The organism is [Clostridium] clostridioforme AGR2157, assembly GCF_000424325.1.
Taxonomy (GTDB): domain Bacteria; phylum Bacillota; class Clostridia; order Lachnospirales; family Lachnospiraceae; genus Enterocloster; species Enterocloster clostridioformis_A.
This window is the reverse complement of record NZ_AUJR01000009.1, coordinates 57,672-115,342: the sequence shown is the minus strand read 5'-3', so window position 1 is coordinate 115,342 and position 57,671 is coordinate 57,672. Positions and strand designations below refer to the sequence as shown.

At 52.5% G+C, this 57,671-nt stretch carries 46 protein-coding genes, 1 tRNA gene, 2 other RNA genes, 1 pseudogene and 1 other annotated feature (2 of these 51 cut by a window edge); of the genes and pseudogenes, 7 read left to right on the top strand and 43 right to left on the bottom strand.

Annotated elements, in window-relative coordinates; genetic code table 11:
* On the top strand, nucleotides 1-214 hold the final stretch of the coding sequence (locus G614_RS0105735) for an ABC transporter ATP-binding protein (RefSeq protein ID WP_027641196.1). It extends 560 nt beyond the left edge of the window; only the last 214 of its 774 coding nucleotides appear in the window; its start codon lies off the left edge, out of view; its stop codon occupies nucleotides 212-214.
* 185 nt (nucleotides 215-399) lie between these two features.
* Here the strand turns inward: G614_RS0105735 and G614_RS0105730 are convergent, their stop codons facing one another.
* The 6 genes from G614_RS0105730 to G614_RS0105705 form a co-directional block, all read right to left on the bottom strand.
* Nucleotides 400-1,119, bottom strand: coding sequence for a hypothetical protein (locus tag G614_RS0105730; RefSeq protein ID WP_027641195.1), 720 nt, complete (start codon nucleotides 1,117-1,119; stop codon nucleotides 400-402).
* A 183-nt stretch (nucleotides 1,120-1,302) separates the two neighbouring features.
* Entirely contained in the window at nucleotides 1,303-2,337 is a 1,035-nt protein-coding gene (locus G614_RS0105725) for a sugar kinase (RefSeq protein WP_027641194.1), read from the bottom strand.
* Between the two features lie 109 nt (nucleotides 2,338-2,446).
* Nucleotides 2,447-3,478 (bottom strand): sugar kinase, encoded by a 1,032-nt coding sequence (locus G614_RS0105720; RefSeq protein WP_027641193.1) that lies wholly within the window; start codon nucleotides 3,476-3,478, stop codon nucleotides 2,447-2,449.
* A 64-nt stretch (nucleotides 3,479-3,542) separates the two neighbouring features.
* Nucleotides 3,543-4,193, bottom strand: coding sequence for a bifunctional 2-keto-4-hydroxyglutarate aldolase/2-keto-3-deoxy-6-phosphogluconate aldolase (locus G614_RS0105715; RefSeq protein ID WP_027641192.1), 651 nt, complete (start codon nucleotides 4,191-4,193; stop codon nucleotides 3,543-3,545).
* Nucleotides 4,194-4,322: 129 nt separating this feature from the next.
* Entirely contained in the window at nucleotides 4,323-5,084 is a 762-nt protein-coding gene (locus tag G614_RS0105710; protein WP_027641191.1) for an IclR family transcriptional regulator, read from the bottom strand.
* A 135-nt stretch (nucleotides 5,085-5,219) separates the two neighbouring features.
* A complete protein-coding gene (locus G614_RS0105705; RefSeq protein WP_027641190.1) occupies nucleotides 5,220-6,707 on the bottom strand; it encodes a UxaA family hydrolase in 1,488 nt (495 codons plus the stop codon).
* 205 nt (nucleotides 6,708-6,912) lie between these two features.
* On the opposite strand from G614_RS0105705, the gene G614_RS0105700 reads away from it, so the two are divergent.
* Both G614_RS0105700 and uxaC read left to right on the top strand, forming a co-directional pair.
* Entirely contained in the window at nucleotides 6,913-7,914 is a 1,002-nt protein-coding gene (locus G614_RS0105700; protein ID WP_027641189.1) for a LacI family DNA-binding transcriptional regulator, read from the top strand.
* Nucleotides 7,915-7,936: 22 nt separating this feature from the next.
* Nucleotides 7,937-9,352, top strand: a complete 1,416-nt coding sequence (gene uxaC, locus G614_RS0105695) for a glucuronate isomerase (RefSeq protein WP_027641188.1) — start codon at nucleotides 7,937-7,939, stop codon at nucleotides 9,350-9,352.
* Nucleotides 9,353-9,463: 111 nt separating this feature from the next.
* On the opposite strand, the gene G614_RS0105690 is transcribed toward uxaC, so the two are convergent.
* From G614_RS0105690 to pheS, 22 genes and pseudogenes are all read right to left on the bottom strand, one after another.
* Nucleotides 9,464-10,507, bottom strand: a complete 1,044-nt coding sequence (locus G614_RS0105690; protein ID WP_027641187.1) for a lysylphosphatidylglycerol synthase transmembrane domain-containing protein — start codon at nucleotides 10,505-10,507, stop codon at nucleotides 9,464-9,466.
* A gap of 130 nt (nucleotides 10,508-10,637) precedes the next feature.
* Nucleotides 10,638-10,995, bottom strand: an RNA gene (gene rnpB / locus G614_RS29225) — RNase P RNA component class A.
* 78 nt (nucleotides 10,996-11,073) lie between these two features.
* Nucleotides 11,074-12,567, bottom strand: a pseudogene (locus G614_RS0105685) (response regulator transcription factor); the annotation flags it as partial.
* Nucleotides 12,548-14,410 carry a cache domain-containing sensor histidine kinase gene (locus tag G614_RS0105680; protein WP_027641185.1) on the bottom strand — a complete coding sequence of 621 codons (1,863 nt, stop codon included), beginning with the start codon at nucleotides 14,408-14,410 and terminating at the stop codon, nucleotides 12,548-12,550. The gene G614_RS0105680 and the pseudogene G614_RS0105685, both read right to left, overlap by 20 nt.
* Nucleotides 14,400-15,392: an ABC transporter substrate-binding protein gene (locus G614_RS0105675; RefSeq protein WP_027641184.1), complete on the bottom strand. Its 993-nt coding sequence runs from the start codon at nucleotides 15,390-15,392 to the stop codon at nucleotides 14,400-14,402. Before G614_RS0105675 ends, G614_RS0105680 begins: the two co-directional genes overlap by 11 nt.
* Before the next feature lie 168 nt (nucleotides 15,393-15,560).
* Nucleotides 15,561-16,850 (bottom strand): TRAP transporter large permease, encoded by a 1,290-nt coding sequence (locus tag G614_RS0105665; RefSeq protein ID WP_027641183.1) that lies wholly within the window; start codon nucleotides 16,848-16,850, stop codon nucleotides 15,561-15,563.
* A gap of 3 nt (nucleotides 16,851-16,853) precedes the next feature.
* Complete coding sequence (locus G614_RS0105660) at nucleotides 16,854-17,345, bottom strand: TRAP transporter small permease (RefSeq protein WP_027641182.1); 492 nt, start codon at nucleotides 17,343-17,345, stop codon at nucleotides 16,854-16,856.
* Between the two features lie 26 nt (nucleotides 17,346-17,371).
* Nucleotides 17,372-18,400 carry a C4-dicarboxylate TRAP transporter substrate-binding protein gene (dctP, locus tag G614_RS0105655; RefSeq protein WP_027641181.1) on the bottom strand — a complete coding sequence of 343 codons (1,029 nt, stop codon included), beginning with the start codon at nucleotides 18,398-18,400 and terminating at the stop codon, nucleotides 17,372-17,374.
* A 225-nt stretch (nucleotides 18,401-18,625) separates the two neighbouring features.
* Nucleotides 18,626-20,278, bottom strand: a complete 1,653-nt coding sequence (locus G614_RS0105645; protein ID WP_027641179.1) for a nucleoside kinase — start codon at nucleotides 20,276-20,278, stop codon at nucleotides 18,626-18,628.
* A 40-nt stretch (nucleotides 20,279-20,318) separates the two neighbouring features.
* Nucleotides 20,319-21,128, bottom strand: coding sequence for a Nif3-like dinuclear metal center hexameric protein (locus G614_RS0105640; RefSeq protein WP_027641178.1), 810 nt, complete (start codon nucleotides 21,126-21,128; stop codon nucleotides 20,319-20,321).
* Nucleotides 21,115-21,900 carry a tRNA (adenine(22)-N(1))-methyltransferase gene (locus tag G614_RS0105635; RefSeq protein ID WP_027641177.1) on the bottom strand — a complete coding sequence of 262 codons (786 nt, stop codon included), beginning with the start codon at nucleotides 21,898-21,900 and terminating at the stop codon, nucleotides 21,115-21,117. The genes G614_RS0105640 and G614_RS0105635 overlap by 14 nt, the downstream gene beginning before the upstream one ends.
* Nucleotides 21,893-23,017 (bottom strand): RNA polymerase sigma factor RpoD, encoded by a 1,125-nt coding sequence (gene rpoD / locus G614_RS0105630; protein ID WP_027641176.1) that lies wholly within the window; start codon nucleotides 23,015-23,017, stop codon nucleotides 21,893-21,895. Before rpoD ends, G614_RS0105635 begins: the two co-directional genes overlap by 8 nt.
* Nucleotides 23,018-23,047: 30 nt before the next feature.
* Complete coding sequence (gene dnaG / locus G614_RS0105625) at nucleotides 23,048-24,874, bottom strand: DNA primase (RefSeq protein ID WP_027641175.1); 1,827 nt, start codon at nucleotides 24,872-24,874, stop codon at nucleotides 23,048-23,050.
* 56 nt (nucleotides 24,875-24,930) lie between these two features.
* On the bottom strand, nucleotides 24,931-25,941 hold the full coding sequence (locus G614_RS0105620; RefSeq protein WP_027641174.1) for a deoxyguanosinetriphosphate triphosphohydrolase: 1,011 nt from the start codon (nucleotides 25,939-25,941) through the stop codon (nucleotides 24,931-24,933).
* 343 nt (nucleotides 25,942-26,284) lie between these two features.
* Nucleotides 26,285-28,036 carry a S8 family peptidase gene (locus G614_RS0105615; RefSeq protein WP_027641173.1) on the bottom strand — a complete coding sequence of 584 codons (1,752 nt, stop codon included), beginning with the start codon at nucleotides 28,034-28,036 and terminating at the stop codon, nucleotides 26,285-26,287.
* A 33-nt stretch (nucleotides 28,037-28,069) separates the two neighbouring features.
* Nucleotides 28,070-29,398: a sodium-dependent transporter gene (locus G614_RS0105610; protein WP_027641172.1), complete on the bottom strand. Its 1,329-nt coding sequence runs from the start codon at nucleotides 29,396-29,398 to the stop codon at nucleotides 28,070-28,072.
* On the bottom strand, nucleotides 29,395-30,690 hold the full coding sequence (locus G614_RS0105605; RefSeq protein WP_027641171.1) for a Na+/H+ antiporter NhaC family protein: 1,296 nt from the start codon (nucleotides 30,688-30,690) through the stop codon (nucleotides 29,395-29,397). Before G614_RS0105605 ends, G614_RS0105610 begins: the two co-directional genes overlap by 4 nt.
* Before the next feature lie 118 nt (nucleotides 30,691-30,808).
* On the bottom strand, nucleotides 30,809-31,729 hold the full coding sequence (locus G614_RS0105600) for a SufB/SufD family protein (protein ID WP_027641170.1): 921 nt from the start codon (nucleotides 31,727-31,729) through the stop codon (nucleotides 30,809-30,811).
* A 17-nt stretch (nucleotides 31,730-31,746) separates the two neighbouring features.
* The gene (locus tag G614_RS0105595) at nucleotides 31,747-32,484 is read right to left on the bottom strand and encodes an ABC transporter ATP-binding protein (RefSeq protein ID WP_027641169.1); all 738 of its coding nucleotides are present in this window, start codon (nucleotides 32,482-32,484) and stop codon (nucleotides 31,747-31,749) included.
* 322 nt (nucleotides 32,485-32,806) lie between these two features.
* Nucleotides 32,807-32,893 (bottom strand) — tRNA-Leu (locus G614_RS0105590).
* 203 nt (nucleotides 32,894-33,096) lie between these two features.
* Nucleotides 33,097-35,529 (bottom strand): phenylalanine--tRNA ligase subunit beta, encoded by a 2,433-nt coding sequence (gene pheT, locus G614_RS0105580; protein WP_027641168.1) that lies wholly within the window; start codon nucleotides 35,527-35,529, stop codon nucleotides 33,097-33,099.
* 48 nt (nucleotides 35,530-35,577) lie between these two features.
* Nucleotides 35,578-36,597 carry a phenylalanine--tRNA ligase subunit alpha gene (gene pheS, locus G614_RS0105575; protein ID WP_027641167.1) on the bottom strand — a complete coding sequence of 340 codons (1,020 nt, stop codon included), beginning with the start codon at nucleotides 36,595-36,597 and terminating at the stop codon, nucleotides 35,578-35,580.
* A gap of 151 nt (nucleotides 36,598-36,748) precedes the next feature.
* Nucleotides 36,749-37,020 (bottom strand) — a binding site (T-box leader).
* Nucleotides 37,021-37,183: 163 nt separating this feature from the next.
* Between pheS and G614_RS0105570 the strand changes: the two genes are divergently transcribed.
* On the top strand, nucleotides 37,184-38,149 hold the full coding sequence (locus G614_RS0105570; RefSeq protein WP_027641166.1) for a DNA-3-methyladenine glycosylase family protein: 966 nt from the start codon (nucleotides 37,184-37,186) through the stop codon (nucleotides 38,147-38,149).
* A 6-nt stretch (nucleotides 38,150-38,155) separates the two neighbouring features.
* On the opposite strand, the gene G614_RS0105565 is transcribed toward G614_RS0105570, so the two are convergent.
* The 8 genes from G614_RS0105565 to hrcA all read right to left on the bottom strand — a co-directional run bounded on the left by G614_RS0105565 (nucleotide 38,156) and on the right by hrcA (nucleotide 46,988).
* Entirely contained in the window at nucleotides 38,156-38,767 is a 612-nt protein-coding gene (locus G614_RS0105565) for a biotin transporter BioY (RefSeq protein ID WP_027641165.1), read from the bottom strand.
* A 45-nt stretch (nucleotides 38,768-38,812) separates the two neighbouring features.
* Nucleotides 38,813-39,403 (bottom strand): hypothetical protein, encoded by a 591-nt coding sequence (locus tag G614_RS0105560; protein WP_027641164.1) that lies wholly within the window; start codon nucleotides 39,401-39,403, stop codon nucleotides 38,813-38,815.
* Between the two features lie 22 nt (nucleotides 39,404-39,425).
* The gene (locus G614_RS0105555) at nucleotides 39,426-40,310 is read right to left on the bottom strand and encodes an SDR family oxidoreductase (RefSeq protein ID WP_027641163.1); all 885 of its coding nucleotides are present in this window, start codon (nucleotides 40,308-40,310) and stop codon (nucleotides 39,426-39,428) included.
* A 95-nt stretch (nucleotides 40,311-40,405) separates the two neighbouring features.
* Nucleotides 40,406-41,863 (bottom strand): transglutaminase-like domain-containing protein, encoded by a 1,458-nt coding sequence (locus G614_RS0105550; RefSeq protein ID WP_027641162.1) that lies wholly within the window; start codon nucleotides 41,861-41,863, stop codon nucleotides 40,406-40,408.
* A 158-nt stretch (nucleotides 41,864-42,021) separates the two neighbouring features.
* Nucleotides 42,022-43,173 carry a molecular chaperone DnaJ gene (gene dnaJ, locus G614_RS0105545; RefSeq protein WP_027641161.1) on the bottom strand — a complete coding sequence of 384 codons (1,152 nt, stop codon included), beginning with the start codon at nucleotides 43,171-43,173 and terminating at the stop codon, nucleotides 42,022-42,024.
* Between the two features lie 150 nt (nucleotides 43,174-43,323).
* Nucleotides 43,324-45,186, bottom strand: a complete 1,863-nt coding sequence (dnaK, locus tag G614_RS0105540; protein WP_027641160.1) for a molecular chaperone DnaK — start codon at nucleotides 45,184-45,186, stop codon at nucleotides 43,324-43,326.
* 53 nt (nucleotides 45,187-45,239) lie between these two features.
* Nucleotides 45,240-45,917, bottom strand: a complete 678-nt coding sequence (grpE, locus tag G614_RS0105535; RefSeq protein ID WP_027641159.1) for a nucleotide exchange factor GrpE — start codon at nucleotides 45,915-45,917, stop codon at nucleotides 45,240-45,242.
* Between the two features lie 18 nt (nucleotides 45,918-45,935).
* On the bottom strand, nucleotides 45,936-46,988 hold the full coding sequence (hrcA, locus tag G614_RS0105530) for a heat-inducible transcriptional repressor HrcA (protein WP_027641158.1): 1,053 nt from the start codon (nucleotides 46,986-46,988) through the stop codon (nucleotides 45,936-45,938).
* Nucleotides 46,989-47,363: 375 nt separating this feature from the next.
* Here hrcA and G614_RS0105525 point away from each other — a divergent pair, with 375 nt between their 5' ends.
* Complete coding sequence (locus G614_RS0105525) at nucleotides 47,364-47,942, top strand: 3D domain-containing protein (protein ID WP_027641157.1); 579 nt, start codon at nucleotides 47,364-47,366, stop codon at nucleotides 47,940-47,942.
* Nucleotides 47,943-48,213: 271 nt separating this feature from the next.
* Entirely contained in the window at nucleotides 48,214-48,942 is a 729-nt protein-coding gene (locus tag G614_RS0105520) for a 3D domain-containing protein (protein ID WP_027641156.1), read from the top strand.
* 105 nt (nucleotides 48,943-49,047) lie between these two features.
* Here the strand turns inward: G614_RS0105520 and G614_RS0105515 are convergent, their stop codons facing one another.
* The 5 genes from G614_RS0105515 to ybaK all read right to left on the bottom strand — a co-directional run bounded on the left by G614_RS0105515 (nucleotide 49,048) and on the right by ybaK (nucleotide 53,962).
* Nucleotides 49,048-51,321: a SpoIID/LytB domain-containing protein gene (locus tag G614_RS0105515; protein WP_027641155.1), complete on the bottom strand. Its 2,274-nt coding sequence runs from the start codon at nucleotides 51,319-51,321 to the stop codon at nucleotides 49,048-49,050.
* A gap of 59 nt (nucleotides 51,322-51,380) precedes the next feature.
* Nucleotides 51,381-51,557, bottom strand: a non-coding RNA gene (gene ssrS, locus G614_RS29725) — 6S RNA.
* A 74-nt stretch (nucleotides 51,558-51,631) separates the two neighbouring features.
* Nucleotides 51,632-52,975, bottom strand: coding sequence for a pyrimidine-nucleoside phosphorylase (locus G614_RS0105510; protein ID WP_027641154.1), 1,344 nt, complete (start codon nucleotides 52,973-52,975; stop codon nucleotides 51,632-51,634).
* Between the two features lies 1 nt (nucleotide 52,976).
* Complete coding sequence (gene cdd / locus G614_RS0105505) at nucleotides 52,977-53,393, bottom strand: cytidine deaminase (protein WP_027641153.1); 417 nt, start codon at nucleotides 53,391-53,393, stop codon at nucleotides 52,977-52,979.
* A gap of 101 nt (nucleotides 53,394-53,494) precedes the next feature.
* Complete coding sequence (gene ybaK, locus G614_RS0105495) at nucleotides 53,495-53,962, bottom strand: Cys-tRNA(Pro) deacylase (protein ID WP_027641152.1); 468 nt, start codon at nucleotides 53,960-53,962, stop codon at nucleotides 53,495-53,497.
* A 216-nt stretch (nucleotides 53,963-54,178) separates the two neighbouring features.
* On the opposite strand from ybaK, the gene G614_RS26835 reads away from it, so the two are divergent.
* Nucleotides 54,179-55,561 (top strand): DUF362 domain-containing protein, encoded by a 1,383-nt coding sequence (locus G614_RS26835; RefSeq protein ID WP_330366762.1) that lies wholly within the window; start codon nucleotides 54,179-54,181, stop codon nucleotides 55,559-55,561.
* Nucleotides 55,562-55,602: 41 nt separating this feature from the next.
* Here the strand turns inward: G614_RS26835 and G614_RS0105485 are convergent, their stop codons facing one another.
* Nucleotides 55,603-56,382, bottom strand: a complete 780-nt coding sequence (locus G614_RS0105485) for an alpha/beta fold hydrolase (RefSeq protein WP_027641151.1) — start codon at nucleotides 56,380-56,382, stop codon at nucleotides 55,603-55,605.
* Nucleotides 56,383-56,473: 91 nt separating this feature from the next.
* On the bottom strand, nucleotides 56,474-57,671 hold the 3' portion of the coding sequence (locus G614_RS0105480) for a DEAD/DEAH box helicase (protein ID WP_027641150.1). The gene runs 512 nt beyond the window's last position; 1,198 of the gene's 1,710 nt are visible here — the last part of the coding sequence; the start codon falls outside the window, past its right edge; it ends in the stop codon at nucleotides 56,474-56,476.

Below are 57,671 nucleotides of genomic sequence, written 5' to 3'. Positions count from 1 at the left end.
CATGGAGCTGACCGGAAAGATTGTAAAGGAAAAAAATCTGACCACCATCATGGTTACCCACAACCTGCGCTATGCAGTGGAATATGGGGACCGCCTCCTGATGATGCACCAGGGCCGCGCCGTGGTAGACAAAGAGGATGAGGAAAAACAGGCGCTCTGCATTGACGACATTCTGGAAAAATTCAATGAAATCAGCATAGAATGCGGCAATTAAACTAAAAAAGCACAAGCGCCTGGACCATATCAGCCATAATCCGCTTCATATGATTGAAACCAATGAAACAGGGGCGGGTATGGAGATTATGCCGGCGCAATATAAAAGGGCTGATGCCCGGCTTAGTTCATATGCCGGGCACCAGCCCTTCTCCTGTCCTGTAACATCCACTGGAGAAAACTTAATTATTCTGCAAATAACATAATCTTGGAAGCTGTGTTCTCATCATCTGACCATACCACACATTTCTTTCCCTGTGTCAGGTCATCCAGAGTCACGATGTTCCTGGTGAGATACGGGAAGATGTTGCAGTCCTCCGCCAGTGTGAACTCGGCTCCGTCCGCGGCTGTCAGCACGGATTTGGATGTGGCTGCATCCGTAACCATGGACTTGACTTCCACATAATCAGGCGCCTTGGCGTCTGCCGGAAGATTGGTGAAAATCATGACAGCATTGGTCATGGGCGGAAGGCTCATGGTCATGGCCGGCCCTATGTAGGCGTAAATGGTATCCCCGTCCTTCACATCCTCCAGGGCTACCGGGAGACCTGTCATGGCGTCCAGGATATAGGTCATATCGTCAGCCACATTCAGGATAATTTCACCGCTGGTACTCATGCCCGACTGATTGTCAATGGAAAGACTGCCGTCCTCCATCTTTGTCACAGGTCCGTAAATCCGGATGGACTGGGGCATCCCGGGCCGGCTCTCTTCCATACTCTCAATGGCTCCGGTGACTGATTCCACTACCGTGGTGTCATTCATGGTGGTCTCTTCCTTATTCTCTTCTGCTGTCACGGAGCTATCGGCCGTTGTCTCGGCGTTGACACCTGCCGAGCATCCGGCTGCTCCCAGGGCTATGGCTGCACAAATTCCTACTGCATATAAATAATATTTTCTCAATATAATCTTCTCCTTTTCATCTGCCTCGCGGGAAGCCATGGGCCAGCCGAAGGCACTTGTTATGTCTGTATGAGAAGTATATATCATTTACTGTCCATATCCAATAAAGTATTTCTTAATAATTCTGAATTTAGAATGAACCTTATGACAAATGTTTCAAAATGTTTACACAAATACGGTTTATCTTTACCGGGCCATCTCACTCTGAGGGCCTGCCTGGTTGTGGGCATGGATGATGGTCTCGATTTCTTCCAGGTTGGAAGATGGCAGGTCTCCGGGAATGGTGTTCTTGACAGCAGCCGTGGCATTACCGAAAGCAACTGCCCTGGCACAGTCACCGCCTGTACTGAGCAGCCCGTAAAGAGCCCCGGATATATAGGCGTCGCCGCTGCCAATCCGGTCCACCACTTCAATATCCCGGTACGGCTCTTCCTCATAGTACTCATCCTTTGCAGCATCGTATATCACAGAGCCAAAGGTATGGCGCTTGGGACTGTGGACAATTCTCTGGGTGGAGGCCACGATGGAGATGGGGAATTCCTCGGTGAAGCTCTTCATCATCTCCCTGGCCGTACCTGTCTTTAAGAAGGTAAGCCTGGCGGTGTCCTCGGAACAGAAGAAGATGTCCACATAGGGAAGGATTCTCAGGATACATTCCCTGGCCTGGTCCCCTGTCCACAGATTTCCTCTGAAGTTAACATCAAAGGATACCAGGGTGCCCGCTGCCTTAAACCGCTTAATCATCTCTATGGTTGTCTCGCGGATGTCCTCGTTTAAGGCCAGGGTGATGCCTGTGGTGTGGAAACATTTGGAAGCCGTGTACACCTCCTCCGGTATCTCGTCAATATCCAGGGAGAAAAAAGAACTGTGGTTGCGGTCATAAATCACTTTGGGCTTTCTGGGGTAAGCGCCGTTCTCATAATAGTAAATGCCAACCCTGGCTGCGGGGGACTGGTCATACATGAAGAAATCATCGCTTACCCCGAAGGAACGAATCTTGCCTTTCATGAAGCTTCCTATATCATGGGCCGGAAGCTTGGAAATAACGCCTGTGTGAAGTCCCAGAAGGGCCGCGCCCACTGCCACGTTCAGTTCTGCCCCGCCCACCTGCTTGACGAAGGTGTCGCCTCTTGACAGACGCTCGTTATCTGGGGGTGACAGCCTGAGAAGCACCTGTCCCAGGGTAAGAAGGTCAAAATTCCTGCCGTTAGTCTCTAACATATCATATCTCCTTTTCATATAAAAAACCGTATAAGAAACCTATAAGAAACGGCTAATACCTCTGAAAAGGATTAGCCGTCTCTGATTGTCTGATTGTCAATATCCTGATTTATCTCTGAACACGGCCTGAACCGTCGCCGCCAGCCAGATTCTCAACCTCTGCCCTGGTTACCAGGTTGAAGTCGCCGGGAATGGTGTGCTTTAATGCGGATGCAGCTACTGCATACTCCAAGGCTGCCTTCATATCCTTGCCATCCACCAGACCGCAGATTAAACCTGCCGCGAAGGAGTCGCCGCCGCCTACACGGTCAACGATAGGTGTGATGTGGTACTTTCTGGAGTGGTAGAACTCACGTGTCTTTCCATCCATGATGCAGGCAGACCAGCCGTTGTCGGAAGCGCTGTGGCTCTCGCGCAGGGAGCTGATGATATACTTGAAGCCAAACTTGTCAGCCATCTGGTTGAAGATGTCAACGTATCCAGCCAGTTCCAGCTCGCCGGAGGTAACATCGGTGTTGCCCGGCTTGAAGCCCAGAACCTTCTCTGCATCTTCTTCATTGCCAATGCAGACATCTACGTACTGCATCAGGTTGGTCATGACCTTCTGAGCCTTCTCAGAGGACCACAGTTTCTTACGGAAGTTTAAGTCAACGGACACGGTCACATTGTGTGCCTTGGCTGCCTTTAATGCTGCCTCGGTGAGCTCGATGGCCGCATCGCTGACAGCTGGTGTGATTCCGGTAAAGTGGAACCAGTCAGCATCCGCAAAAATCTCATCAAAGTTGAACTGATCCGCAGTTGCCGTGGAGATGGAGCTGTGAGCACGGTCATAGACCACGTTGGAAGCCCTCATGGCTGAGCCTGTCTCCAGGAAGTAGATACCCAGTCTCTCGCCACTTCTGGCAATGTGCTTTGTACCTACATTATACTTTCTCAGTGCGGCCACTGCGCACTCGCCAATGGGGTTAGCCGGAACCGCGGTAATGAATTCAGCCTCATGACCGTAGTTTGCAAGGGAAACTGCCACGTTTGCCTCACCGCCGCCGTAATTGATGTCGAACTCGTCTGCCTGAATGAACTTTTCGTTGTTTGGGGTAGATAATCTTAACATGATTTCGCCCATGGTAACAATCTTTGCCATTGTATAATTCTCCTTTAATCTCTTCTTAATGATATTTGGAATGATGCTTACTATACGGTATAATCTATGCCCTTGCTGCTGCAACAGCTGCCACGAACTCCTGAGCCTTAGCTGTAACGGCTGCAAAGTCGCCTGTCTTGGCGCCCTTTGTCAGGCTGCTTCCTGTTCCCACTGCGTAAGCGCCGGCCTTGATCCACTTGTCAACATTGTCCACGTCTACGCCGCCGGATGGCATGAACTCGCCCTGTGGAAGGGGTCCCTTGAAGGAGCTGATGGCTGCAGGTCCCACGATGTTGCCCGGGAAAATCTTGATAATGTCACAGCCGGCTTCCATAGCGGTAATGGCCTCGGTTGGAGTCAAAACGCCTGGCAGCATGGGTACTCTGTAACGGTTGCACAGACGGATGGTGTCAACGTTAAGGCCCGGGCTTACGATGTAGTTAGCTCCGGCCAGGATGCAGGCCCTTGCTGTCTCAGGATCCAGTACGGTGCCGGCGCCGATTACAATCTTATCATTGTCTTTATACTTCTCTGCCATCAGTTTGATGAAGCCAACCGGATCTCCGTCATCCATGGTCATGGTAAGCTCGATGAAGTTAATGCCGCCTGCGATGATGGCGTCAACTACCTTCTCACCCTGCTCATAGTTCTTTGCGCGAACAACAGCAACCAGACAGTCTTCTTTCATTCTTGCTAAAACTTGTTCTTTCTTCATCTTCATTCTCCTTCTCTTTGAGTTCGCATATGCGAATCACTTTCATAATTACGATTTGTATACTTAAATTCTAATCTCTGTCACATGATTTGTCAACAGCAAAACAGGTAAAAATGTAAGTTTATTTTCCTATACATGTCCGATGTATCCCAACAGACGTGACAGCTGGGCCCCCTTATCGCTTACCAGGCGTCCCAGGGCATCATAATCCTCTGTGGGTTTATAGAGGCTGGAGACGCTGATGGCTCCCATCACATTGCCATCCTGCCCAAATACGGGGGCTCCTACACATTCCATGTGTTCTTCCAGTTCCCTGGCGTCAAAGGCATATCCCTTTTCCCGCACAGACTTAAGCTCCCTCTCAAATTCTTCCCTGGTGCAGATGGTTCTATCCGTGTGCTTCTTAAAGCTGATACGGGACAATACGCCGTCCCGGTCCTCGTCCTCCGTGTAGGCCATGATTGCCTTGCCAAGGGATGTGCAGTAAATGGGATTTTTAGTTCCCACAGTCGCCGTGGTGATGATGGGATTCTCTGGTTCAAACTTGCAAATATACACAATGGAATCATCCGATCGTATCCCGAAGAACACGGTCTTCCCCACCTCCCTGGAAAATGCCTTTAGCACCGGGTCAATGGTGCTGATAAAGTCCAGGTTATTTGTATAGTTAATTCCAATCCGGTAGGCTGTCAGGCCGATAGTATATCTCTGCTTCTGCTCCCTTGCCACATGAATCATGCCGGCCTGTACCAGAGTGGTCACGATATCGTAGGCGCTGGTCTTAGGCATGTTCAGCTTTGCGCATATCTCATCCAGGGTAATGCCGTCCGGCTTTTTTGACACCAGTTTCAGTATCTCTACGGTGCGCAGCGTGGTTCTGTTTAGTTTCATGGACACCTCCCGCTCAATTATTCGTATATACATCTCTTGTCCGTATATACGATATCTGATACTCAGTATACCTCAGGCAGGCAGGAGATGCAAGAAGAAATTACAATAAAATACTGCCATAAAAACCGTTTTTTCCTACAGCGTCACTCCCTGTTTGAAAATAGCCATGTCATGGAATCCTGCTTCCTCTGACTTGACCTTCCTGCCGGATGCAACAGCCAGAACGTAATTCAGCAGCTCCTTTGCCAGTTCTTCCTTTGTCATGTCCTCCACCATGCGGCCTGCGTTAAAGTCTATCCAGTTGTCCTTGTGGCCTGCCAGCCTGGAGTTGCTGGATATCTTGACCGTAGGCACCGGGGAGGCAAAGGGAGTTCCCCTTCCCGTGGTAAAGAGCACCATATGGGCGCCGGATACAGCCAGCGCCGTGGAGGCCACCAGGTCATTGCCGGGGGCGCTTAACAGGTTCAGGCCCTTCACCTTCACAGGCTCGCCGTATTCCAGCACGCCCCTTACAAGGGCGCTTCCCGACTTCTGGGTACATCCTAAGGACTTGTCCTCCAGGGTGGAGATGCCGCCCTTTTTATTGCCTGGGGACGGATTCTCATAGATGGTCTGGTTGTGGCTGGTAAAATAGTTTTTGAAATTATTGATCAGGTCCACGGTCTTGTCAAACAGCTCCGGGGTGGCGCAGCGGTTCATGAGAAGTGTCTCTGCCCCAAACATCTCAGGCACTTCCGTAAGGATGGTGGTTCCGCCCTTGCTCACCAGCAAATCGGAAAACGCGCCTACCACCGGATTGGCCGTGATGCCGGACAGTCCGTCGGATCCGCCGCACTTCATGCCGATGACGAGCTCGGCGGCATCTATCTTCTCCCTGGAAAATGCACCTGCGTAGGCGGCCAGCTCCTTAAGAAGACCCATGGCAGTCTCCATCTCATCCTCCACATCCTGGCACTGAAGGAACTTCACGCGGTCCTCGTCGTACTCTCCGATGTAGTCCATGAGCACGGGAATGTTGCTGTTCTCGCACCCCAATCCCAGCACCAGCACGCCCCCCGCGTTGGGGTGGTGAATCATGTCCGCCAGCACCTTTCTGGTATTCTCCTGGTCATCTCCCATCTGGGAACATCCAAAGGGATGGGGAAATGCAATCACGTCCTCCACATTTCCGACTGCCAGTGACTTTGCCTGGCTCTCAAGGGCCTTGGCGATGGAGTTGACACAGCCTACAGTGGGGATAATCCATATCTCGTTGCGGATTCCCGCCTTGCCGTCCGGCCTGCGGTATCCCTCAAAATATACGTGCTCCGTGGGGGCCACATCATTTTTCCGGGGAGCATAGTCATAGGTAAGCACCTCCCCCAGGGCAGTCCTCACATTGTGCACATGGACCCATGCCCCTGCCTCTATGTCCTCCTTTGCATATCCAATCCTGAAGCCGTACTTCACCACTTCCTCTCCGGCCTTTATGGGCCTTAAGGCAAACTTGTGTCCCTGGGGTATGTCCTCCAGAGGGCTGACCTTTGCTCCTGCTACATCCAGAGTCCCGCCCTTTGCAAGGGGACGCAGCGCAACCGCCACATTGTCATTTTCATGAATTTTTACAATATCCTGCATGGCCATTCATTCTCCTATCTTCTTTGTTTTCTTTGATTTTGTTCCTGTCTCTTGTGTGCTGTTTCGTGACTTATTTTTGTAAGTGCTTACAATTATTCTACTCATTTTCCGGTCAGAAGTCAATAAAAAAATAGAAAAGTATTGCATTATCCACGGGGAATATGTATAATATACTTATCTTGTAAGCGCTTACAGAATGTGAGGTTGGTCTATGAATATATATGATGTTTCTGAGCATGCGGGGGTGTCCATCGCCACCGTATCCAGGGTACTTAACGGCAATCCCAATGTCAGTGAAAAGACAAGAGAAAAGGTCTTGAAAGTTATGGACGAGTTGGGTTATACTCCTAATGTGTTCGCCAGAGGCCTGGGGTTAAATACCATGCAGACCATCGGAATCATGTGTTCCGATTCGTCCGATCCGTATCTGGCAGGCGCTATTTACTATCTGGAACGGGAACTGCGCTCCCATGGCTATGACGCCATTCTCTGCTGCACCGGCTATGACCTGGATGCCAAACAGAAGTATTTTGATTTGCTGCGTTCCAAGCGGGTGGATGCCATCATACTGGCCGGTTCCAAATTCGTGGAGATGCGGGCCAAGGATAATGCCTATATCATCGAGGCTGCTTCCGACCTTCCCATCATGCTGGTCAACGGCTTTCTGGAAGGTGAGAATATATACAGCACTGTCTGCGACGACCACGCAGCGGTGTACGGCGCTGCCAGCCAGCTGCTCTCCTCCGGACGCAGGCGTATCCTGTATGTATACACCAGCTATTCCTACAGCGGGGTCAATAAGCTGGAGGGATACAAAGACGCCCTCAAGGCAAACGGCATCACGCCCTGCGATGAACTCATCCGCCAGTGTCCCAAGGACATAGAGGCTGCCAGGGAGCTGCTGCTGTCCCTTCACAGAGAAGGATTGGAATTCGACGCGGTCATCACCTCCGACGATTCACTGGCCGTGGGCGCTGTGAAGTATGCCCACATAGCAGATATCTCCATTCCCCAAGGGCTGAGCATTATCGGCTATAACAATTCCCTGCTGGCCCGGTGTACGGACCCGGAGATTACATCCATTGACAGTAAGGTGGAAGCGCTCTGCACCACCACTATCAACACTCTAATGGGGGTTTTCAGCGGCGTGAATGTGCCCAGCAGGACCACAATCGCTTCTGATTTAATAAAAAGGAAAACCACAAATTTTTAATTCTTAAGGAGGAATATCACACATGAAACAATTTATGGACAAGGATTTCTTATTATCAACTGATATGGCAAAGACGCTGTATCATGATTTTGCAGAGAATATGCCGATACTTGACTATCACTGCCACATCAATCCTCAGGAAATCTACGAGGACCGCAAGTTTGACACCATCACACAGGTATGGCTGGGCGGCGACCATTACAAATGGCGCCAGATGCGTTCCAACGGCGTGGACGAGAAGTATGTAACCGGCGACAGCACGGACAGGGAGAAGTTCCAGGCCTGGGCAGAGACCATGCCAAAGCTCATCGGCAACCCGCTGTACCACTGGAGCCACCTGGAGCTGAGAAAGTACTTCGGATACCAGGGCTATTTAAACGGCGATACCGCTGAGGAGGTATGGAACCTGTGCAATTTGAGGCTCCAGGAGGACTCCATGACGGTCCGCAACCTGATCAGACAGTCAGGCGTGACCCTGATCTGCACCACTGACGACCCGGTAGACTCCCTGGAATGGCATAAGAAGATTGCAGAGGACGACACCTTTGATGTACAGGTACTTCCGGCATGGAGACCGGACAAGGCCATGAACGTCGAGAAGCCAACCTTTGGCGCTTACATGGCGCAGCTTTCCCAGGTCAGCGGTGTTCAGATTACTGATTATGCATCCTTAAAAGAGGCGCTCAGGAAGCGTATGCAATTCTTTGCATCCATGGGATGCTGCGTATCCGACCATGCCCTGGAGTATGTGATGTATGCGCCTGCTGCTGACTCCGAGGTGGATGCCATCCTTGCCAAGGGCTTAAAGGGCGAGGCAGTAACCAAGGAAGAGGAACTGAAGTTTAAGACAGCCTTCATGCTGTTTGTGGCCCGCGAGTACAATGCCATGGGATGGATTATGCAGATTCACTACGGCTGCAAGAGGGACAACAACGGCTACATGTTCGAGAAGCTGGGCGCTGATACCGGATTTGACTGCATCAACAACTACGCTCCAAGTGCGCAGATGGCTGATTTCTTAAATGCCCTGAGCACCAATAACGAGATTCCAAAGACCATCCTTTACTCTCTGAATCCAAATGATAATGCTTCCATCGGAACCATCATCGGCTGCTTCCAGGAGAAATTCCCTGGCAAGATTCAGCAGGGCTCCGCATGGTGGTTCAACGACCACAAGACCGGCATGGCCGAGCAGATGACATCCCTGGCCAACTTAGGATGCCTGGGCAACTTCATCGGTATGCTTACAGACTCCAGAAGCTTCCTGTCCTACACCAGACACGAGTACTTCCGCCGCATCCTCTGCAGCCTGATTGGCGGCTGGGTAGAGAACGGCGAGTATCCGGCAGACATGAAGGCCCTGGAAGAAATCGTAAAGGGTATCTGCTACAACAACTCTGTGAAGTATTTTGGATTTAAGCTGGATGAAGTGAAGTAAATTAAAACGATAAGGGGACTGCCTGATTCCATAGGCAATCCCCTGTTTTACTTATCCTGGTTAATCCGGGTTTATTCGCATTCAGCTGTTATTGCTCAATTGCTCTCATGTTCACACCGGAGAGGCAGATTTTCCCCTTCTTGCAAACTGCAGGAAGGCGGTTACCAGCCCGCTTATGCACAGCATTGCATAAAAGCTGATTCCCCTGCTTAAGAGCATCACAGAAAAGCTCTGGCCTGCCCCCAAAAGGGTGCGGTACAGTGCAAGGAAACTTCCCTCTGAGGCCCCCACGGAACCGGGAAGGGGTACCGCGGTGACTGCCAGGCTCAATATGGCCTGAAGGGCCAGGAAATCTTCTATTGCAGCGGATATGCCCAGGGCCCGGCAGGCCCAGTAAGGCACCAGATACAGGGCAGTCAGCTGAACTGCCCCATGGATGAACATTCTTACCACCACCAGGGGATACTGCCTCAGATAGGCTCCTCCCCTGCTGTACTCATCAATCAGTCCCTCCACCTTTTGAACTGCACGCTTCCTGTTCTTTATGATTCCGGCCCTGCTAAGTCCTCCTACAATGCACAGCATTGTTTTCTCCGCCAAAAGACCGTTGAGGATGATTAACAGGATAAGGCCGGAACAGAATCCATTTACCAGCACCCCAAAAGTCAGGAGCAGCCGCATGATTCTGCCCTGGCCCATGACAAAGGACAGATTGGCGCCAACCATAACACACCCGTAAACCAGCACCGTCATCTGATACACCGCGGCCGTGGCCAGCAGGGAAAATGAACTGTGGGCTGCCCCAAAGCCGTCCCTGACCATATAGTAAAGCTGCATGGGCTGCCCTCCCGTGGCGGAGGGGGTGATGGCGCTGAAGTAAAAATCCGTGAACGCATAGGAAAGAGAGCGCCAGTAAGGTACCTTTTTCCCAAAGGTCCGCATCAAAAGCCTGATATTGGCCGCCTCACAGTTGACGAACAGAAACATGCAGGCAAACCCCATGGATACGAACCTGATATCCGCCCTCATGAACGTACTGCCCAGGGTCTGGGCGGAATGATCGCTCAACAGCACATGGAATGTGAACCAGGCCAGCAAAGCCACCAGGCATAGCCCAATGGACATCTCCTTCCAATTCATCTTTTCCTGTTCCATCCCAGTTTCCCCCTTCCCTGTTTATTCCTTGGATTGCCCTGGCGGATGTTTTTTACGAATACTGTTTCCATGCGAAAAAAGATTACAGGATTCTATCCCATAATCTTCTCTTTCCTCATGTCAATAAATGTATGTGAGCAGGACGATAAGCCGGGTTATGTCGCTGGATGGCCATCTATCTAGGACTGCCGTCGCCGGCAGCCTCAAGCAACCTACCCGGAAGCTGACGGGCAGCCATATGCTTCCTGTTCGGTCTTGCTTCGAGTGGGGTTTACATGTGCCCCGCCTGTTACCAGACGGGCGGTAGTCTCTTACACTGCCCTTCCACCCTTACCTTTAAGGCCGCAGCCTAAAAGGCGGTACATTTCTGTTGCACTGTCCCTGGAGTCGCCTCCGCCAGACGTTATCTGGCACCCTGCCCTGTGAAGCCCGGACTTTCCTCTCCCGCGGCCTTGCGGTATCGCGGCAGCGGCCACCTGTCCTACTCACAACGTGTATTAGTCTATCACAGAATCACGGGTTTGTCCAGAGAAACCATGACGCTTTTCCCTGCAACCCCTGCACTACAAACCCTGACGCTTTTCCCTGTATTCCGACGGCGGACAGCCTGTATATTTCTTAAAGGCAGTACTGAAGTATGGAATGTTGCTGTAACCGGTCATCATGGCAATCTCATAAATCTTGCGGTTGGGGTTGCGCATCAGCTCCTTCGCCTTTTCCATGCGCAGCTTCAGAAGGTAATCTGTAAAGGCCACCCCGGTCTCGCTCTTAAAGGATGTGCTGAACCTGGCGCCGCTGAGGCCCGCAACTGCGGCCGTTTCCTCCAGGGACAGGGCAGAACTGCTGTAGTTTTCCTCCATATAGGCAAGGGCCTTCACCACCGGCCTGGAATAAGCGCCGGATTTCTGACTTCCCGCATACTCACAGATACGCTTCAGGTTTTCTCCCAGCACGCCAATGGCCTTTCCAATGGTCTCGCACCCAATCAGCTTCTTATATTCCTCCACCGGATTCTCAAACACCAGCTCCGCACATATTCCCGCTTCTCCCAGCTCCTTAAGGACCGTGCTTAAAAGGCTGCTGACCATGAACTGCATATAGATATAGGAATCCATCCCGGCCTTCACAAGCAGCGCCTCCAGCTCTCCCATGCGCTTTTCCAGAAGCTTGACATTGCCGCATTTCACCGGGGTGATAAGGTCGATGTCCAGTATGGGCGACGGGTCGCTTTCCTTTCCATCCCCTTTGATATCCTGAAAACGCAGATTCTGGTTGTCGCCTCTGATGTATTTTAATTTCAGGGCCTCATGTGCCTCCTGGTAACACTGGTCCAGCAGCCGGATGCCCCACTGCACATTGCTCTGTGCGCAGGTCAGGCTCATCCCCTGTTCTGAGAACAACTGCCTGGCATGGCTTATAAAGAGACTTGCCCGCATTTCCACCGTCATCCTGGTAGGCGCAATGACTGCAATCTCGCAGCGGTTCTCCCTCTGCATCAACACATAGGCCCCCTGCTCCCTCATATGGCCGGCTGCCGCTGCCATGAGCCGGCCGCTGTCCGGGGATTCAAAGATAAGGACCATACAGTGGTCATGCTCCATCTCCTTTAATGGGCCGCTGTCACTTACCTCGTACATCAGAAGCTTACGCAGCAAATCCTCCCTGTCCTCAAAGGAGTCTTTTCTGGCCTCGTCGAACCGCTTGACGCAGTCCGAAGCCAGATGGGTCAGCTCATCCATGTTAATGGGTTTGGTGAGATAGTCCTGAACTCCCAGTTTAAGAGCCCTTCTGGCATATTCAAAATCATCATAACCGCTGAACACAATGGCCATGAGTTCCGGATTCTGTTTCTTCCCCTCCTCTATGAGCTGCAGTCCGTCTACATGAGGCATACGTATGTCTGTCATGAGAAGTTCCGGTTTCTGTTCCTTTAAGAGCGCCAGACCTTCCTTTCCATTTCCCGCTGTTCCCACCAGTTCTATGCCCAGGGATGCCCAGTCAATGACGCTGCGCAGCCCCCTTAAAATAATTTCATCGTCATCACAGATAATCGCTCTCATCGGATGTCTCCCCCTTTTTTCCAATCCGCAGGGTCACCACAGTTCCCTCTCCCTTGGCGGACTCTATGGTCACCCCATACCTCCTGCCATATACAATCTTAATCTTGTCGTTCACATTGCGTACCCCATACCCAGTGCCCTGCTGGTCCGAGGATATGGTATCCAGTTCCCGGTTCAGGCGCCTGCATGTGTCCTCATCCATCCCCATGCCTGTATCCTGCACCTGCAGGATGACATCCCCTTCCCTGGGAAAGATATGGATGTAAATATACCCCTTCTCCTCTATGGGCTTGATTCCATGATAGATGGCGTTTTCCACTACTGGCTGCAATATGAGTTTGGGCGTCCTGCATGACAAAATGGACGGATCCACATGGATGTCATAGTCAAATTTCTCCTGATAACGGCGGTGCTGGATGCTCAGATAGCTTTTTATGTGCTTTACCTCTTCCTCTATGGTAATGATATCCCGTCCCTTGCTGAGACTTATCTTGAAAAAATCTGTCAGGGCTGTCAGCATCTCAATGCTCTCCTCCACCTGCCTCATCCTCAGAGACCAGATTATGGAGTCCAGGGTATTGTACAGGAAATGTGGATTAATCTGGGCCTGCAGGGCTTTTAACTCCTCTCTCCGAAGCTTCTCCTGTTCCCGGTATATGGTGTCAATCAGGTTCCTCATCTCTCCTGTCATATGGTTGAAGGAATCATACAGCACCCCGATTTCATCCCTGCGCTCCGTTTTAACCGATGTTTCCAGATTGCCGGCACACACCTGTTCCATTGCCTTTACCAGTGTGAACAAGGGCCTGGTAACGGAATCAGCCACTAATTCGGACAGTATCATGGATATGACCACAGCCAGCGCCAGGAGCATAATCATGAGCACCTTGATATACTCCACGGACCGGGTAATGGATGCCTTGGGTATGACGCCCACGATTTTCCAGTCCGTCTGATTTAAGGTCTGGTAGACCACCAGCTGTCCTTTGTCCTTCAGTACATGGGAGACGCCGTATTCCGGTATTTCACTTAAGTTTTCCTCCACCATGCGGCGCGCCTTCTCAACCCCATCCCTGTCCTTCCATGGTCCTTCCCCTGCTGTCAGATTCATGATTCGGTTCCGTTCATCCATCAGAAAGACGTCTCCTGCGCCGCTGACCGCCCTGGCCGCAATGTCTGACAGCTTGTCGGAATCGATGTCCGCCAGGACCACCCCCTTGGTCCGGCCCGTGGCCTTATCAATAAAGGGGATTCCCATGGACACATAGGAGGTGTAGGGGGTGCTGACCACATAGGAGTTCTCGTGGGGCGGAAACCACTGGGTCTGTCCCGTGGCATGGATGATGCGGTACCAGTCCGTGTCCCTGGGATCCGACACCAGGAAGGATGAGGAATTGCTCTTATAGCGCCCCCCATTATCCCCCAGCACATATACGCCAAAGATGTCCCGGTTATAGGAAGGAAGCACCATCATCTCCATACTTCCCTCCAGGTCATAGGAATACATCTCCTTTATAGAGCTAAACTGACGTCTTATAAGCTTCTGCATGCTGATATTGTCATTCATGGCAGAACAGACCTGAAAGGTCTGGTGGAACAGTTCATTGATATCCTGGCATGCATTGCCCACCATCTGGACCGTGGTGGCCTCCGCCTCCTTAAGGATTCTGGATGAGGTCATATAATAGTGGAGAGCGCCGGTCAGTACGACAATGCCGGTTGATGCGGCAGCAAATGAAAGAATCATCTTCTCCTTTAACATAAGACGTGCTCCCAGGTTACGGCAGGCCCTGAAGCCTGTCCATTTATTCAGATAAGCCTTCATGGTTTCCTTAATATGCATCCTCAAACAATTCCTCCGCGTTATCCATGGTATATTCCCGGTGCTTCACCATGGTCTGCCGGTTTGGGTTTTCACCCCTCTGGTGCCTGTTTATGATATCAAATACCACATCTCCGTATTCCGGACTGCTCTTTACCGTGGCCAGATACTCCCGGGCAATGATGGCCTTAAACACATCCTGTATGCCGCCTATGGACACAATGACCACATCCTTGCCTGGTTCCATCCCCGCCAGCTTAAGGGCCTGGAGAACCCCCAGCCCGTCCTCATCGCTCTGGGCAAATACCGCGTTAAAATCAATGTCCTGGTCCGCAATCACGGACTCTGTCACCTTCTGGGCCGTAAGCCGGTTTCCGCTGCTCTCCACACGCTTGGAAACATATAGGTTGGAGTGCTCCCTTACGCCGTGCATGAATCCCATGTACCGCTCCCAATCCATGGCCGAGGACTTTTCCCCCTGAATCACCATGGTATGGCAGGGCTCAATACCGAAATGACGGGCCAGTATGTCCGCACACAGTTCTCCCTCCGCATAATAGTCCGAGGCAACATAGCCCAGTATGTAATCTTCCCGGTCATACTCCGGCTCCATCTCCACATCCTGTTCTGCCAGTATCACCGGCACTCCCCTCTGCCTGGCCTCCAAAAGTACCTGGTCATATCCGTCTCTGGCGCTGGGAATCAGGATAAGATAATCAATATCCGAATCCAGAAGTCTGTATATATCCTCAATCTGCCACTCCAGACTCTCTTCCTCCGGCGCATGGTAAATCAACTGCGCCCCTCTCCTCCTGGCTGCCTCCTTAAAGCTCTTAATCTGAGCTGTTTTCCAGGGCGTCAGAGGTTCCGCCTGGGATAATCCCACCCTCAGTCCCTCATGCTCTGACTCCTGTGCCGCCGGAAGGGACCATCTGTCCTTTACCATCCATAAAAGGCATGCAAGCATCACTGCAAGGCATGCCGCAATGATTTTCTTTCTCATATATCAATGCCCCTGTCTCATTTGAATCCTATTATACCAGAAAAGCGTGCGAATAGACAGAGAAGATGATATAAGCGGCAAACTGAGCGGCGAACAGGAGCTGAGAAAACCCAAGGCTGCCGGGGAATAAACCCTCCGGCAGCCTTCCCTGCACATATTCTCCTGCTTTTAATAGAACAGATTCACCAGTCCGGTGGAGAACACCGGCACATAGGCCATCAGCAGCATGCAGATAAACAGCATGACATAGAACGGAATGGATTCCTTGATGAACTCCTTTATCTTACACCTGGTGATGCCGCAGGTGACAAATATCAGCGCTCCCATGGGAGGCGTCACGCCGCCGCAGGCCATTGTGAATATATAGACCATGGCAAAATGGATGGGGTCGATGCCGTAAGCCTCAGCCACCGGTGCCAGAAGGGGAACCAGAACGATAAGGGCTGCGTTTCCCTCAATAAACATGCCCACCACGATGAGGAACAGGATGATGACAAAGAGGAACAGATATTTATTGTGGATGGTTCCCAGCACCAGCTCCGTAAACTGCTGGGGAATCTGCTCCCTGGTCAGTATCCAGGCAAAGGCAGAGGCGCCGCCCACAATCAGCATAATGGACGCCGTGGTAGCCACGGTCTCCTTAAGACCGGTACCGATATCCTTAAGCTTCAATTCCTTATACACCACGCCCAGCACCAGGGAGTAGACAATCGCAACCGCCCCTGCCTCCGTCGGGGTAAAGATTCCCAAACGGATACCGCCGATGATGATGACGGGAAGGCACAGAGGGAGGAAGGCGCTGGCAATCTCAGGAGCTGCCTGTTTCATGGTCAGACGCTCTGTGCGCATGGGCTTATATCCCCTTTTTTTGGAGATAAAGTGCACCAGTATCATCATGGCAACACACAGAAGCACGCCCGGACCGATACCTGCTATGAACAGCTTTCCGATGGAAATATTGGCAATGGAGCCATAGAGAATCATGGCAATCCCCGGGGGTATCAAGGGTGTAATCATGGATGACATGGCTGTGACCACAGTAGAAAACTGCTTGGAATAGCCGTGGCGCTCCATTTCCGGCACCAGCATCTTTGCCTCCATGGCAGCGTCTGCCAGATTGCTTCCCGACAGACCGCCCATCAGAGTGGACAAAAGTACATTTACCTGGGCCAGGCCGCCGGTCATGCGCCCGGTCATCACATTACAGAATCCCATGACGCGCTTGGTTACGCCGGAATAATTCATAAACACGCCCGCACAGATGAAAAACGGAATAGCCAGAAGGGGTATGCTCTCTACGCCTGACAGAACTCTCTGGCCCAATATCTTTGTGAAGGGACCTCCTGTCAGGTAAAAATATGCCATGGAACCGGAAAGAATGGAGATGAACACCGGAACCTTCAGGAACAGCAGCACCAGAAGCACTACAGTCGATATCAAAATAATACTTGTTTCCATTATTTACACCTCCTCCCCTTTTCCTGTTAAATCCCTGTATGTATTCAGACACACCTGCACTGCCATGGTAAGGCATCCTATGGGCAGCGGCGCGTAGATAAGGCTGTAGGGAATCTTAAGGATGTTTGTCACACGGTTATAGCGCACCATCTGCATGATATACCGGACACCCTGATAGCCCACATAACAGAGGATGATGACTGCTGCCGCTGCAATAATCACGCTCAGTATTTTCTGAAGCTTTTCCGGGAACATTTCAACAATCACGTCGATAGCCGCATGGTTCCCGCATACAAATGCATACCTGCCCCCCAGAAATACCACCCATATGATAAGGGCCAGCTGCACTTCCTCCTGCCACACAAATGGGTCTCCCAGGCAATAGCGCATGATGACCCCAAAGAACGTAACTCCCACCAGAAGTACCAGTGCCCCACAGGCTGCCAGCACATCTGCGTTGCGGAGCAGATTCCCAATCTTGTTATCTGATTTCATAAATATTTACCCCTTTCCCGGTACACTTAATCCTGCCTGCCGATGATGGCCTTCATCTCTTCAATAAGTCCCTCGGACCACATGGCCTTAATCTGCGGATCCTCGTAAAATGCCTGGCCTGCTGCCTTGAAATCCTCCGGCGTCAGTTCGCTTACTGTTACGCCAGCTTCCTTTAAAGCTTCCAGCGCTTCCTCATCCGCCTTTTCCAGCTGCTGGCTGTTGAATACGCCGGCCTGGTCTCCGCACTCCATCAGAATATTCTGCTGCTGCTCTGTCAGTGTATGGAAGTAATCCGCTCCCATAATCCAGCAGGTCATGTCATATGTATGGGCATCCAGCACCAGGTTTTTGGCCACCTCCTGGTATGCGCCGTTTAAAATAACCGGAAGGGGGTTCTCGGCCCCGTCTATGGTTCCCTGCTGCAGGGCCGTGTAGATATCGCTCATAGCCATAGGCGTGGGTGTTGCTCCCAGGGACTCAAACACTTTAATCAGTATGGTCTGGTTGGGAACACGGATTTTCCTGCCCTTTAAATCGCTGACCGCATTCACCGGTTTTTTTGTAATGGTATGGCGGATTCCGTATCTCCATGTGGTCAATATCTTCAATCCCACATTCTGTTCCAGTTCCTCTGCCTTGCCGTCAAACCATTCACTGTCCACCACCTTCTCCAGATCCTCCCATCCCTCAAACAGATATGGGGCAAAGAGAACGCCAAAGTCCTGGATTCCCCTGTCCTGGAAAAAGGGGCCGTTGGCCAGGGTGACCACGCAGTCCCCGTTCACAGCCTGGTCGATGATATTGTCCTTGCTTCCCAGCTGACTGGAAGGATACAGGTCAACCCTCATGGTACCTCCGCTTTGCTCCTCCACCAGTCTCTTCCACTCATGGCAGGCCAGGTCAATGGGTTCCCCTGGGTTGTTCTCATAGCCAATCATGATACGGACTTTCTTGCCGCTTCCCTCTGCTGTCTGACCGCTGTCCGTCTGGCTGCCGCAGCCTGCCAGGGATAAGGCCAATGTGCAGCTTACCAGTAATGCCAGTACCTTCTTCATTTCTTCCCCTCCTAAATTCTTATTCCGCGCGGCACAGCCGCCGGATTGGTGTTTCCTCGTCTTTGATGCCCTTATTATATCTTTCGGGCAGGTATTTTGTACATTCACTCTCATTCCTTTTTCTTTTAAAATCTTTCCCTCGCAGAAAATACGCAAAAAAGACCGTTTCCTGTACCGTGATTGTAAGGAAACGGTCTGTCTCATCTCTGTGCCCCTCTGTGGACATCACACGTTCAGGCAGCTCCCGCCGATGAACTCCCTGAGGATGGAATTCTTGGGAATATCCTCGCTGCTGACGCCGATAAAGTAGTCCAGAAACTTAAGGAGCCGTTTGGCCTCCAGCCACTCCTCGCTGTCCTTTGGAATGGCAAAGAGCAGGGGCTGGGCGTACTGTTTCAGCACTGCCAGCTCATAGACCAGGGCGGAATTGAACATGGCGTCCGCCTCCTCCTGGAAGGGAAAGATGTTCTCCTCCTCGCCCCTGCGCACAGAAGGCCACATACGGATGGTCTCCTGGGCCGAGGAACCTCTTGTCCTGGCATCCCGCACCATTCTTCTCAGGAGCCGTCCGTCCGTGGTGGGAATGCGGTTATGCTCGTCGATATTGAGCTGTGTCAGGGCGCTGATGTAAATTTTAAATTTACTGTCAGCCGGAAGGGTATAGGAAAGCCTGTCGTTCAGGCAGTGGATTCCCTCTATGACCAGGATGTCCCCCTCCCCCAGCTGGAGGAAATTCCCCTTGTACTCCCTGATTCCCTTTTTAAAGTTATAGTAGGGAAGCTCCACCCGCTTTCCCTCCAGGAGGCCTGTCATGTCCCGGTTAAACAGCTCCACATCCAGACATTCCAGAATCTCATAATTGTAATTGCCGTGTTCATCCCTGGGGCTGTCCACACGGTTTACAAAATAATTGTCCACAGCAATGGGATGGGGCTTTAAGCCAATGGCCTCCAGCTGGACTGACAGACGATGGGAAAATGTGGTCTTGCCGGATGAGGACGGACCCGCAATCATGACAAAGCGGGCGTTCTTCCTGGCTGCTATCTGCGCTGCAATCTCTGCAATCTTCTTCTCCTGAAGGGCCTCCTGTATCAAAATAAGGTGGGACATGTCCCCCTTTGCAATCCTGTCATTCAGGGCGCCTACGGTCTCCAGGTCCATCAGCCTGCCCCACTCCGTGGATTCAGACAGGGTGGCGAACAGCTTATCGCTGGGCGTGAACTTGTGGAGGACGTCCGGCGTATTCCTGTCAGGCATCACCATCACAAACCCGTAGTGGTAAGGAATCAGGTCAAAATGCCTGATGTAGCCTGTATTCTGCACCATGTACCCGTAATAGTAGTCCTCAAACCCGTCAATGCTGTAGATATTGACCCTGGATACCATGCGGTACCGGAACAGCCTGGCCTTGTCATACATCCCCAGCTTCTCAAAGAGCTCGATGGCATCGTCCGTGGATACGCTGCGCTTCATAATGGGAATCTTCCGCTCCACGTACTCCCTCATCTTAGCCTTTACCGCGTCCAGGAATTCCTGGTCCAGGACAAAGTTTCCCCTGGCCTCCACAAAGAATCCCCTGCCGATGGAAAAATCAATCATCAGCTTTTCCACATTGCCGGCTCCCGCCACGCTGTAGAATGCCTTCAGCATCATAAGGGACGCGCTTCTCTGATAGGCGGACATTCCCGGCTTATCCTTTGCGGTGACAAAGGACAGCTCGCAGTCCTTCACCTGTTTATGCAGCTCCCGTAGCTTTCCGTTTACCCGTACCAGCAGGATGTCGTATTCATACTCCTTCTGGTGCTCCCGGGCCACCTCCGCCCATGTGGTGCCCTCCGGGTATTCCTTTGTGATGCCGTGTATCTTAACCAGTGCCATTCCACTTACCTCCTTCATTTTACAGAAACCGGTTCTCCTGTCACACAATCATGGCAGGCCACTGGGGCGGCGCCTGCTCCAGTTCAACCTGGCTTCCCAGATTCTTCCTGAGAAACCCGGCCATATACGGGATAAAGATATGCTCCAGGCCATAGTGGCCTCCGTCGATAATAGCCATGCCCCTGGCTGCCGCGTCTATCCCCTGATGGTAGCTTATATCCCCTGTCACAAGGACCTGGGCCCCCCAGGCCAGCGCCCCCTCAATTTCGCTTCCCCCCGCACCGGGGCATACGGATATACGGGAAACCTTCTGTTCCATAAGTTCATCCCCGTACACAAGGGCAAAGGGAAGGCCGAACACATCCTTTACATGGGCCGCCAGCTCCCTTACAGTCACTTCCTCCCTTAAGACTCCGCTCTTGCCGATGCCGTAGGAAACAGCGCCCTCCGGGCCATTCATCTCCCCCAGCGCCTCCAGCGGGACACAGTCAGCCAGGCCCAGCCGTTTTGCGGCCAAATCAGCCATGCAGCCGGGGGCGGCATCAAAGTTGGTATGCATGGCATAATAGGAAATATCTGCCTGTATCAGCTTCACCAGTCTTCTGGTGATGAAGTTCTGGTCATTTACCTTCTTGATGGCCTTGAATATCAGGGGATGATGGGTCAAAAGCATATCCGCCCCCAAAGCCGCAGCCTCCTTCACCACCTTGTCCGTGGCATCCAGGGCAATGTATATCTTTCTTACTTCCTTATCGCTTCTGCCTGCCAGAAGGCCGGGATTATCCCAGTCACAGGCGCAGTCCTCCGGCGCCAGTTTCCTGCATACTTCCATGATTTCACTGCATTTCATCTTGTGCCTCCTTAATCCAGGACAGTTCCCTCTGCCTGCTTATTCTGGCCTCCGCCCTGGTCTCTGTGTCGGTAATCCCCTCTTTTTCCTGAAGGGATTCCAGGATTTTCTCTATTCTGAGCGTCTCCCTGTCCAGATATTCCCTTAAGGTAACGTCCTTCTTACCAATCAGGATCCTTCCGTAAAGATAATGGGCCTGGCTTTCATATTCCATAAAGCCCCTTTTCACGCTCATCACCGTATAATATTTTCCTTCGTCCTTTACCATGGCTTCGTCCCCAATGGCAAAACCATGTCCGGCCAGATAACGCCTTACCTTATCCAAATCCGACTGGGGCGAAAGGATATACTGTTTAACGCTGTCCCACACATGGCGTCCCTCATCCAGGATCTTTATAATCAGCTCACCGCCCATGCCCGCTATGATGACCGTGTCCGCCTCACCAGGCTTAAGCTCCTTCAGGCCGTCACTGAGCCTTGTATTAATGGGAACCGACGGGGAATCCTGCCTGTGTGCCCTCTCCCACGCCTCGTATTCCCTTACATGGGCCTGGGCCCTCTCCAGGGGGCCGTATCTTACGTCCATGGCCAGGGCAGAGGCAATACGCCCTGTCTGGGCCAGGTACACGGGTATATAGCCGTGGTCCGTACCCACATCTGCAATGCGGCTTCCCTGCTTCACAAAACCGGCTACGGTCAAAAGACGGGCCGACAGCTTTACTGTTCCCGCCTGTTCTCTTTTATCTCTTGTCTCTAACTTGTTACTATTCATCCAGATAATCCTTTAACTTTTTACTTCTGCTGGGATGGCGCAGCTTGCGCAGGGCCTTTGCCTCAATCTGGCGTATCCTCTCCCTCGTCACATTAAACTGCTTTCCCACTTCCTCCAGGGTCCTGGGGCGTCCGTCGTCCAGGCCGAACCTAAGGCGCAGCACCTTCTGCTCCCGCTCCGTCAGTGTCAGCAGCACTTCCATCAGCTGTTCATGGAGAAGGGTAAAGGCTGCCGCGTCCTGAGGCACCAGCACATTGTCGTCTTGTATGAAGTCTCCCAGATGGCTGTCCTCCTCTTCACCGATGGGCGTCTCCAGGGACACCGGTTCCTGGGACATCTTCATGATTTCAGATACCCGCTCCACCGGTAAGTCCAGCCTGGCCGCAATCTCCTCCGTGGTGGGCTCCCTGCCCAGCTCCTGCAGAAGCTGGCGGGAGGTGCGCACCAGGCGGTTGATGGTTTCCACCATATGGACCGGAATCCGTATGGTCCTGGCCTGGTCCGCAATAGCCCTGGTAATGGCCTGGCGGATCCACCATGTGGCATAGGTGCTGAACTTATACCCCTTGGTATAATCAAATTTCTCCACTGCCTTGATAAGCCCCAGGTTTCCTTCCTGAATCAGGTCTAAAAACTGCATTCCCCTGCCCACATACCGCTTGGCAATGCTGACCACCAGGCGCAGATTGGACTCTGCCAGGCGTTTCCTGGCTTCCGGGTCGCCGAGCTCCATCTTCTTGGCCAGCTCCACCTCATCCTCCATGCCCAGAAGAGGAATCTTTCCAATCTCCTTCAGATACATGCGCACAGGGTCCTCCAGGCTGACGCCCTCGGGGACCGACAGGTCCAGGTGTTCCACATCAATTTCTTCCTCTTCATCCAGTTCCATTTCCTCCTCGATGAAAAGGTCAGGGTCCAGCTCATCCTCTGTCCCCATGCGGATGACGTCCACCTTATTCTGGTCCAGGAACTCAAACAGCCTGTCCAACTGGTTGGCGGCAGGGGGTTCCTGACCAAAATAATTCATGACCTCCTGGTATTCCAATACATTTTTCTTTTTCTTGGCTTCCTCCAGAAGTCCTGCCAGTTTCTCCTCAAACACGTCCGTCCCTTCCATAACTTGGTCCATCCTTCCTATGAAATGCTGTCAATCCAGGGAGATGTGCAGCTGCTTTAAGGCTGCCTGCTGCCTGATAATCTCCTGTAACTGGGTTATATCCTTTGCATTGCGGCTGGCCACATCCAGGCTGTTCTTTCTGACCTTCATCACAGTCTCCGAAAATGCCTTCTTTTGTTCTTCATTGTTCAGGGATTCCTTTAAACTGGCGTTAAACAGGGCCGCCACTTCCTTATACTGGTCCTCATCGTTGATGAACCGGCTGAGTATGGCTGCTGGGTTTAAATTTCCCTCCCTGTGTCCGTCAAATACCATCTGTGCCACCTGATGATACAAATCCTCCACAAAATCATCTGCCGTTATGACGCCCTCTATCTTCTCAAACAGGGCCGGGGTCTCTATGAGCCAGGTGAGAAGCAGTCTCTGGGAACGGCGGATTCCATCCTCCTTATCCGGCCGCCTGGGTTTGCGGCTGCCGGCAAGTCCTCTTCCGGGGAATACCTCTTCCTCTGTCTCCCGGGGTACCACGCGGCCGGAATGGTTCAGGCTTTCACCTGCCTTAAGCCCCATGGACATGCCCATGCGGTTTACCAGACCTCTCAGCTCGTCCGCCGGAATCATCTGCTCCCTGGCCACTGCCTGGAGATAATTTTCCCGCTCCAGGGACTCTCCAAACTGTAGAAGCTTCCTCGCCGTCTCCTGGTAGAACCTGGTCTTCTGCTCCGGATTATCCATCTCATATCCCCGCCGCAGTACATCCACCTCAAAGAGAAAGCTGTTCTTGGCCTCCTTAATCCGCTGGCGGAATGCCTCCGCCCCCATGTTCTTGATGAACTCGTCCGGGTCCTTATAGGGCTTCATGTTCAGTACCTTAATGGACATCCCCACCTCCTTTAAGATGGGAATGGCCCTCAGCGCCGCCTTCACCCCGGCTCCGTCGCTGTCATAGGTAAGGATAACCTGGTCCGTGTACCGTTTCAGCACATTGGCGTGCTGGCTGGTAAAGGCAGTGCCCAGGGACGCCACCGCGTTGGTAAAACCTGCCTGGTGCAGGGATATGACGTCCAGATACCCTTCACAAATCAGTAGATATCCTTCCCTGGAAAGCCTGGCATAATTCAGGCCGTAGAGATTGCGGCTCTTGTCAAAGAGTTTTGTCTCCGGGGAATTCAGGTATTTTGGCTCCCCGTCCCCCATGACACGGCCTCCAAAGCCAATGACACGGTTGTTCACATCCATGATGGGGAACATGACGCGGTTCCAGAACTTGTCCCTTCCGCCCCGTTCCTCCAGTGTCACCAGGCCGGTATCCTTAAGGAAGCTGTCCTCGTAACCCTTTCCCTTCAGGTAGCGGTACAAATCATCGCTGGTCTTATTGGAATAGCCCAGGCCGAAATGGACGATAGTCTCATCCGCCAGTCCCCTCTTAAGGCGGAAATAATCATAGGCCGGCTTGCCCTGGGGCTGTTTCATCTGATAATAGAAATAGTTTGCCGCCAGCTTATTCACTTCCAGGAGCCTGGTCCTCATCTCTGCCTGCTCCCTGGCCTCGCGGCCGTACTCCATCTTGGGCAGGCTCACGCCGGCCCTGTCAGCCAGGGACGAAAGCGCCTCCTGGAAGGTATAATTTTCATATTCCATCAGAAAGGTGATGACATTTCCCCCTGCCCCGCAGCCAAAGCAGTAATACATCTGCTTCCCCGGCGATACGGAAAAGGATGGGGATTTCTCATTGTGGAAGGGGCACAGGCCGAAATAGTTGGCCCCCTTTTTCTGCAGTTTCACATATCCTGAAATCACGTCCACGATGTCATTCTTCATTCTCACTTCTTCAATGACTTCATCGGGATAGTACATGCAATAATCTCCCTTCTGTATCTTTTAATTCCGGCTGTACGAATACGGCCGGATTGTCAGTACACGTTCCACCGCTTTGGAACGAATAATTCCTCAAACTGGTCAATGGCATAGATGTCGCTCATGCCGGCAATGTAATCGCACACTACCCGGGACTTCTTTTCCCCCTTGTTGACCATAAGAAGCACATACTCCACCGGCAGCTTATCCACATGCCCCATATAATACTCATAGAGCCGGGTAATCATGTTCTGGGCCTTTCCCTCCTCTGCCTTGGGTATATCGTTCTTGTATACATTGTCAAACATCCATTTGCGCAGGCCCTGCATGGCCTCCTCCATTCCCTCCGACATGGTAATGGCAGGTTTGTCCATACTGTTCAGTATGATGTCGTGAATCATGTTGTTGAGACGTTCTCTGACACTGTGGCCCAGCACATCGGTATACACCCTGGGCAGATCATGCTCCGTGAACATCCTGGCCCGGATGGCGTCGTCTATATCGTGGTTGATATAAGCAATCTTATCCGACAGCCGGACAATGGCGCCCTCCAGGGTGGACGGATGACCGGAGGTCCTGTGGTTGCGTATGCCGTCCCGCACCTCCCAGGTCAGGTTCAATCCTCTCCCGTCCTTTTCCAGCACCTCCACAATACGCACGCTCTGCTCATAGTGGGTGAAGCCGTCCTCACATATCTTATTCAGTATGTATTCACCGGAATGGCCGAAGGGCGTATGCCCCAGATCATGGCCCAGCGCAATGGCCTCTGTCAGGCTCTCATTGAGCCGCAGAGTCTTGGCTATGGTGCGGGCTATCTGGGATACCTCCAGGGTATGGGTAAGCCTGGTCCTGTAATGGTCCCCCTCGGGCGCCAAAAACACCTGTGTCTTATGCTTCAGCCGCCGGAATGCCTTGGAGTGAAGGATTCGGTCCCTGTCCCGCTGGTATTCAGGCCGCATATCGCACAGCTGCTCCGGCTTGTCCCGTCCCCTGGTCCTGCTGCTAAGGGACGCATAGGGGCTCATGTACGATTCTTCCAATGCTTCCAGTGACTCCCTGATATTCATCCATCCACTCCCTATCTCTATTATTATATTGTCGGATTCCTGTTTTTACTACAAAAATTTCAAATATTGCGTAAGCAAAAGAGCATCAGGCCTGTAAACAGCTGCCTAATGCTCACATTATATCATAAATTCTAACTATTTCCTAGAGGATGTAACTTTTGGTGCCTTTCCAAGGCTCCAAATCTGTAAACCCGCATGGCTCATCCCAGCCCCCATTCCCTTCTGCTATTTTAATCAACTCATAAAGCACACTTTATTTAACGCAAAAAGTGTTGAATAAAGTGTGCTCTATTTTATAAACCTGTTACTAAAGTCCTACTCCCCTGACTTTGCAAAACAGAATCTATATTGGCAGACTGTCCCTCACACAAAGGGTCCCATACCCCAGCCTCTCATTTGGCCACACATCATACCCCGGAAGGTGCCTGGCCCCTCTGGTAAAATATGCCTTAACCTTCTCACCGTAAAGAAAGGGGTCGTTACCCTGCAAAATCCCCCACTGCATCAGCAGGGCCGCGCTGCCCGTGACAAAGGGGGCTGCAAATGAGGTTCCTGTCACTGCCTCGTATCCGCCTCCCCGCCTGGCTGTGACAATATCCACCCCGGGGGCTGCCAGGTCCGGTTTTACCTGCCGCGTCTGGCGGGTGAAACCGCGGCCGGAAAAATCCGCGTAGGCGCGGTAAGAGTCATCGTAAGCCCCCACGGATATCACATTGGCAGCAGTGGAGGGAATGGTCAGGGTGGTTTCCGGAACCGGCCTTAAAAAGCGGGTGGACGGATTTAAAATCCCCCTGGAAGGCAGCCACATATCGTACTGGCCGGTCACAATCCGCTCCGGCGTCAGGCGGAAGGTCCAGATACCGCTGTCCAGATAATCCCTCACAGGCAGGAAATCAAAGTATACCTCCTGGGCCCGGCTGAAGGGACTGGGCTTGCCGTAATAAATCAGGATCTGCGTTCCCCCGTAGCGCAGGGTCTGAGGGCCCAATCGGCTGTCGATGGGCCCGATGACCTCCCCTGACGGCGTGACCAGGCGGATGGAAAACTGGTCCACATAGGACTTCCACAGCTGCACTCCCATCCCTGTCTCATAGGGCGCAATGGACAGCTCCGCATTTTCCTCCTGTCCCATGACCAGACTCCCTGCCCTGTGTCCTGCCCCGGTTCCCTCGTTTCCTGTGCCGGCCACGATGACGTTCCTTCCAATGTTCGACATGTCGTTGACGAAGGTCTCCAGCAGGCTGGTCCCGTCATGGGAGCCGTAGGTATTTCCAAAGCTTAAGTTCACAGCCAGGGGCCGGTTCATATCCTGGGCCCGCCGGACCACCAGGTCCAGGGCCTTCATCAGCTGGGTGGTCCGCGGAAAGCTGTCCGTCAGGGGCGTTCCCAGTTTCACCACCATGAGCTCGCTCTCATAGGCAACGCCCCGGTAAACACCGTTTCCCTCCCTGCCGTTTCCGGCTGCAATGGCTGCAACCGCTGTCCCGTGTCCGCTGGGGTCCGTGGAAGGCACCAGAGCCAGGGCCGATGACCGGCTACCGGTTTCCAGGGCAGCATTGATCTCCTCCCTGGTATAAATCCGGTCCCTGTCCTGGTCCGCCAGCAGTCCGATGCGGGTGGTTCCGTCCTGGTTCCTGAAATCCGGATGAAAGTAGTCAATGCCGGAATCAATCACTGCCACCAGCACACCTCTTCCCGTGAGGCCGGATTCCAGGCCGCTTATGACGCCTGCTCCCGCTCCCCCTGCTCCTGACCCGCTGCTGGTCTGAATCGTGCTTAGACAGGAGGCTGCCCTTGCCATGTTGCTGGCAAAGAACAGCCTCTTTGGTTTCTCAATGTATACAATTTGCTCCATGGCGCTGACCTGTTCTATACGGCTCTCCGGCACCACCAGGACCGCATATCCGGCAGCCAGCTCATCCACCCGGATGCCTTCGTCCCGAAGGGACTCAAGTGAGCCATTGTACCTGACTATGAGCTCCCAGGTCTTCTCCCCAGGGTCATACCCCACATTCAGGTTCACTGATTTCAGCCGTTCCTCCTCCGTGGCATCCAGGGCCAGGTTCAGCAGATTTTCCCGTTTCTGATTTTCCATATGGGCGCACCTCCTCTACCCATATGTGTATTCCTATCCCCGCACAATAGAATAAATACTGGCAAATCCCGTCAATGTGACAGACGCAACCAGAATCGGGGTGAGAAAACGGATACAGAATATCCACAGCTTCTTAAGCTTGAATGTGACCCCGTTTTTCTCCACCTCGTCCACCAGATACTGGGGATTCCATTTCCAGCCGATAAAATAGCACATGGCCAGGCCGCCAAAGGGAAGGAGGATGTTGTCCGTCACCATTCCCACAAAGTCGAACACGCTGTAATTGAGGATGGTCACATCCCCCAGGGTGCCGAAGGACAGGGCGCTGGGAACCCCTGCCAGGAAAATCAGAAGGCCCAGGATGACCGTAGCCTTTTTCCTGGTCCACTTAAGGCTGTCCACTGCAAAGGAAACCACCACCTCCAGCAGGGCAATGGCGCTGGTCACGGCAGCAAACAGCACCAGTGCAAAGAACAGGATTGCAAAGACTGACCCTCCTTTAATGGAGGCAAAAACCTTGGGAAGGGTGCCGAATATAAGGCCCGGCCCCTGTCCCGGCTCCAGTCCAAAGGAAAACACCGCCGGAAAGATGGCTATACCTGACATCAATGCAATGATGGTATCCAGTCCCGCCACGCTGGCGCAGCTTTTGGGAATATTTTCCTTATCTCCCAGATAGCTTCCGTAAGTAATGGTGATTCCCATACAGAGGCTCAGCGAATAAAACACCTGCCCCAGGGCCGCGCTGACCGCCTTCATGTTAAAGGCCGCGCTGCTGGGAATAAAGATGAATTTAAGGCCCAGGGCCGCGTCAGGCAGGGTCACGCTTCTCACGATAATTACAATCAGCAGCACAAAAAGCAGGGGCATCATGATCCTGCTGACATTCTCGATACCGCTGATGCCGTGATAACAGACAGCTGTTGTCATAAAGAGGAACAGGAAATGCCAGAACACCGGCTCAACCGGCGCGCTGATAAATGCCTCAAAATCTTTCGGGGCATGGAGGGTGGTTCCATAGCTCACAATATACTTGATGATCCAGCCTCCGATGACACTGTAGTAGGACAGAATCAGGAATGCCGCCGCCACGCCGAACACCCCTGCAATCCTGGCATTGGGGTGGATATCCCCGTATGCCAGCACGGGATCGTGGCGGGTCTTTCTGCCCAGGGACATCTCCAGCATCATCACCGGTACGCCCAGAATGCAGATAAAGAATAAATATACCACCAGGAAGGACGCTCCTCCGTTTCGTCCCATGAGATAGGGGAACTTCCACAGGTTTCCCAGTCCTATGGCTGCCCCTGCGGTTGCCATGATAAATCCAAGTTTACTTGCCCATTGATTCTTAGTCTTCATACCAGTACCTTTCCATGTCTCTTTTTAATGAATATGAATATCAGCCCGCTGACTCCCATGAGGATGGGATAAAAGCAGTAGGGAATGATTTCAAAAGGTGTCAGGCCTGTCAGGCCGGCTGCCGCCAGAAGCTGGGCGCCGTAGGGAATCAGTCCCTGTGCCATGGAGCTGAACATGTCCAAGAGGGACGCGGAACGCCTGGGCGTCACGCCGAAATCATCGCTGATTTCCTTTGCAATGGGACCAGCCATGACAATGGCCACCGTATTATTGGCCGTACACATGTCTACCAGAAGAGCCAGGGCAGCGATTCCAAGCTCTCCTCCCCTTTCACCGTTGATTCTCTTTTTGATGAAGGAAAGAATGAAGGCAATCCCTCCGTACTCCTTTACCAGGGCCACGATGCAGGCCACAATCACGGATATCACCGTGATATCATACATTCCCGTGAGCCCCGCGCCCACCTGGGTGAACATTTCCCCCGCCCCAAAGGCACCTGTAGCCACTCCGGCTATCAGGCTCAGCACAGTGCCGGTCATGAGAACCAGAAATACGTTCACTCCTGCCAGGGCGCCTGCCAGCACCACCATATAAGGCATCACCCGTAACAGGCTGTAGTCAAGGCTGCCCTGTATCCGGAACGAGGCATCCTTTCCCAGGACCAGGAATAAAAGGATCGTGACAATGGCTGCCGGCAGTACGATGAGGAAGTTCTCCCTGAACTTGTCCTTCATCTCGCAGCCCTGTGTCTTTACCGCTGCTATGGTTGTGTCGGATATCATGGACAGGTTGTCTCCGAACATGGCCCCGCCCACCACGGCACCCGCGCAGACCGCCATGGAGAATCCGGTCTTCTGGCTGATTCCCGCCGCAATGGGAGCCAGGGCTGTGATAGTACCCACCGAGGTTCCCATGGATATGGATATGAAACACCCAATGAGAAACAGTCCTGCCACAGCCACGTTGGAGGGCAGGATGGACAGCCCCAGATTGACCGTGGATTCCACGCCGCCGGCAGCCTTCACAGCGCCTGTAAAGGCACCTGCTGCCAGGAATATGAGGCACATGGTGATGATATTCTCATCCCCTACGCCCTGTGCGGCCAGCTTTATCTTTTCCGAAAAGCCCAGCTCCCTGTTCTGCACAAAGGCCGCCAGAAGCGCAATCAAAAAGGCCACAATGGCCGGCATACTGTAGAAATCTCCGGTAATGAACCCGGATCCCAAGAAAATCAGCAGAAATATCAGAATAGGCAGAAGGGCCGCCGCCCTTCCCTCACGATTTTCCTCCATGTTTTTGTCCTCCTGTATCATATGCTGGCGTACCGCCCGTATCATATACACCGGTACATACGCAAGCTGCGGCCTGTTGGGCCGCAGCAGCTTTATCCATGTTCAATTGTTCTATATACTATTTTAAGAAGCCGTTGACAATCTGGGCTTCCGCCTCTTCCTCTGTAAGACCCAGGGTCATGAGCTTCACAATCTGCTCCCCTGCAATCTTGCCTATGGCTGCCTCGTGAATCAGGGCCGCGTCAATGTTGTTGGCAATCAGTCCCGGAATGGCAAAAATCTTGGCATCGTCCATGATGATGGCGTCACACTCCGTGTGTCCGCTGCACTTGGCGTTGCCCACGATTTTGGAATTGAAGGTCTGCCTTGAGGTATCCTTGGCAACGGAACGTGACACCACATCCGCGCTGGAATCCTCTCCGTTCAGATTCACGATGTAAGTACTCTCTGCATTCTGGCTGCCATGGGTCAGAAGGCGTTCCCGCACTATAAGCTTGGCTCCCGCGGCCAGCTCAGCGGAGTTGGTCCTGTTGGTGGAGTCCACGCCCTCAATCTGGACCATCTCCATCTCCATGTAGCTGTTTTCCTCCATGTAGACTTCCGTGCCCGGATTCAGGATGCGCTTGCCGTTGCCGTCCCCCTCGCCGTAATGCTTCTCCACATATTTGACCCTGGCATTCTTTCCCACAAAGAAGCGGTGGATTCCGTCATGCTCCGAATCCTGGTCCCCGCAGTTATGAATGCCGCAGCCTGCCACGATGACCACATCAGAGTCCTCACCGATGAAGAAATCGTTATAGACCATCTCCTTTAATCCGCTGGCGCTGACCACCACGGGAATGTGTACACTTTCGTTCCTGGTGCCGGGTTTGATGCGGATGTCGATTCCCGGCTTATCCGTCTTTGTGACAATGTCTATGTTGGCCGTGGTATTGCGGCCGGCTGTCTGGCCGTTGGCCCTTATATTATAGGCCCCTTCCGGAACACCGTGAAGGTCGGCCACTTCCTCTAATATTCTCTCCTGAATGCTGTCTGCCATCTCGCTCACTCCTCCCCTCACTGCGCTGTCGCACAAAATTTACTGCAGGCGTCCACCGCGGACGAAGTACCCATGATCTGAGGCATGATTTCATCCCTGGTGCCCTGGTTCACTACCTTGCCGTCTGCGATCACCACAATCTCATCCGCAATATTGAGAATCCGTTCCTGATGGGATATGATAAGGATGGAACCGTTGGTGTTCTGTCTCATGCGCTCAAACACCTGAATCAGGTTCTGGAAACTCCACAGATCAATGCCTGCCTCAGGCTCGTCAAATACGGAAAGCTTGGAAGCCCTGGCAATGACAGTGGCAATCTCGATTCTCTTGAGCTCGCCGCCGGACAGGCTGGCGTTGACCTCGCGGTTGATGTAGTCCTTGGCGCAGAGCCCCACCTCGGCCAGGTATTGACAGGCTTCCGATACCGTCAGCTTTTTCCTGGCTGCCAGACGGAGCAGATCGATTACCTGCACGCCCTTAAAGCGGACAGGCTGCTGGAACGCGAAGCTGATTCCCAGGTTAGCCCTGTCTGTAATACTCATATCTGTTATATCCTGTCCGTCAAAGAGGATACGTCCTCCTGTGGGGCGTTCAATTCCCATGATTAGTTTAGCCGTGGTGGACTTGCCGCCGCCGTTAGGGCCTGTTATGACCACAAACTTACCGTCGTCCACTGTAAAGCTTATATCTTTGATGATACCTATTTCTCCCTTTTCATCATTCACGTCAAAGGAGAGATTCTCTAATGTAAGCATGATCTTCCTTCCTCTCTTCTTTTCTCTCTCTCACTGTACTGCTTATTTTAAGCCACAACTTACAGTATATACCATTTCCTACTAAATTACTATCAAAACTTTACCTCTAATGGTGGAATTTGTGCTTCCTCCCGGTGTTCCGGGTGGGCGCGGAAACACCGATCTTCTCCGCAAGCAGCGGACAAAAGAAGCGGATAAAGAAAGGAGCGTATGACAAAAACGGCGGTATCACTCACGATACCGCCGTTTTTGCTTTAGCACTCAAGATATACTAAAAATCCGAAGCCGTCCCCATTGGAACCGGGTTCGGATTATCATTATCTGGTGCAGAAGATGGGAGTCGAACCCACACGGTATTACTACCACACGGACCTGAACCGTGCGCGTCTGCCTATTCCGCCACTTCTGCGTTACGCTGCTCTCGCAAGCAACGTAGGTTATTATAAAGGATGATTTATGATTTGTCAATCATTTTTCGGCAATATTTTTCAAAAAATCCAGAAACTTACAATATAAAGAAAATCCATGAAGCTCAGGAAAAGCAGCTGCCGGCAACCAATTCATCCTGCCGGCAGCCATTCACACATACCCTATTCTGTTCTATCAGCTGTCTTAAGCCCTGAGTTCGATTCCCAGCCCGCTTAATCCGTTGAGTATCTTATTCATCACAGACGTGACTTCCTTTTCCTCCAGGGTGTGGTCCTTAGCCCGGAAGGTAATGGAGTATGCCACCGACTTGTGGCCTGCCAGTACCTGTGCTCCCTCGTACACATCAAAGAGCTTGTAGCTTTCCAGGACCTTTCCTCCCCTCTGCTCAATCACATCCTCAATCTGCCCCACCAGGATATCCTTTGGTACCACCATACTGATGTCCCTGGTCACAGCCGGGAACCTGGCTATGCCGGTATACTTGCGGTCAAAGGTGGTGAAATCCATAATAGACGGCATATCAATGACGGCAATGTAAGCCCTGTCGCCAATCCTATAGTTATCAGCCACATCCGGGTGTACCTCGCCCAGGAAGCCTACCACTGTGCCGTCATACAGGATGTCGGCCTTTCTTCCGGGATGAAGGTAAGGATGCTCTGCACTGGGGTCATAATGAGGCTTTTTATGCATTCCGGCCTTCTCGAAAAACTCTTCCACCACGCCCTTCATGGTAAAGAAATCACCGCTCCCGTACATTCCCAGGGTGAACTGCATGCGCTCGTCTGGAAGCTCTGTCATAGGCAGGGACTTGGGACGGTATACATTGGCCAGCTCGTACAGGCGCACGTCCTTGTTCCGACGGTTGTAGTTGGTGGACAGGGAGGTCAGCATGCCGTTTAAGGATGTGGTGCGCATGACGCTGAAATCCTCTCCCAGGGGATTGGATATCTCCACCGTTTTCCTCAGGGCACTGTCCTCAGGAATCAGCATCCTGTCAAATACCTTGGGACTCTCAAAGGAATATGTCATGCCCTGGGAAAATCCGCAGAACTCTGCTATCTCCCTGGCTACCTTCTCTATCTGGAGCTTGTAGGAAAGCTTTCCTGTGGTGGCTTCGCCGGAGGGCAGTGTGGTGGGGATCTTGTCATAGCCGTAGAATCTGGCCACTTCCTCAGCCAAATCAGCCATGCGCTCCAGGTCCTGACGCCAGGTAGGAGCAATAACCTCCTTTGTCTCAGGGTCATAGCCCAGTTCAATGGTCCCGAAGTAGGAAAGCATGGTTTCCTCAGGGATGTCCGTGCCTAAAAGCCTGTTAATCTTAACAGAGTCAAAGGGAATCCGCCTGCTGGTCCTCTTCTCAGGGTAGAGGTCGATGATGCCGCCCACAACCTCTCCCGCACCCAGCTCCTCGATGAGCTGGCAGGCCCTGTTTACTGCTTCCTCTGCCGTGTTGGGGTCCAGCCCCTTCTCGTATTTTCCGGAAGCATCCGTGCGCAGCCCCACTTTCTTGGCTGACAGACGGATATTGGTGCCGTTGAAGCAGGCTGACTCAAATACCATAGTCTGTACATTGTCCGTGATTTTGGAATTCTCTCCGCCCATGATGCCGGCGATTCCCACTTCCTTTTCCCCGTCATTAATCATGAGGATGGTGGAATCCAGCTTCCTCTCCTGTCCGTCCAGGGTCTGGAACACATCCCCGTCCTTAGCGCATTTTACCACGATTTCGTGGCCTGCCAGCTGGTCATAGTCAAAGGCGTGCATGGGCTGTCCATACTCTTCCATGACATAGTTCGTGATGTCCACAATATTATTGATGGGACGGATGCCGCTGGCTGCCAAACGGCGCTGCATCCACTGGGGAGAAGGCGCAAGCTTTATATTCTTTACCATCCTGGCGCAGTAACGGGGACACAGTTCGCTGTCCTCCACCCGCACATTCAGGTAGTCGTGGATGTCCTCACCGTTACCTGTTGGTGTGACCACCGGGGCATGGAAGGCCTTGCCAAAGGTAGCCGCGGCCTCTCTGGCTATGCCAATCACACTGTAGCAGTCCACGCGGTTGGATGTGATTTCATACTCGAACACCACGTCCCTGAGTCCCATGATTTCCACTGCGTCGGAGCCGGGCACGCTGTCCCCCGGAAGGATATAGATGCCGCTCTCCGGGGCGTCCGGGTACATATCCCTGCTGGCGCCCAGTTCCTCCACGGAACACATCATGCCGCAGGACTCCACGCCTCTTAACTTGCCCCGCTTAATCCTGATTCCATCCTCAGGAAGGGCGCCTCCGTCGTGGCCTCCCGCCACGCGGCCGCCGTCCAGCACCACGGGCACCTTTTCACCTGTGGATTCCTCCGTGATATTGGGGGCGCCTGTGACAATCTGCACCGGCTCTCCCGCTCCCACGTTAACCTGGCATACCACCAGTTTATCTGCATCCGGATGGCCCTTGACCTCAAGAATCTCTCCGACAACGATTTTTTCCAGGTTCTTATCCAGACATGTATAACCTTCTACCTTGGTTCCTGTGAGCGTCATGGCATCCGTGTATTCCTGGGCCGTGACATCCAAATCAGGGACATATGCTTTTATCCATGATAATGCTGTGTTCATGTGTTCTCTCTCCTTCTATGCTATGAATGTTTATCAGGGCGCATGATCTTAGAACTGTTTCAGGAAACGGATATCGTTTTCATACAGCAGACGCATGTCGTCAATTTCATACTTAAGCAGAGCAATACGCTCCAGTCCCACGCCAAATGCGAATCCGGAATACTCATCCGGGTCAATACCGCACATCTCCAGTACATGGGGGTGCACCATACCGCATCCCAGAATCTCTATCCAGCCCGACCCCTTACAGAACCGGCAGCCCGAACCGCCGCATTTGAAACAGGTCACATCCACCTCGGCGCTGGGCTCCGTAAAGGGGAAGTGATGGGGACGGAACTTCACCTTTGTCTCAGGCCCGAACAGCTCTCTGGCAAATTCGGCCAGCGTACCCTTAAGGTCCGCAAATGTGATGTTCTTGTCAATCACAAGGCCCTCAATCTGATGAAAGGAGGGAGAATGGGTGGCATCCACCTCGTCGGAACGGAACACGCGGCCCGGCGCAATCATTCGAATGGGAAGTTTGCCCTTCTCCATGGTACGCACCTGTACAGGTGATGTCTGGCTGCGCAGCAGGATGTTTTCATTGATGTAGAAGGTATCCTGCTCGTCCCTGGCCGGGTGCCCCTTGGGAATGTTCAGCTTCTCAAAGTTGTACCTGTCGTACTCCACCTCAGGACCTTCCACTACCTCATATCCCATGCCCACGAAAATGCGCTCCACCTCTTCCAGGGCAATGGTGCCCGGATGGCTGTGGCCCACATTATTCTTACTGGCCGGAAGGGTGACGTCGATGACCTCCCTTTTTAACTGCTCCTCCCTGGCCTTCTTAGCCAGGGCAGTCTTGGCCTCCTCCAGCCTTCCCTCAATGAGTCCCCTGACATCATTGACCATCTGGCCCACCTTTGGCCGGTCCTCCGGGGCAACATCCTTCATGCCCTTTAACAGGTTAGTCAGTTCTCCCTTCTTACCCAGATAAGATACACGGATGTCATTCAGTTTCTCCAGCGCTTCGGAAGATTCAATCTGCCTTAACGCCTCTTCTTTGATTTTCTCTAACTGCTCTTTCATGGCTTCTCCTTTTCTTTGTAACAAGATAGAATCCTGCTCCCGGGATTGTCCGCCTGCAGCAGGCTTTCTTTAAAGCTGCAATCCCCGGGGAGCATTTTTGTTTCATGGGACCCGCGTTCCAGGGAACAAAAAAGCCCCGTCTCTTCATCACTGAAGGGACGAGACTGTAAACTCGCGGTACCACCCTGCTTCCTGTATCATCCCAGGACCTGCACCTGGAATATACAGACACTTGATGCACGTAACGTGTGCCTGCGTCACAGACTACCTGAATCCTTCCACAGATTGGCGAAAGCATCCTTTTACCTGTACGGCTCCGGTGGGAATTTCAACCGTCTATCTGAACCCGGGCAGGCTTTCAGCCGGTGGCCTCCCCTCTCTGATGGAAAATAAACGTCTACTATGCACCTTCATCGCTTTTGGATTATCAAATCTAACCTACATTCTAGTCACATTTTCTGAAAATGTCAAGCGGAAAGCCAGAAAATCACATTTGACTTTGAAAAAAAGAAGGGGTAGAGTTATATTCAGGGACCATTTTGTGCTGGTCCTTCCAAAATCCCATACAAAAGAAAGGCGTACCCATATGATTCATCGTTATGAAACTCCCTGCATGGACCTGCAGCAGATTCACCAGTCCGGTCAATGTTTCCGCATGGTTCCCCTGCCGGAGGATGCATACCCTTCAGGGTCAAAGAACGGCTACCGGCTCATCAGCGGCCTCCGCGTCCTGCGTGCATGGCAGGACGGCACTTTCATCTGCCTGGACTGTCCCCATGAGGACCTTTACTTCTGGCTGTCCTATCTGGACATGGACCGGGATTACCAGGCTGTCATTGCCTCCATTGACCGGGAAAATTCCTACCTGACGGCAGCTGCCATGAGCGGGGCAGGCATCCGAATTCTGCGCCAGGACCCCTGGGAGATGATCATTACCTTCGCGATTTCCCAGCAAAAGACCATTCCGAACATACGTCAGCTGGTGGAAGCCCTCAGCAGCCGGTACGGCACGCTCCTGGAGGATGGACAAGACCTGGGGAAAGAAGATGCCCAGGGAAAAGGAGATGCCCGTGGGAAAGGAAATGCCCAGGGAAGGAGCCTTCCCCCGGCCTACTCCTTTCCTTCCCCCAGCCAGCTCTGTCTTGCTTCCCTGGAAGATTTAATGGGGCTTAAGCTGGGCTACCGGGCCAAGTACATACACAGGCTCTGCCAGGACGCGGTTTCAGGCAGGCTGGATCTATCCCATCTGGCTGCCCTGGACTATGAGGGAGCCATGGAATATCTCACTGGATTTTACGGAATCGGAAAAAAGGTGGCCAACTGCGTATGCCTTTTCGGCCTCCACCACATAGACGCGTTTCCGGTGGACACATGGATTGAAAAAATTCTGATGGAACAGTATTTTGACAGAAAAAAATACCGCCGCATCCCCAAAAACCGTCTCTGCGAAACAATCGTAGATGATGTGTTCGGGCGATACAGCGGCTGTGCCGGCATCATGCAGCAATATATCTTTTATTATGAGCGCAGCGTCAGGCAGGGAAGGGAATGAGCTGTGTCACTCCATAAGCCGCCCCATGGACGGGCGCAGGCGTCCTGCCACCGTCACTGCCAGGATGCAGAGTATATAGTCCGGAATCATGGTGGGCAGGCAGTATACCACAAAGATGGCGCCCCATCCCACTGTGTCGGGAGTCACTACCACAAAGTGGGTGATGAAGTAAAAGTAAAGGATTCCCATTCCGTAATAAATCACATAGCCCACCGTGGCGCTAAACAGGCAGGCCCCCGGCTTTGAAGCGTGCATCCATTCCACTAACTTCCCCATCACATAGGCTGCCAGGGCAAATCCCAGCAGGAACCCAAAAGTGGGGCGTATCAGATAGGAGGGGCCTCCTCCCCGTGCAAAAACAGGGATTCCCACCAGTCCGATCAGAAGATAGGCGGACACGCTGAGGAAGGCCCTTCTGGAGCCCAGCAAAAGGCCTGCCAGGAGCACAAAAAACCACTGGAGGGTGAAATTCATGGTATCCGCTCCCACCGGTATGACAATTTTAATAAAGGCCCCCACTGCCGTCAATGCCGTAAACAGCCCGCATACCGTCAGGTCCCTTGCTATTCCGTGCCGCTGCACCATTGTATGGCTTCCTGTTCTGCTTTCCTGTCTCATCTATTCCACTCCTTCTGTCTCATCAAAATCTGCCTGCCGGACAAATCACATCATGCCCAGCTCAAATATCTTCCATCTCTCCCGCAGTCCGGCTTCCCTTCCCACCGCAAAATCTCTGGCGAACTCACCGTCCCCCCACTGAGGGGCCCTCTTAAGGGCCTTGGGAGACCATTTCTGGGAAAAGGAAACCCGGACCACCTTGTACTCCTTATATCCGCAGGAGGCCGCCAGCTGGTCATAATGGGCTTTCTGGTCCTCATATTCCTCCTGGGTCAGGGTCTTAAATCCGTGGACAATGTACTCCTGTATATAATATCCGTCCTTAAAATCCCTGTCCTCCTGGTCAAAGTTCAAGGCTTCCAGCTGATTTGGGGGGAACAGCCTCCTGCACATGTCAAACTGCCCCAGGCCCTTATACTTATAAAACCAGGCAACTGTCATCTGAGGCAGGTCCGCGGGCATGGACTCAAATTTCACATGCCTGGGGAGCACCTCGTCCTGAACCGTATATTCACTTACCAGCTTTTCTCCGCCCTTTGCCTTGTTGGCCGCAGCCACCCCGAACATGATGGTCAGGCAAAGCAGCGTCAGGCCGCAGATTCTGGCGGCCTGGGGCGATATGTTGCGTCTGCTCATATAATGCGTCCTTTCATAGCCTTTAACACCGGGCCTGGGACATTTCCCTGTGTTCCATGCAGCACTTGCGTATTCCCTCGGAGGTATTGAAGAACCGTATCCCATGGGACCTTATCTTGTCCGTATTCATGGTCAGATTCCTGGGACAGGAGGCAAACCGCTCGTCATTGCGTTTTAATATGCTGCTGGAATCGCTTCCTGCCAATTCCCTGAGGAACAGCCTGGCCGTGTCAAAGGTGTTGTTCCGGTTCTCACTTCCAAAGTTATAAACGCCTCCGGGAAGCCCCATGGCTTCTTCCAGATGGCGCACCACTTCCCACACATAGGTGATTCCCCTGTAATCATGAACAGGGAACTCCACCTCCCGCCTTTCCTTTAACGCGTCCATCAGCTTCTGCAAAAGGCCCTGGCTGCCCACCCTTCCCCTGGATGGGGCGTCATACATCCATGAGAGCCTGAGGGCCACCGCATCCGGCAGGTAAGTGAGCATGGCTTCCTCTGCCCGTTTCTTATCTCTTCCATACACATTTCCCGGCTTTCCCTCGCTGCCCTCACGGTTGGGTTCCAGGGAATGGGATGTGTTGTAAATCTGGTCAGAGCTGGTAAATATCATACGGCTGCCGGCGTTCCTGCACGCCTTGGCCAGATTGACGGTTCCTCCTACATTAACTTTCTCTGAGAGGACCGGATTCCTTTCACATGCACCTGTGTCGGAAATTGCCGCGCAGTGCAGGACATAATCAGGCCGGATAGCCTTTACAAAGGCGGAAACCGCCACAAAATCCTCAATATCCAGCTCTCTGTGTGTCACCCCCACTGCCTCATATCCGTCCCTGGCGCTAAAATATTCACAAATCCGGGAACCAAGAAATCCCCCGGCCCCGGTTATTAATAAGCGTCTGTTCATTCTGTTTTTATGCCTTTCTTCAGATATGATAACATTATAGCCTACTAGTCCTTACAATTCTTTACGGATTTCTTAATATTTTAACAGGCTCTTCTTTAATATGTTATATCCTCCAGGGAAATCATCTCATATTCCGTGCTGTATTCCTCTTCCAGAAGACTTCTGTCCCCATATTCCGCCTCCCCCATCTGGTTATCATAGGGGTCGTTTCTCAAATGGGTCATGGGCGGTTCAAACTCATATCCGAACTCCCTGGCTGCCGGAAGACGGAAGGGATCCAGGTTTCCGAAGTAGAAATCCCATCTCTCTGTCTCCCCCTCCCGGTAGGCCGCCCCTCCGAAGGAACAGTCCGCGTAACGCCAGCCATGGGATTTTGAATAAAACTGCGCCCAGTCATGGCAGCTGATTTCAAAGGGTGATGTATAGAGTCCTGCCTGCCATCTGGCGGGAATGCCTGCCACACGGCACAGGGTGATAAATAAAAGCGCCTGTACGCCGCAGTCTCCCTTCATGGATGAGGCCGCATACTGCGGAATGTCGGTCAGGGTAAAATAGCTCCGCACAAAGGAATACATCACATGGGTGGTGATATAGTCGTATATCCTTCTGGCCTTCTTTAAAGGGTCCTGTTCCTCCCCCACGATTTCAGCCGCCAGTTCCCGGATCAGGGGAGTAAAGCGGATATGGGGCTGCTGCTGCGCCAGCCAGGCATCCGAGGGCTCTGCAAAACCATTTGCTCCATGCTTCTCTCCGGCGTGTTCCGGGCTGCCGTGTCTCAGGCTGCCGTGTTCCAGGCTGCCATGGGAGAAATCCAGGTATGCTTCCTGGTTCTCAAAGGAAAATTCCACCGAATATTTCTGCCCTTTCCTGTGTTTTGTATGGAAGCAGATGGTGCGCTGGAAGGCATCTGCCCGAGAAATGGTATACTCCTGTTTTTCGGCTTCCCTTTCCCCGATTCTTACGCTGTGGATTTTCACATTCTTTACCTGGGCGTATTCAATTGGCAGCGGAAGATAGACCTTGATATCTTCACCTTCCCGCTCCGCTTCCTCCAGGATCCCAAGTGTCCCGCGGATGCAAAACCTGCATCCAGCGCCTCCCTGTTCTTTCATGGAAGCAATGGTTCTGTTAAGCAGTGCAAAGTTTTCCGCCTTAGACCGGACCAGTTCCCGATCCAGTGCCCGGTTCTCATACTCTTTCCTGGTCTTTAAGACATTTTTCAGGAAGCAGCTTCGGAAGCGTACCTCTCCATCCACGTAAATCCAGTCCGCGGCATCCTCCTCCCACAGTTTTTCGAGTTCACTGTCCTTAAAATCCCTTACATTGTCCCGCAGCATATCAAGGGCCTCAGACCATGTATAGGGGTACTGTCCCGGCATCCGCTTAAGAATCTCCTTTTCAATCATAAGACGCTTTCTCAAAGCCTGGGGAATGTCCCTTTTCAGCCTGCTGTCAATCGTGCGGACAGCCCTGTCAAAATCCCCTCTCCACTTTAACTTTTCTATATCTTCCGGAAGCGGAACCGCCAGGGTCTCAAAACAACTGTAATCCATCTGAATCTCCCTCTCCTTTTCCCTTGCTGTGACTTTTTCCTTGCTGTGACTTTTCCCTATCATAACCTTTTTTTGCCCATTACACAATACCGGGAATGGACGTAAAAAGCCCGGACAGGCTTTGTGTGCTGCCTGTCCGGGCTCATGCTGTTTCCTGTCTATTTGAAAATACCCTTTTTCTTAGGCTTCTCTTCCTCTGGGGATGTGACGCCGTTCATGGCGTCGTCAAACCGTCTTAAGGCTTCCTTCTGAACCTGGTTCATGCGCTCCGGGACCTGAACCACCAAGGTAACATAGTGGTCGCCCCTGACACTGCGGCTGCGCAGCGAGGGAACACCCTTGCCCTTTAAGCGCACCTTGGTATCTGTCTGGGTGCCTGGCCTTACATCGTACTCCACTTCGCCGTCCACGGTCTTTATGCGAATGGGGCCTCCCAGGGCTGCCCGCGCAAAGGAAATGGGCACCGTGGAATAAATACTGGTATCCTGACGCTTGAATATCGGATGCTGGGAAACAACTGCCTCCACCAGCAAATCACCGCGCTCGCCGCCGCCTGTGCCGGGTTCGCCGCCCCCTGCCAGACGCACGCACTGACCGTTGTCAATGCCTGCCGGTATGGATACCTTGAATTTCTTGCGTACGGTCTTATAGCCCGTGCCGTAGCAGTCAGGACACTTTTCCTTGATTACCTGCCCGGTACCGTTACAGTCAGGACATGTCTGCACATTCTGCACAGTCCCGAAAAAGGACTGCTGTGTGTACATGATTTTGCCCTTTCCGTTACACTTGGAACAGGTTTGAGGGGAGGTGCCTGCCTTAGCGCCCGTGCCGTGACAGCTGGCGCAGTTTTCCTTAAAGTTAATCTCGATCTCTTTATCACAGCCAAATACGGCTTCCTCAAATGTAATCCTGACAGAAGTCTTTATGTTGGCGCCCCGTGAGGGTCCGCTCCTGGCCCTCCCGGACCTGCCGCCGCCAAAAATATCACCGAAGATATCTCCGAAGATATCACCCATATCCCCGCCAAAGTCAAAGCCGCCGAAGCCGCCGCCAAAGCCGCCTGTCCCGGCGCCGCCCTGTTCAAACGCAGCATGGCCGAACTGGTCGTACTGCTGACGTTTCTGAGGGTCGCTTAACACGCTGTATGCCTCGGAAGCTTCTTTGAACTTGGCCTCTGCCTCTTTATCGCCTGGATTGGCATCGGGGTGGTATTTCTTGGCAAGTTTCCTGTATGCTTTTTTCAATGCATCCTCATCTGCATCTTTGGGAACGCCCAGAACTTCATAGTAATCTCTCTTACTCTCTGCCATGTTGTTTACCTCTTAATCTATCTGAACGCCGCAAAACTGGCCCTGACAGGCAGTTTCAAAAGCACTCTTTATCAGCCACAAAGGGGGTAGTGGCCGGTTTCCCGGCTCCTAAGCCCCCTGTTTGTTTTATCCGGATTTACTTCCTTGGATTTATACTTCCTTGAAATCAGCGTCCACAACGTCATCACCGCCTGCTGCATTTCCAGCGCCGCCCATGTCAGGACCTGCCTGGCCTGCCGCACCGGAGGCCTGAGCCTGCTCATAAACCTTTGCAAACAGCTTCTGAGCGCTGTTCATCAGCTTCTCTCTGCCAGCCCTGATGTCCTCTACCTGCGCATCTGTCATCTCCTCAACCGGAGCGCGGTTGATGGCTTCCTTCAGTGTATTAAGGTCAGCCTCCACTTCTGCCTTATCGTTCGGAGCAATCTTATCCCCAACCTCTTCCAGGGCCTTCTCAGTCTGGAATACCATGGAGTCCGCATCGTTCCTTGCATCGATGGCTTCCTTGCGCTTCTTGTCCTGTGCCTCGTATTCAGCTGCTTCCTTCACTGCCTTATCAATATCATCGTCTGACATGTTGGATCCGGAAGTAATGGTGATGTGCTGCTCCTTGCCTGTTCCCAAATCCTTTGCGGATACATTTACGATACCGTTGGCATCAATGTCAAAGGTAACCTCAATCTGAGGAATGCCTCTTCTTGCCGGCGGAATTCCATCCAGACGAAACTGTCCCAGTGTCTTATTATCCCTTGCAAACTGGCGCTCGCCCTGTACCACATGGATATCCACTGCTGTCTGGTTGTCGGCTGCGGTTGAGAAAATCTGGCTCTTCTTGGTAGGAATGGTGGTATTCCTCTCAATCAGTCTGGTAGCCACGCCGCCCATGGTCTCGATGGACAGGGAAAGAGGTGTTACATCCAGAAGAAGTATGTCTCCTGCGCCTGCATCGCCGGCCAGCTTGCCGCCCTGGATGGCAGCGCCGATGGCAACGCACTCATCCGGGTTCAGGGACTTGCTTGGCTCCTTGCCTGTCAGCTGTTTTACCTTTTCCTGTGCAGCTATCATACGTGTGGAACCGCCTACTAACAGCACCTTGCCCAGCTCAGAAGCAGTGATGCCCGCATCCTTAAGCGCGTTCTGTACCGGGATGGCGGTGCGCTCTACCAGGTCGTGGGTCAGTTCGTCAAACTTAGCCCTGGTCAGGTTCATATCCAGATGCTTTGGTCCCTCGGCAGTTGCGGTGATGAAGGGCAGGTTGATATTGGTGGTGGTAGCTGTGGACAGCTCCTTCTTAGCCTTCTCAGCTGCTTCCTTCAGTCTCTGGAGAGCCATCTTGTCATTGGACAGGTCCACGCCCTCGGCCTTCTTGAACTCAGAAATCATCCAGTTTGTAATCGCATTGTCAAAATCATCGCCGCCCAGACGGGTGTCACCGTTGGTGGACAGAACCTCGATTACGCCGTCGCCGATTTCAATAATGGAAACATCAAAGGTACCGCCGCCTAAGTCGTATACCATGATCTTCTGCTCTTTTTCATTGTCAAGTCCGTAAGCCAGGGCTGCTGCCGTAGGCTCGTTGATGATACGCTTTACATCCAGGCCTGCAATCTTGCCTGCATCCTTGGTAGCCTGGCGCTGCGCGTCGTTAAAGTATGCCGGAACCGTGATGACTGCCTCTGTCACAGTCTCTCCCAGATAGCTCTCTGCGTCTGCTTTCAGCTTCTGCAAAATCATGGCTGAAATCTCCTGTGGAGTGTACTTCTTTCCGTCAATGTCTACCCTGTAGTCCGTGCCCATGTGACGCTTGATGGAAGAAATGGTCTTATCTGCGTTGGTAACTGCCTGACGCTTTGCAGGCTCGCCAATCAGCCTCTCTCCTGTCTTTGTGAATGCTACAACGGATGGTGTTGTCCTTACGCCTTCCGCGTTGGCAATAACAGTTGGTTTTCCGCCTTCCATAACAGCCACACAGCTGTTTGTCGTACCTAAGTCAATACCGATAATCTTGCTCATAGTCTTTTCCTCCTGATTATTTTTAGTGGGGTATATTTATGTTATTGGGTATGTCAATTTGCCACCTTTACCATACTGTGTCTGACCACGCTGTCCCTGTACATGTAACCCTTCTGCAATTCCTCAGCCACTATGTTCTCTCCCAGGCTTTCATCATCCACATGCATCACCGCGTTGTGGTAGTTGGGGTCAAACTCCTGACCTACTGCTTCAATGGCTTTCACGCCGGCTTCCTCCAGTGTTTTCCGGAACTGCTTATATATCTTCTCCATGCCCTCTGCAAGGGGTGTTCCCTTTGCGTCCTCAGGCACGGCCGCCAGGCCTCTCTCAAAATTGTCGATGACGGGAAGGATTCTCTCTATAATGTCCTTGGCCCCCATCTCATACATGGCGGACTTTTCCTTGTCTGTCCGCTTGCGGAAATTCTCAAATTCCGCCATCTGCCGCTTCACCCGGTCGGTGAGCTCCTCTATCTTTTCATCCCTGGGATCCTTTTTCTTCTTAAAGAATCCCTTTTTTTCTTCCTTTTCACCGGCAGGCTCCTGCTCTGCATCTTCCTCTGTTGCATCTTCCTCTGTTCCCTCCAGGGCACCTTCTTGTGTCTGTGCGGTATCAGGAGAAGCTTCTGTCTCCTTTGCCTCCCCGGTCCCAGCCTCAGAAGCCTGGTCTTTTCCCGCTTCCTGCTCTGTCTTCAGGGCCTCGTCTTCCTTTTTTAACTCTTCGTCTTTCATATCTTCACTCACAGCTTATCACCTTTCATCCTTTTTAAATGCTGTATCCAGCTGATTCATCAGATTGCGCAGGGTCCCAAGGACGTTTTCATAATCCATTCGCTTTGGCCCTATGATACCGATGGTTCCCCGCAGGCCTCCTCCCAAATCATAATTGGCAGTGACCACACTGCAGTCCTTCATGGACTGCACCGGGCTCTCGTCACCGATATAAACCTGAATGCCCGCTTCTTCCTCTGTGCCGGAATTGACTTCCGCCACAAATTCCTGCAGCACTTCTTTATGTTCCAGTGTATCAATGAGCCGGCTGGCTTTGTCGCCGTCCGATAGCTCAGGGTACTTGAAAATGTTGGTGGCTCCGCTGGTATAAATCTGCAGGTCCTCTTCCCCTGCCTTGATGGCCTCCGCCACCTCGTTCAGGACCAGGTCCACCACCTGGCTGTGAATGCCTGCATCGCCCTTCAGCTTGCTGATGACATCCAGGTTGATTTCCTCTATGGTCAGCCCGTTCAGGCTGCTGTTAAGCTGGATGTTCAGGTTAAGGAGCTCCTCGTCACTGAGATTATCCGTAATATCAATCATGGTGTTCTTAATGATATTGCCTTCCACCACCACAACCACCAAAAGCTTATGCTTCTCCATCTTTGAAAGCTGGATGAACTTAAGCTTTGTCTTGTGATAACTGGGGCCGCTGATCATGGCCGCATAGTTGGTATTGGCAGCCAGCGCCTGGGCCATCTTCTTAAGGACCAGTTCCAGCTTATCGACCTTCTGGACCATCATCTCCTTAAACTCAGTTACCTCGCTCTCCTTATCCAGCATAATCTGGTCCACATAGAACCGGTACCCTTTATCGGAAGGAATCCGCCCCGCCGAGGTATGGGGCTGTATGATATACCCCATCTCTTCCAGGTCTGACATCTCATTGCGGATGGTGGCAGAGCTGAGCTTAAGGTTTGAATACTTGGAAATAGTCCTGGAGCCCACCGGCTCTCCGGTTTCCAGATATGTCTTGATGATGGCCTTTAATATAGTGACCTTCCTGTCATCCAGGAGCGCATCCAATGGCATCTGCCCACCTTCCTTTCTTCAATTATTAGCACTCGACGTTTAGGAGTGCTAACATCTACATTCCATAATATATTCCTTCTGGAGTCATTTGTCAAGAGATAAATCCAAATTCTTTTCATATTATTTGTGTCTTCCCTTCTCCCGCCGGCACATCATGTGCCAATTCCCTTTCATATCAACTAGATAATGGATTTCTCCCTCCACTTTTTACATAAATATTTCAATTTTACGGCTTTTACTCTCCACTTTTTATACTCTTGTAACACTTGCTTAATTATTTTAACTTGACAAGTAACATTTTTGTAATATAATGAAGATACAACTTTATAGGACATATAAAACCATAACAATGTCATAAGATTGCGAGGTCGTTATATGCATTACTTTAAGAAAACCCTTCTGGCCGCAGCCATGGCTGCATTCAGCCTCACGGTGGCCTTTCCGGCATTTGCCGACGAGCCCGTGGGAACGGATGTGACTGTAGTGGAGGCCGGTACATCAGATACGTCTGAGGACTCAGCCCAGAATGTCCGGGAGACTCAGGAAACCTCCGGTTCCCGGGAATCCAAAGGCCACAAAGCCTCTGTTATTGATGAAGAAGAATATACAGCCCAGGGACCAGGTGTCCAAAAGGAGGAGAAGGAGGTAGCTCCGGCCCCCATGGAGACATCCCTTGGACGGTTTACCATTACAGGATACTGCGGCTGCGAACAGTGCTCCGGGGGTCATAACCTTACCTATTCCGGCACGGTTCCCACCCCAAACCACACCATTTCCGCTGATTTAAATTATTTTCCGCTTGGCACTAAGCTGAAAATCGACGGAATCGTCTACACAGTGGAGGACAAAGGCTCTTCTGTAAACGGTAATATTCTCGATATTTTTTACGGCTCCCACCAGGAAGCCCTGACCAAAGGTACATACACTGCAGAGGTATTTTTAGTGCAGGATTGATTCATGATGTGAGGAAAAAACTACCAGGCATATAAGCCTGGTAATTTTTTGCCCTTCTCCGGAATGTGGTTCTTGGGGCAGAAATTTTTACCAAAATTCTATCATATTTAGATGGAAATGGTGCTATTTCCATATTTTCCCTTGACAAGGCAAAGAAAATATGGTAAAAACTTGTTTATTGCTCATATATTACAAAAGTATTACATATTATTTATTAATGTGTTAAGAATCTTTTTCTAATTATTACTTGAGCAATAGGAGGTATTACACCATGAAATTAAGACACATACTGACCGGAGCCATCCTTACCGTCAGCCTGCTTGCGGCCACTGCCATCACAGCCCTTGCAGCAGCGCCAAAGGGAAGGTTCGAAACAGTGAACAGCACCACCATCAGCGGTTGGGCTTACAACAGCAGTACACCTGATGATGCGCTTAATGTACGGATATCCATTAAAGATAAGAATACAGGTGAGGAAGTTTTCTCTCAGAGAATGACAGCCGGGGAATACAGCGACGAGCTTTATGGCAGCGGCAAGGGCAATGGCTGTCACGCCTTTACCCTCAACATGGACTGGAGCACCCTGCCCGATGGCATCTATCTGGTAGAAGGCTATGTGGGAGACAGTGATTTCTCCAACCCCAGGACCTACACCAACGGCAATCCCGATGCCAGGCAGGAAGCCCCTGCTGCCGAGGCCCAGAACCTGGTTCCCCTGGGCGTATTCAAGACAACGGGCTATTGTCCATGCAGGGCCTGTTCCGAGGGCTGGGGACGCCACACCTACACCGGCGCGGTGGCCACTGCCGGCCACACCATTGCCGTGGACCCGCGGGTAATTCCCTATGGTTCCAAGGTGATGATTAACGGCGTGGTCTACACGGCGGAGGACCGCGGCGGAGCCGTCAGAGGCAATCACATCGACATCTTCTTCAACACCCATGCCGAGACACGCCAGCACGGCACTCAGAACGCAGAGGTCTACCTGGTCCAGTCATAAGGCACGCTTTTTACGGAAAGCAAGATTTACGGAAAGCAAAAGAACAACCCGGCAAGGGCCTTTAAAGGCTTTTTCCAGGTTGTTCTTTTTATTTTCAAACAGGCTCTAGCTCTCATTGCACTCCCGAAGCTCCGTCCCATGGTAGAAAAAGTCTAATATCTGCTTGTAGTCCTTTCCCGTCTTTGCCATGCCCTGGGCCCCGTTCTGGCTCATGCCCACGCCATGACCAAAGCCGCCTCCATATATATGGAAGGAAACGCTTCCGTCCTCCCCCGTCCTCTTCTCAATGGCGATAAAGGCGCTGGGAAGAGTGGCGCTTCCGGTCATGGTGCCCCCGTCCTTCTTGGTGATAATCAGGGACGGATTTCCCAGTGCAGAGCGGATGGCGGACTGTCCTTTGATTGTAACGGTACCGTCAGTGCCTGTGACTGAGAGCTCGCCCGCTATGCCCCCCGGTCCTCTGTCTGTTATGGTCATATCCTGTATCTGGCCCGCCCCGTTAATCTGAGCGGAAGCCACGTCGGCCGGAAGGTCTGTCTGCCAGCGGAACATGGGATAGGAGGTGTCATAGGCAATCACATCCTCCCTCTTGATATAGGCTTCAAAGCCATCGTTGTCTTCCTCTCCCAGGCTCTTTCCTCCCTCCTTTACCTCTACTGCCCTCAGATAGGGATATTTTCCGCTGTCGGTTCCCCATACGCCCGCATCCGTCGTACGGCCGCAGGAGGTGGAGAAATAAAACGCCTCAATAGGTTTATCCTCATAGAACAGCATCTTTCCGTAAGTCTCCTTTACGGCCTGGGTGGACTTATCATTGGCCGGGGTATTATTATAGACCTGGAAATTCGTGCTGTCATCCACATGGGCGCCATACTGGCTGTAGGTATTTCCCTGGATCTGCCGGTAGGCATAGGTCCTGGCACACACGGCCTGGGCCTTCAGGGCCTCCTTTTCATAGGACGGAGGCATCTCGCTGGGCACTACCTTTGTCAGGTAATCCTCCAGATACAAATCATTGACCAGAACCAGTCCCTCCGGCGTTCCCTTGATTTCCAGGCTCCCGCTGTAAACCGGCATGCCCTGGCTCCGCTCAATGGAGCAGATGGTGATTGCCTCCGGCTCATCCGGCGTGATGATCATGCGTCCATACTCCAGATAAGGGCTGTCGGGACCAACCGTAAGCTGCGTGCCTGCCTCCAGGCGCTCTCCCACCATCTTTCCCTTGGCATTCTCATATTCCAAATCAGCACCGCTTCCCAGCACCAGGTCCGCGGATGCATGGAACACACTCTTAAAGCCTGTGTCCATCAAAAGGACGCGGATGGTCTTGGCATCAAATTCCCGCTCCAAAAGGGCTGCGCACAGTTTTCCATCCGCCGCCACAAATTCCTGAAGGTTATAGCCCACCAGTATGTCCGACGCCTTCAGCACCTTAAAATCCCCGTATACCTTATATACATGGAAATTGGGAGCCAGAGGAATCTCCCCATAGCCTTCTATCTCAATGGCATTCTCTGTCACGGACAGCACCTTACCGCTTAGCCGGTCCCTTTTCATGGTTATCTTGACCAGCTTGCCGTCCTCCATGTGAAGGTCGGCCAGATTCCCGGCCATCCCGTCTTCCCCGCCAAGTTCGGCGCTCACCGGGAACTCCCGGTAGGCCGTACCCAGATACGCCTTAAAATGCCTGCCGTCACTTTCAGCCAGCCAGACATTCTCATAGACCACGTTCCTGGACACGAGACTGGATGTTATCATCTCCCCGCCCCTGGCCAGAAACCGTATCTCACAGTCCAGGAACGCGTCCAGGGCAAGCCCCTGGAACCCGAAGTTGCCAACTGTGGTATAGGCAGTCCAGCTCTCAGCATGGTCAAGATTGGACGGGGTGCCGTAGAGCACGGCCTCCATCTCCTCCACCTTTCCCTCCGGGTCAGTCTCCTTCAGGATGGAATCGTACAGTTTCCACCAGTCCTCTTCCGGAAATGCCTGGTCTCTGTTGTTTCTGGTGGAACCGGCCTGAAGCTTCAGCTTGCCGGACACCTGACCGGCCATGTACGAAGCCTCTGCGTATGTAAGATATCCCTGGGCCGCGGCCAGGGAAGCAGGTGTAAGCTCCGGGTCCAGATAGCCCTCATCATAGAGATAATCCATATATTTGACAAACCAGTTGTCCTTTTCCTTCGCAGAAAAATGGGAGGTTCCCCGTTCCTCTGCCCTCTTTTCACACTCTTCCTTGTCCGTAAGGGCCAGAGCCATGGCCTTCATTGCCTGTGCCCTTATGATTCCGTCCCTGGGCGGCTCCATCTTCACGATTATAACCATCAGTGTGACCACTACCAGTATCACGCCGCTTACCCATGCAATCATCCTGTTCTTCATATTAGGTCCAGCTCCTGTAAACGAAGTAAAGCAGCGGGGTAACCGCTGCTTTTATCATGTGTAACCCCAGAATGCCGTCTCTTACTTATTGACGCCTAGCAATGCTAGGTGGGCAACCTCACTTAAACATCTGCCTTCCACTCGATGGAGGCCTGACATCCGCTTAAAAATATTGGAATCCCTTTTGTCTAATGTAGGTTCAAAATTGGTAAGAGTATCGAACACCCCAGGAAATTACAGTTCCACTTCTTTTATCTGGTGTTATTATACCCCAAAGACTTGGGTTTTTCAAGTTGATTTTTCTGAACATTTATGAAATTTTTTCCTCAATGGTCCCTCTTTCCACACCTGCGTCAGAAATCCTTGCAAATATAAGGGGCTCCGGTTCCGTCTTCTGTTTTCCCAGGGTGCAGGAGGCCAGGAATTTTTCCATTGCCGGTTCAAAAAATTCCTCATGAGAGGCGTAAAGGACTGCCATGGTCTCTCCTGCTTCCACACGGTCCCCATACTTTTTCCTCAGAAGGATGCCTGCGCTGTAATCAATGGTATCCTCCTTCTTACTCCTGCCCGCTCCCAGCATCACGGATGCCACTCCGATTCCCTCTGTATCCATATGGGTGATGAAGCCTGCCTCAGGAGTCTTCACCTCCCGGCTCAGGGGTGCCTTTGCAAAAAGCCCCGGATTCTCCACGTAACGGCCATCCCCGCCCTGGCTCTCAACCATGGATTTAAGGCACTTAAGGGCGCTTCCATCCTCCATGGCGCCCTCGGCAAGCTTCCTGCACTGCTCCATATCCCCCTTACCTGCCATGTGAAGCATATTTGCAGCCAGTTCCAGGGATACACAGGTCAAATCCTCTGGTCCATGGCCCCTCAGGGTCTCAATGGCTTCCTCCATCTCCAGGGAATTACCAATGGCATGGCCCAGGGGTACGTCCATATTGGTTATGAGGGCACAGCAGCGCCGTCCGGCCAAGGTTCCGATGGAAACCATCTCCCGGGCCAGGCTGATGGAATCCTCCAGGGATTTCATGAAGGCGCCGCTTCCCGTCTTTACATCCAGGACAATGCAGTCGCTTCCGGCCGCCAGTTTTTTGCTCATGATGGATGAGGCGATAAGGGGAATGCTGTCCACGGTGGCCGTCACATCCCTCAGGGCATAAAGCTTTTTATCCGCCGGAACCATGTTGCCTGACTGGCCGATAAGGGCCAGGCCGTTTTCATTGACAATGCGGAAGAATTCTTCCCTTGGTATGGCAGTCTTAAACCCGGGAATGCTCTCCAGCTTATCCACGGTCCCGCCGGTGTGCCCCAGGCCCCGTCCGCTCATCTTGGCCACCTTGACGCCGCAGGCAGCCACAATGGGGCCTGTCACCAGGGTTGTCTTATCCCCCACGCCGCCGGTGCTGTGTTTATCCGCCTTGATTCCCTCAATAGGCGACAAATCCACCATGTCCCCGGAATGCGCCATCTCCAGGGTCAGGTCTGTTATCTCCCGGTCATCCATGCCCCTAAAATAAATGGCCATCAGCATGGCCGACATCTGATAATCGGGAATATCTCCGGCCACAAATCCACGCACCATATAGGCAATCTCCTCCGTGGAAAGGGAGCTGCCCCGCTTCTTCTTTTCGATCAGGTCATACATTCTCATATCACGCACCTCCCAAATGGTCCGGTCCAAAGCTCTCCGGAAGCAGCTGGGCAAGGGTATATTCCCTGTATTCCTCCACGCTTTTAGCCAGAATAATGCAAAATGAATCCGGATTACAGAACTCCCGCATGACCTGCCGGCACACGCCGCAGGGCGGACAGTAATCCCCGGCCTTTCCGCCGGGGCCTCCGCATACGACAATGGCCTCAAATTCCCTCTCGCCCTCGCTCACTGCCTTTGCAAAGGCGCACCGCTCCGCGCAGATGCCGGGACTGTAGGCTGCATTCTCAATGTTGTTGCCTGTGTACACCTTCCCATCCCTGCAAAGCAGGGCTGCCGATACATGAAAATGGGAATAAGGTGCATAGGAGCGCCCAAGACCGTCCAGGGCTGTCTGTATCAATGTTTCTCTCTTCAAATTACCCCTCCTTCTGCCCGGACCAGCCGGACCCCCGGACGCTTCCGGCGGTCCGGTCCCTGGCCGGATATTCTCTTTCCATTATAATATAAGACAAGCGCTTAAACAAGGGAAACAAACCGCCCCTCCACATAGCTTCTCAAATCCTCCGGGGACAGGGTGACCTGTACGCCTCTCTGTCCCGCGCTGACCATGACGGTGTCGTAAAGCTGAGCCATTTCTTCTATATAAGTAGGGAAATGCTTCTTCATGCCGATGGGGGAACACCCGCCGCGGATGTAGCCGGTGATTCCCAGCATATCCTTTACATGAATCATCTCCACCTTTTTCTCCCCCGCAGCCCTGGCAGCCTTCTTAAGGTCCAGCTCCTCATCCACAGGAATGCAGCACACCAGATATCCCTTTTTCTCTCCCTTCAGCACCAGGGTCTTATACATCCGGTCGTGGTCCACCCCCATAAGGTCAGCGGCGTGGCTGCCGGATAGGTCGTTTTCATCCACTTCATAGGTACCTGTTTCATACGCTATATTAGCCGCGTCCAACAGACGCATCACATTTGTCTTAACCATATCAAACACTCCTTTTCACCGGCCCGCGTTTTCCCTCCGGACCATGCTTCAGGAATATCATACTCTTTTTTCCACTGCCCGTCAATCAATCCCGACAGGCAGAACAGCGTCCCCAAAAAGCCTTCAAAAGAAAGCGGCATGGAGTATTCACAAAATAATATTATACGGTTATAATGGGAAATAAATACGCAAAGGACAGGAAAGGAAAACTCATATATGGAAAAGAATGATATCATCATCATACACGGAACCGATTACAAGAACATGGCCAAGCGGGTCCTGGAACAGGCCGGCGTGGCGGCAGACATCGGTGATTTAAATAAAAAGGTGGCATTAAAGCCCAATCTGGTGACTGCCAAGGCGCCCTCCAGCGGAGCCACCACCCACGGTGAGCTGCTGGCAGGTGTCATAGAATACCTCCAGGAACACGGCTTTCAAAACATCACAATCATGGAGGGTTCCTGGGTTGGCGACCACACGGAAGACGCCTTCCAGGCCGCAGGATACCATCAGGTGTGCAGGCGATATGGCGTCCCCTTCGTGGACCTGCAGCGTGATACCTGGAAGGAATACGATGCCGGAGGAATGAAAATTAAGCTGTGCGACAAGGCAGCTGCGGTGGATTACATGATTAACATGCCTGTGCTGAAGGGCCACTGCCAGACCACTGTGACCTGCGCCCTGAAAAACAACAAGGGCGTGATTCCCAACTCGGAAAAACGCCGCTTCCACACCCTGGGGCTTCACAAGCCCATTGCCCACCTAAATACCATTGCCCGCAATGACTTCATCCTGGTGGACAATATCTGCGGTGATTTGGATTTTGAGGAGGGAGGCAATCCCGTGGTCATGAACCGTGTGCTGGGCTTTAAAGACCCGGTGCTCTGCGATGCCTTCGTATGTGACTGCATGGGTTACTCAGTGGACGACGTGCCATACATAACCATGGCCAGGAACCTGGGTGTGGGAAGCACGGACACGGCCCGCGCCAACATGATTTATCTGAACAAGGCAACGGAGGCCGACAGCAAATTCCGCATGACCAGGCGCGTACAGCACCTGGCTGCCTACACGGCACCGGAAGATGCGTGCAGCGCCTGCTACGGCTCCCTTATATACGCCCTGGACCGTCTGAACGATATGGGATATCTGAGGAAGGGCCTGCCTCCTGTATGCATCGGCCAGGGCTACAAGGGACAGGAGGGCGCCATCGGCGTGGGCCAATGTACCTCCTGCTTCGCCAAAACTATGGGCGGCTGTCCGCCTAAGGCAGCGGATATCGTAGACTTTTTGAGCAATCAAACGGAGGCCGACAGCAAATTCCGCATGACCAGGCGCGTACAGCACCTGGCTGCCTACACGGCACCGGAAGATGCGTGCAGCGCCTGCTACGGCTCCCTTATATACGCCCTGGACCGTCTGAACGATATGGGATATCTGAGGAAGGGCCTGCCTCCTGTATGCATCGGCCAGGGCTACAAGGGACAGGAGGGCGCCATCGGCGTGGGCCAATGTACCTCCTGCTTCGCCAAAACTATGGGCGGCTGTCCGCCTAAGGCAGCGGATATCGTAGACTTTTTGAGCAATCAATGGAAATAGGCCGGGCCTGTTTTCCGACCGCGCCTCAGAATCCCGTTCCCTTAAAGCCCCCGCTCCCTGAGCCAGGCCATGATATGGGCCCCATATGCCTTTTCCTTCTTAAGAAGGGTAAAATGGTCCGCTCCCTTGACAAACACCACCTTTGAATCGGGAATCTGTTCCCCCATCCACAGGGAGTGGCGGGGGCGGATCATATCCCGGCGGCCCGTAAGAATCAGGACAGGCGCCTGGATACAGGACAGCTTCTCCTTGTCCAGCCTGGGCCATCTGGCCATAAGGCCGAACAGCTGGCGGCTTTTCACCGCCTTATCCCTGACGCCCCGCGGCAGCGGTATCTTCTCCAGACCGTGCCACAGGGCGTATTTTAATTTCACCTCCATCAGCGAGGCAGTGCTCATGCCTCTTGGCAGGGCATTTCCGCTGACTGCCACCACGGCGGACACACGTCCCGGATAACAGCTGGCTGTCTCCAGGGCCACGTTTGCCCCGTCGCTGAATCCCAGTATCACTGCCCTGGGCACATGGAGGAATTCCATGACCTGGACTACATCCGCCGCCATATCCGGGATGGTCAGATCTCCCCTGGCAGCATCTCCCCTCATAAGAGAGGACCCATGGCCCCTGCTGTCCATGAGAATCACCCTGTAATACCGGCTCATAAGCTCTGACAGCCTGGCAAATATCTCGTGGCTCTCACCATTGCCGTGGAGCATGATGAGAGGCATCCCCTGCCCCATTTCCTTATAATAAAGGGAGGCAAAACTGTTGTCCACATATCCTTCCTTCATTGGCTCAGCCTCCTTCCTGTTGACCTTCACCATATCACACCTCCGGAAAAATGTAAATACAGGCACAGCCCGGCAGATAGAAGTCCTGCCGGGCTGTGAGCATACGGGTCTGTAAGACCCGCTCTTATCTTCTGTTAGTATTGGCTTTTTCCACGTGAATATTCTTTCCCTTAATCTTGGCATGGGTCATTGCCTTCAGCACATCATCGGCATAGCGTCCCGGCACATCCACGAAGGTATATCCGTCATACATGTCAATGCTTCCCACCATGCGCCCCGGAATTCCTGATTCTCCGGCAACTGCTCCCAGAATGTCTCCCGGGGTGATTCTCTGGGCCTTGCCGATGTTGATGAACAGTCTTGCCATCTTCTCATCCCCTTCGCCCAGCACGTAATCCACAGCAGCGCGGTCCGTCGCTCCCTTGCGGCGGTTTCCGTAGGAGCTGCGCTCACGGCCTCTGCCGCGGCTGCTTCCCCGTCCAAAGCTGTCCAGTTCATCGAGAGAACGGGCTGTCTCAAAGCTGTCGATAATGTCTTCGCTCTCGTCTCCCATGCTCATCTTGAGAAGGGCCGCGGCCAAATCCATGGAGGTATAATCCTCCTCCATAAGCTTCTTCTCAATGATGTTCACCATTTTGGTCAGGTCTGTGTCATTTAACACTTCCTGCACCTGGTCCAGAATCTTCTCCACCTTGATATCCGTGATATCATTTAAAGACGGAATGGCCTGGGGAATGATTTTAGTCTTGCAGTAACGCTGGATGTCCCTGAGCTTATAGACCTCCTTGCCCATAACAAGGCTGAATGCCTTTCCTTCCCTTCCCGCTCTGCCGGTACGGCCGATACGGTGCACGTAGTACTCGTCATCCTGGGGGATGTCATAGTTGAACACCGCTTCCACATCCCCTACATCTATGCCTCTCGCAGCCACATCCGTGGCAACCAGAATGTCGGTGCGGCCATTGCGGAAGCTGTCCATGACACGGTCACGCTGGACCTGCTTTAAATCCCCATGAAGGCCTTCCGCGAAATAGCCTCTTCCCTGGAGCTCCTGCACCAGGTCATCCACCTGACGCTTTGTATTGCAGAACACAATGGAAAGCTTCGGCGCATACATATCCAGCAGACGGCTCATAACCTCCACCTTGTTCTTCGGCTTAACCTCATAATAATACTGGGTCACCTTAGGCACGGTCAGCTCCTTCTTAATCACGCGGACCGTCACCGGGTCCTTCTGGAACTTCCTGGCAATCTCCGCAATGGCCTGGGGCATGGTGGCTGAGAACATCAGGGTCTGACGCTCCTGAGGCAGCTGACTTAAG

What these genes read in the sequence shown, in the direction of transcription:
- G614_RS0105725 (WP_027641194.1), bottom strand. Translation starts at nt 2,337, where the DNA reads ATGTTAGAGACTAACGGCAGGAATTTTGACCTTCTTACCCTGGGACAG.
- G614_RS0105720 (WP_027641193.1), bottom strand. Translation starts at nt 3,478, where the DNA reads ATGGCAAAGATTGTTACCATGGGCGAAATCATGTTAAGATTATCTACC.
- G614_RS0105715 (WP_027641192.1), bottom strand. Translation starts at nt 4,193, where the DNA reads ATGAAGAAAGAACAAGTTTTAGCAAGAATGAAAGAAGACTGTCTGGTT.
- G614_RS0105710 (WP_027641191.1), bottom strand. Translation starts at nt 5,084, where the DNA reads ATGAAACTAAACAGAACCACGCTGCGCACCGTAGAGATACTGAAACTG.
- G614_RS0105705 (WP_027641190.1), bottom strand. Translation starts at nt 6,707, where the DNA reads ATGGCCATGCAGGATATTGTAAAAATTCATGAAAATGACAATGTGGCG.
- G614_RS0105700 (WP_027641189.1), top strand. Translation starts at nt 6,913, where the DNA reads ATGAATATATATGATGTTTCTGAGCATGCGGGGGTGTCCATCGCCACC.
- uxaC (WP_027641188.1), top strand. Translation starts at nt 7,937, where the DNA reads ATGAAACAATTTATGGACAAGGATTTCTTATTATCAACTGATATGGCA.
- G614_RS0105690 (WP_027641187.1), bottom strand. Translation starts at nt 10,507, where the DNA reads ATGGAACAGGAAAAGATGAATTGGAAGGAGATGTCCATTGGGCTATGC.
- G614_RS0105680 (WP_027641185.1), bottom strand. Translation starts at nt 14,410, where the DNA reads ATGCATATTAAGGAAACCATGAAGGCTTATCTGAATAAATGGACAGGC.
- G614_RS0105675 (WP_027641184.1), bottom strand. Translation starts at nt 15,392, where the DNA reads ATGAGAAAGAAAATCATTGCGGCATGCCTTGCAGTGATGCTTGCATGC.
- G614_RS0105665 (WP_027641183.1), bottom strand. Translation starts at nt 16,850, where the DNA reads ATGGAAACAAGTATTATTTTGATATCGACTGTAGTGCTTCTGGTGCTG.
- G614_RS0105660 (WP_027641182.1), bottom strand. Translation starts at nt 17,345, where the DNA reads ATGAAATCAGATAACAAGATTGGGAATCTGCTCCGCAACGCAGATGTG.
- dctP (WP_027641181.1), bottom strand. Translation starts at nt 18,400, where the DNA reads ATGAAGAAGGTACTGGCATTACTGGTAAGCTGCACATTGGCCTTATCC.
- G614_RS0105645 (WP_027641179.1), bottom strand. Translation starts at nt 20,278, where the DNA reads ATGGCACTGGTTAAGATACACGGCATCACAAAGGAATACCCGGAGGGC.
- G614_RS0105640 (WP_027641178.1), bottom strand. Translation starts at nt 21,128, where the DNA reads ATGAAATGCAGTGAAATCATGGAAGTATGCAGGAAACTGGCGCCGGAG.
- G614_RS0105635 (WP_027641177.1), bottom strand. Translation starts at nt 21,900, where the DNA reads ATGAATAGTAACAAGTTAGAGACAAGAGATAAAAGAGAACAGGCGGGA.
- rpoD (WP_027641176.1), bottom strand. Translation starts at nt 23,017, where the DNA reads ATGGAAGGGACGGACGTGTTTGAGGAGAAACTGGCAGGACTTCTGGAG.
- dnaG (WP_027641175.1), bottom strand. Translation starts at nt 24,874, where the DNA reads ATGTACTATCCCGATGAAGTCATTGAAGAAGTGAGAATGAAGAATGAC.
- G614_RS0105620 (WP_027641174.1), bottom strand. Translation starts at nt 25,941, where the DNA reads ATGAATATCAGGGAGTCACTGGAAGCATTGGAAGAATCGTACATGAGC.
- G614_RS0105615 (WP_027641173.1), bottom strand. Translation starts at nt 28,036, where the DNA reads ATGGAAAATCAGAAACGGGAAAATCTGCTGAACCTGGCCCTGGATGCC.
- G614_RS0105610 (WP_027641172.1), bottom strand. Translation starts at nt 29,398, where the DNA reads ATGAAGACTAAGAATCAATGGGCAAGTAAACTTGGATTTATCATGGCA.
- G614_RS0105605 (WP_027641171.1), bottom strand. Translation starts at nt 30,690, where the DNA reads ATGGAGGAAAATCGTGAGGGAAGGGCGGCGGCCCTTCTGCCTATTCTG.
- G614_RS0105600 (WP_027641170.1), bottom strand. Translation starts at nt 31,729, where the DNA reads ATGGCAGACAGCATTCAGGAGAGAATATTAGAGGAAGTGGCCGACCTT.
- G614_RS0105595 (WP_027641169.1), bottom strand. Translation starts at nt 32,484, where the DNA reads ATGCTTACATTAGAGAATCTCTCCTTTGACGTGAATGATGAAAAGGGA.
- pheT (WP_027641168.1), bottom strand. Translation starts at nt 35,529, where the DNA reads ATGAACACAGCATTATCATGGATAAAAGCATATGTCCCTGATTTGGAT.
- pheS (WP_027641167.1), bottom strand. Translation starts at nt 36,597, where the DNA reads ATGAAAGAGCAGTTAGAGAAAATCAAAGAAGAGGCGTTAAGGCAGATT.
- G614_RS0105570 (WP_027641166.1), top strand. Translation starts at nt 37,184, where the DNA reads ATGATTCATCGTTATGAAACTCCCTGCATGGACCTGCAGCAGATTCAC.
- G614_RS0105565 (WP_027641165.1), bottom strand. Translation starts at nt 38,767, where the DNA reads ATGAGACAGGAAAGCAGAACAGGAAGCCATACAATGGTGCAGCGGCAC.
- G614_RS0105560 (WP_027641164.1), bottom strand. Translation starts at nt 39,403, where the DNA reads ATGAGCAGACGCAACATATCGCCCCAGGCCGCCAGAATCTGCGGCCTG.
- G614_RS0105555 (WP_027641163.1), bottom strand. Translation starts at nt 40,310, where the DNA reads ATGAACAGACGCTTATTAATAACCGGGGCCGGGGGATTTCTTGGTTCC.
- G614_RS0105550 (WP_027641162.1), bottom strand. Translation starts at nt 41,863, where the DNA reads ATGGATTACAGTTGTTTTGAGACCCTGGCGGTTCCGCTTCCGGAAGAT.
- dnaJ (WP_027641161.1), bottom strand. Translation starts at nt 43,173, where the DNA reads ATGGCAGAGAGTAAGAGAGATTACTATGAAGTTCTGGGCGTTCCCAAA.
- dnaK (WP_027641160.1), bottom strand. Translation starts at nt 45,186, where the DNA reads ATGAGCAAGATTATCGGTATTGACTTAGGTACGACAAACAGCTGTGTG.
- grpE (WP_027641159.1), bottom strand. Translation starts at nt 45,917, where the DNA reads ATGAAAGACGAAGAGTTAAAAAAGGAAGACGAGGCCCTGAAGACAGAG.
- hrcA (WP_027641158.1), bottom strand. Translation starts at nt 46,988, where the DNA reads ATGCCATTGGATGCGCTCCTGGATGACAGGAAGGTCACTATATTAAAG.
- G614_RS0105525 (WP_027641157.1), top strand. Translation starts at nt 47,364, where the DNA reads ATGCATTACTTTAAGAAAACCCTTCTGGCCGCAGCCATGGCTGCATTC.
- G614_RS0105520 (WP_027641156.1), top strand. Translation starts at nt 48,214, where the DNA reads ATGAAATTAAGACACATACTGACCGGAGCCATCCTTACCGTCAGCCTG.
- G614_RS0105515 (WP_027641155.1), bottom strand. Translation starts at nt 51,321, where the DNA reads ATGAAGAACAGGATGATTGCATGGGTAAGCGGCGTGATACTGGTAGTG.
- G614_RS0105510 (WP_027641154.1), bottom strand. Translation starts at nt 52,975, where the DNA reads ATGAGAATGTATGACCTGATCGAAAAGAAGAAGCGGGGCAGCTCCCTT.
- ybaK (WP_027641152.1), bottom strand. Translation starts at nt 53,962, where the DNA reads ATGGTTAAGACAAATGTGATGCGTCTGTTGGACGCGGCTAATATAGCG.
- G614_RS26835 (WP_330366762.1), top strand. Translation starts at nt 54,179, where the DNA reads ATGGAAAAGAATGATATCATCATCATACACGGAACCGATTACAAGAAC.
- G614_RS0105485 (WP_027641151.1), bottom strand. Translation starts at nt 56,382, where the DNA reads ATGGTGAAGGTCAACAGGAAGGAGGCTGAGCCAATGAAGGAAGGATAT.